Source organism: Thermohalobaculum sediminis (assembly GCF_023487995.1).
Taxonomy (GTDB): Bacteria; Pseudomonadota; Alphaproteobacteria; order Rhodobacterales; family Rhodobacteraceae; genus Thermohalobaculum; species Thermohalobaculum sediminis.
The window spans coordinates 1-55,932 of the sequence record NZ_JAMFKN010000009.1; the positions used below are offsets into that span (position 1 = coordinate 1).

At 70.0% G+C, this 55,932-nt stretch carries 55 protein-coding genes and 2 tRNA genes (1 of these 57 only partly in view); 30 read left to right on the plus strand and 27 right to left on the minus strand.

What is annotated here, in order from left to right; genetic code table 11:
• Positions 1-219: 219 nt before the first annotated feature.
• Together M1105_RS16240 and M1105_RS16245 are read right to left on the minus strand one after the other, a co-directional pair.
• A tRNA-Gly gene (locus M1105_RS16240) sits at positions 220-293 on the minus strand.
• A 69-nt stretch (positions 294-362) separates the two neighbouring features.
• Entirely contained in the window at positions 363-1,565 is a 1,203-nt protein-coding gene (locus M1105_RS16245; protein WP_249581436.1) for a pyridoxal phosphate-dependent aminotransferase, read from the minus strand.
• Between the two features lie 394 nt (positions 1,566-1,959).
• Here M1105_RS16245 and M1105_RS16250 point away from each other — a divergent pair, with 394 nt between their 5' ends.
• The 8 genes from M1105_RS16250 to M1105_RS16285 all read left to right on the plus strand — a co-directional run bounded on the left by M1105_RS16250 (position 1,960) and on the right by M1105_RS16285 (position 8,766).
• Complete coding sequence (locus tag M1105_RS16250) at positions 1,960-2,340, plus strand: helix-turn-helix domain-containing protein (RefSeq protein WP_249581437.1); 381 nt, start codon at positions 1,960-1,962, stop codon at positions 2,338-2,340.
• A 138-nt stretch (positions 2,341-2,478) separates the two neighbouring features.
• Complete coding sequence (locus M1105_RS16255; RefSeq protein ID WP_249581438.1) at positions 2,479-3,384, plus strand: ROK family protein; 906 nt, start codon at positions 2,479-2,481, stop codon at positions 3,382-3,384.
• A gap of 38 nt (positions 3,385-3,422) precedes the next feature.
• Positions 3,423-3,683 carry an FAD assembly factor SdhE gene (locus tag M1105_RS16260; protein WP_249581439.1) on the plus strand — a complete coding sequence of 87 codons (261 nt, stop codon included), beginning with the start codon at positions 3,423-3,425 and terminating at the stop codon, positions 3,681-3,683.
• A 38-nt stretch (positions 3,684-3,721) separates the two neighbouring features.
• Positions 3,722-4,609 (plus strand): 3-hydroxyisobutyrate dehydrogenase, encoded by an 888-nt coding sequence (mmsB, locus tag M1105_RS16265; RefSeq protein WP_249581440.1) that lies wholly within the window; start codon positions 3,722-3,724, stop codon positions 4,607-4,609.
• An 86-nt stretch (positions 4,610-4,695) separates the two neighbouring features.
• A complete protein-coding gene (locus tag M1105_RS16270) occupies positions 4,696-5,205 on the plus strand; it encodes a MarR family winged helix-turn-helix transcriptional regulator (RefSeq protein ID WP_249581441.1) in 510 nt (169 codons plus the stop codon).
• Between the two features lie 425 nt (positions 5,206-5,630).
• Complete coding sequence (locus tag M1105_RS16275; RefSeq protein WP_249581442.1) at positions 5,631-6,899, plus strand: helix-turn-helix domain-containing protein; 1,269 nt, start codon at positions 5,631-5,633, stop codon at positions 6,897-6,899.
• A gap of 192 nt (positions 6,900-7,091) precedes the next feature.
• Positions 7,092-8,225 carry a flavodoxin-dependent (E)-4-hydroxy-3-methylbut-2-enyl-diphosphate synthase gene (gene ispG / locus M1105_RS16280; protein WP_249581443.1) on the plus strand — a complete coding sequence of 378 codons (1,134 nt, stop codon included), beginning with the start codon at positions 7,092-7,094 and terminating at the stop codon, positions 8,223-8,225.
• Positions 8,226-8,247: 22 nt separating this feature from the next.
• Positions 8,248-8,766 carry a DUF1499 domain-containing protein gene (locus M1105_RS16285; protein WP_249581444.1) on the plus strand — a complete coding sequence of 173 codons (519 nt, stop codon included), beginning with the start codon at positions 8,248-8,250 and terminating at the stop codon, positions 8,764-8,766.
• An 11-nt stretch (positions 8,767-8,777) separates the two neighbouring features.
• Here M1105_RS16285 and M1105_RS16290 read toward each other — a convergent pair whose 3' ends face one another.
• The gene (locus M1105_RS16290) at positions 8,778-9,041 is read right to left on the minus strand and encodes a hypothetical protein (RefSeq protein WP_249581445.1); all 264 of its coding nucleotides are present in this window, start codon (positions 9,039-9,041) and stop codon (positions 8,778-8,780) included.
• A 96-nt stretch (positions 9,042-9,137) separates the two neighbouring features.
• Between M1105_RS16290 and prfA the strand changes: the two genes are divergently transcribed.
• The 3 genes from prfA to M1105_RS16305 all read left to right on the plus strand — a co-directional run bounded on the left by prfA (position 9,138) and on the right by M1105_RS16305 (position 11,970).
• Positions 9,138-10,193 carry a peptide chain release factor 1 gene (prfA, locus tag M1105_RS16295; protein WP_249581446.1) on the plus strand — a complete coding sequence of 352 codons (1,056 nt, stop codon included), beginning with the start codon at positions 9,138-9,140 and terminating at the stop codon, positions 10,191-10,193.
• Between the two features lie 20 nt (positions 10,194-10,213).
• Positions 10,214-11,053, plus strand: coding sequence for a peptide chain release factor N(5)-glutamine methyltransferase (gene prmC / locus M1105_RS16300; RefSeq protein WP_249581601.1), 840 nt, complete (start codon positions 10,214-10,216; stop codon positions 11,051-11,053).
• 215 nt (positions 11,054-11,268) lie between these two features.
• Positions 11,269-11,970, plus strand: coding sequence for a DUF4167 domain-containing protein (locus M1105_RS16305; protein ID WP_249581447.1), 702 nt, complete (start codon positions 11,269-11,271; stop codon positions 11,968-11,970).
• A gap of 137 nt (positions 11,971-12,107) precedes the next feature.
• Here the strand turns inward: M1105_RS16305 and M1105_RS16310 are convergent, their stop codons facing one another.
• On the minus strand, positions 12,108-12,437 hold the full coding sequence (locus tag M1105_RS16310; protein ID WP_249581602.1) for a HesB/IscA family protein: 330 nt from the start codon (positions 12,435-12,437) through the stop codon (positions 12,108-12,110).
• Between the two features lie 114 nt (positions 12,438-12,551).
• Between M1105_RS16310 and M1105_RS16315 the strand changes: the two genes are divergently transcribed.
• The 6 genes from M1105_RS16315 to scpB all read left to right on the plus strand — a co-directional run bounded on the left by M1105_RS16315 (position 12,552) and on the right by scpB (position 19,175).
• On the plus strand, positions 12,552-13,736 hold the full coding sequence (locus tag M1105_RS16315; protein ID WP_249581448.1) for a deoxyguanosinetriphosphate triphosphohydrolase: 1,185 nt from the start codon (positions 12,552-12,554) through the stop codon (positions 13,734-13,736).
• A gap of 109 nt (positions 13,737-13,845) precedes the next feature.
• Positions 13,846-15,591 carry an arginine--tRNA ligase gene (gene argS, locus M1105_RS16320; RefSeq protein WP_249581603.1) on the plus strand — a complete coding sequence of 582 codons (1,746 nt, stop codon included), beginning with the start codon at positions 13,846-13,848 and terminating at the stop codon, positions 15,589-15,591.
• 76 nt (positions 15,592-15,667) lie between these two features.
• Positions 15,668-16,624 (plus strand): SPOR domain-containing protein, encoded by a 957-nt coding sequence (locus tag M1105_RS16325; protein ID WP_249581449.1) that lies wholly within the window; start codon positions 15,668-15,670, stop codon positions 16,622-16,624.
• 1 nt (position 16,625) lies between these two features.
• On the plus strand, positions 16,626-17,639 hold the full coding sequence (nagZ, locus tag M1105_RS16330) for a beta-N-acetylhexosaminidase (protein ID WP_249581450.1): 1,014 nt from the start codon (positions 16,626-16,628) through the stop codon (positions 17,637-17,639).
• Complete coding sequence (locus M1105_RS16335) at positions 17,632-18,456, plus strand: segregation and condensation protein A (protein ID WP_249581451.1); 825 nt, start codon at positions 17,632-17,634, stop codon at positions 18,454-18,456. The genes nagZ and M1105_RS16335 overlap by 8 nt, the downstream gene beginning before the upstream one ends.
• Complete coding sequence (gene scpB, locus M1105_RS16340) at positions 18,453-19,175, plus strand: SMC-Scp complex subunit ScpB (RefSeq protein ID WP_249581452.1); 723 nt, start codon at positions 18,453-18,455, stop codon at positions 19,173-19,175. Before M1105_RS16335 ends, scpB begins: the two co-directional genes overlap by 4 nt.
• A gap of 180 nt (positions 19,176-19,355) precedes the next feature.
• On the opposite strand, the gene M1105_RS16345 is transcribed toward scpB, so the two are convergent.
• From M1105_RS16345 to M1105_RS16380, 8 genes are all read right to left on the minus strand, one after another.
• On the minus strand, positions 19,356-20,441 hold the full coding sequence (locus M1105_RS16345) for a 2'-deoxycytidine 5'-triphosphate deaminase (protein WP_249581453.1): 1,086 nt from the start codon (positions 20,439-20,441) through the stop codon (positions 19,356-19,358).
• 73 nt (positions 20,442-20,514) lie between these two features.
• Positions 20,515-20,591 (minus strand) — tRNA-Pro (locus M1105_RS16350).
• Between the two features lie 120 nt (positions 20,592-20,711).
• Positions 20,712-21,209 (minus strand): MerR family transcriptional regulator, encoded by a 498-nt coding sequence (locus M1105_RS21005; RefSeq protein ID WP_406600637.1) that lies wholly within the window; start codon positions 21,207-21,209, stop codon positions 20,712-20,714.
• A complete protein-coding gene (gene ihfA, locus M1105_RS16360; protein WP_249581454.1) occupies positions 21,206-21,505 on the minus strand; it encodes an integration host factor subunit alpha in 300 nt (99 codons plus the stop codon). The genes M1105_RS21005 and ihfA overlap by 4 nt, the downstream gene beginning before the upstream one ends.
• Positions 21,506-21,646: 141 nt before the next feature.
• Positions 21,647-22,624, minus strand: a complete 978-nt coding sequence (locus M1105_RS16365) for a beta-ketoacyl-ACP synthase III (RefSeq protein ID WP_249581455.1) — start codon at positions 22,622-22,624, stop codon at positions 21,647-21,649.
• Positions 22,621-23,724: a phosphate acyltransferase PlsX gene (gene plsX / locus M1105_RS16370; protein ID WP_249581456.1), complete on the minus strand. Its 1,104-nt coding sequence runs from the start codon at positions 23,722-23,724 to the stop codon at positions 22,621-22,623. The genes M1105_RS16365 and plsX overlap by 4 nt, the downstream gene beginning before the upstream one ends.
• A 79-nt stretch (positions 23,725-23,803) precedes the next feature.
• Complete coding sequence (gene rpmF, locus M1105_RS16375; protein ID WP_249581457.1) at positions 23,804-24,010, minus strand: 50S ribosomal protein L32; 207 nt, start codon at positions 24,008-24,010, stop codon at positions 23,804-23,806.
• Positions 24,011-24,184: 174 nt separating this feature from the next.
• The gene (locus M1105_RS16380; protein WP_249581458.1) at positions 24,185-24,775 is read right to left on the minus strand and encodes a YceD family protein; all 591 of its coding nucleotides are present in this window, start codon (positions 24,773-24,775) and stop codon (positions 24,185-24,187) included.
• A 144-nt stretch (positions 24,776-24,919) separates the two neighbouring features.
• Between M1105_RS16380 and M1105_RS16385 the strand changes: the two genes are divergently transcribed.
• Positions 24,920-25,375 carry an outer membrane protein assembly factor BamE gene (locus tag M1105_RS16385; protein WP_249581459.1) on the plus strand — a complete coding sequence of 152 codons (456 nt, stop codon included), beginning with the start codon at positions 24,920-24,922 and terminating at the stop codon, positions 25,373-25,375.
• A gap of 23 nt (positions 25,376-25,398) precedes the next feature.
• Here M1105_RS16385 and M1105_RS16390 read toward each other — a convergent pair whose 3' ends face one another.
• The 5 genes from M1105_RS16390 to M1105_RS16410 form a co-directional block, all read right to left on the minus strand.
• A complete protein-coding gene (locus M1105_RS16390; RefSeq protein WP_249581460.1) occupies positions 25,399-26,616 on the minus strand; it encodes an MFS transporter in 1,218 nt (405 codons plus the stop codon).
• Positions 26,617-26,696: 80 nt separating this feature from the next.
• A complete protein-coding gene (nusB, locus tag M1105_RS16395; RefSeq protein WP_249581604.1) occupies positions 26,697-27,179 on the minus strand; it encodes a transcription antitermination factor NusB in 483 nt (160 codons plus the stop codon).
• Positions 27,179-27,715, minus strand: coding sequence for a 6,7-dimethyl-8-ribityllumazine synthase (locus M1105_RS16400; protein WP_249581461.1), 537 nt, complete (start codon positions 27,713-27,715; stop codon positions 27,179-27,181). The genes nusB and M1105_RS16400 overlap by 1 nt, the downstream gene beginning before the upstream one ends.
• A 3-nt stretch (positions 27,716-27,718) precedes the next feature.
• Positions 27,719-28,837, minus strand: a complete 1,119-nt coding sequence (gene ribB / locus M1105_RS16405; protein WP_249581462.1) for a 3,4-dihydroxy-2-butanone-4-phosphate synthase — start codon at positions 28,835-28,837, stop codon at positions 27,719-27,721.
• A gap of 585 nt (positions 28,838-29,422) precedes the next feature.
• On the minus strand, positions 29,423-30,022 hold the full coding sequence (locus M1105_RS16410; RefSeq protein WP_249581463.1) for a riboflavin synthase: 600 nt from the start codon (positions 30,020-30,022) through the stop codon (positions 29,423-29,425).
• 236 nt (positions 30,023-30,258) lie between these two features.
• Here M1105_RS16410 and M1105_RS16415 point away from each other — a divergent pair, with 236 nt between their 5' ends.
• On the plus strand, positions 30,259-31,386 hold the full coding sequence (locus M1105_RS16415) for a polysaccharide biosynthesis/export family protein (RefSeq protein ID WP_249581464.1): 1,128 nt from the start codon (positions 30,259-30,261) through the stop codon (positions 31,384-31,386).
• Between the two features lie 39 nt (positions 31,387-31,425).
• Here the strand turns inward: M1105_RS16415 and ribD are convergent, their stop codons facing one another.
• From ribD to glyA, 3 genes are all read right to left on the minus strand, one after another.
• The gene (gene ribD / locus M1105_RS16420; RefSeq protein ID WP_249581465.1) at positions 31,426-32,550 is read right to left on the minus strand and encodes a bifunctional diaminohydroxyphosphoribosylaminopyrimidine deaminase/5-amino-6-(5-phosphoribosylamino)uracil reductase RibD; all 1,125 of its coding nucleotides are present in this window, start codon (positions 32,548-32,550) and stop codon (positions 31,426-31,428) included.
• 4 nt (positions 32,551-32,554) lie between these two features.
• Positions 32,555-33,025, minus strand: a complete 471-nt coding sequence (nrdR, locus tag M1105_RS16425) for a transcriptional regulator NrdR (RefSeq protein ID WP_249581466.1) — start codon at positions 33,023-33,025, stop codon at positions 32,555-32,557.
• A gap of 157 nt (positions 33,026-33,182) precedes the next feature.
• Positions 33,183-34,478 (minus strand): serine hydroxymethyltransferase, encoded by a 1,296-nt coding sequence (gene glyA, locus M1105_RS16430; protein ID WP_249581467.1) that lies wholly within the window; start codon positions 34,476-34,478, stop codon positions 33,183-33,185.
• A gap of 273 nt (positions 34,479-34,751) precedes the next feature.
• Here glyA and M1105_RS16435 point away from each other — a divergent pair, with 273 nt between their 5' ends.
• The 10 genes from M1105_RS16435 to M1105_RS16480 all read left to right on the plus strand — a co-directional run bounded on the left by M1105_RS16435 (position 34,752) and on the right by M1105_RS16480 (position 45,933).
• Positions 34,752-35,519 carry an NAD kinase gene (locus tag M1105_RS16435; RefSeq protein WP_249581468.1) on the plus strand — a complete coding sequence of 256 codons (768 nt, stop codon included), beginning with the start codon at positions 34,752-34,754 and terminating at the stop codon, positions 35,517-35,519.
• A 196-nt stretch (positions 35,520-35,715) separates the two neighbouring features.
• Entirely contained in the window at positions 35,716-36,177 is a 462-nt protein-coding gene (locus tag M1105_RS16440; RefSeq protein ID WP_249581469.1) for a hypothetical protein, read from the plus strand.
• Positions 36,178-36,243: 66 nt separating this feature from the next.
• The gene (locus tag M1105_RS16445; RefSeq protein WP_319936801.1) at positions 36,244-37,458 is read left to right on the plus strand and encodes an AI-2E family transporter; all 1,215 of its coding nucleotides are present in this window, start codon (positions 36,244-36,246) and stop codon (positions 37,456-37,458) included.
• Positions 37,455-38,186 carry a P-loop NTPase family protein gene (locus tag M1105_RS16450; protein ID WP_249581470.1) on the plus strand — a complete coding sequence of 244 codons (732 nt, stop codon included), beginning with the start codon at positions 37,455-37,457 and terminating at the stop codon, positions 38,184-38,186. The genes M1105_RS16445 and M1105_RS16450 overlap by 4 nt, the downstream gene beginning before the upstream one ends.
• A gap of 5 nt (positions 38,187-38,191) precedes the next feature.
• Complete coding sequence (locus tag M1105_RS16455; RefSeq protein ID WP_249581471.1) at positions 38,192-40,381, plus strand: RNA degradosome polyphosphate kinase; 2,190 nt, start codon at positions 38,192-38,194, stop codon at positions 40,379-40,381.
• A gap of 13 nt (positions 40,382-40,394) precedes the next feature.
• Complete coding sequence (locus M1105_RS16460) at positions 40,395-41,978, plus strand: Ppx/GppA phosphatase family protein (RefSeq protein ID WP_249581472.1); 1,584 nt, start codon at positions 40,395-40,397, stop codon at positions 41,976-41,978.
• A 275-nt stretch (positions 41,979-42,253) separates the two neighbouring features.
• Entirely contained in the window at positions 42,254-43,594 is a 1,341-nt protein-coding gene (gene proS / locus M1105_RS16465) for a proline--tRNA ligase (protein ID WP_249581473.1), read from the plus strand.
• 4 nt (positions 43,595-43,598) lie between these two features.
• Positions 43,599-44,870 (plus strand): lipoprotein-releasing ABC transporter permease subunit, encoded by a 1,272-nt coding sequence (locus M1105_RS16470; protein WP_249581474.1) that lies wholly within the window; start codon positions 43,599-43,601, stop codon positions 44,868-44,870.
• Positions 44,863-45,549 (plus strand): ABC transporter ATP-binding protein, encoded by a 687-nt coding sequence (locus M1105_RS16475; RefSeq protein ID WP_249581475.1) that lies wholly within the window; start codon positions 44,863-44,865, stop codon positions 45,547-45,549. The genes M1105_RS16470 and M1105_RS16475 overlap by 8 nt, the downstream gene beginning before the upstream one ends.
• Complete coding sequence (locus M1105_RS16480; protein ID WP_249581476.1) at positions 45,550-45,933, plus strand: DCC1-like thiol-disulfide oxidoreductase family protein; 384 nt, start codon at positions 45,550-45,552, stop codon at positions 45,931-45,933.
• Here the strand turns inward: M1105_RS16480 and M1105_RS16485 are convergent.
• The 6 genes from M1105_RS16485 to M1105_RS16510 all read right to left on the minus strand — a co-directional run bounded on the left by M1105_RS16485 (position 45,923) and on the right by M1105_RS16510 (position 51,026).
• Positions 45,923-46,903, minus strand: a complete 981-nt coding sequence (locus M1105_RS16485) for a hypothetical protein (protein WP_249581477.1) — start codon at positions 46,901-46,903, stop codon at positions 45,923-45,925. The two genes, M1105_RS16480 and M1105_RS16485, sit on opposite strands and share 11 nt — an antisense overlap.
• 8 nt (positions 46,904-46,911) lie before the next feature.
• On the minus strand, positions 46,912-47,244 hold the full coding sequence (locus tag M1105_RS16490) for a hypothetical protein (RefSeq protein WP_249581478.1): 333 nt from the start codon (positions 47,242-47,244) through the stop codon (positions 46,912-46,914).
• A 245-nt stretch (positions 47,245-47,489) separates the two neighbouring features.
• The gene (gene speB / locus M1105_RS16495) at positions 47,490-48,443 is read right to left on the minus strand and encodes an agmatinase (protein ID WP_249581479.1); all 954 of its coding nucleotides are present in this window, start codon (positions 48,441-48,443) and stop codon (positions 47,490-47,492) included.
• A 3-nt stretch (positions 48,444-48,446) separates the two neighbouring features.
• On the minus strand, positions 48,447-49,226 hold the full coding sequence (locus M1105_RS16500) for a sterol desaturase family protein (protein WP_249581480.1): 780 nt from the start codon (positions 49,224-49,226) through the stop codon (positions 48,447-48,449).
• 77 nt (positions 49,227-49,303) lie between these two features.
• Positions 49,304-50,074 (minus strand): hypothetical protein, encoded by a 771-nt coding sequence (locus tag M1105_RS16505; protein WP_249581481.1) that lies wholly within the window; start codon positions 50,072-50,074, stop codon positions 49,304-49,306.
• Between the two features lie 178 nt (positions 50,075-50,252).
• On the minus strand, positions 50,253-51,026 hold the full coding sequence (locus tag M1105_RS16510) for a hypothetical protein (RefSeq protein ID WP_249581482.1): 774 nt from the start codon (positions 51,024-51,026) through the stop codon (positions 50,253-50,255).
• Positions 51,027-51,187: 161 nt separating this feature from the next.
• Here M1105_RS16510 and dnaE point away from each other — a divergent pair, with 161 nt between their 5' ends.
• Positions 51,188-54,637, plus strand: a complete 3,450-nt coding sequence (gene dnaE / locus M1105_RS16515; protein ID WP_249581483.1) for a DNA polymerase III subunit alpha — start codon at positions 51,188-51,190, stop codon at positions 54,635-54,637.
• 470 nt (positions 54,638-55,107) lie between these two features.
• Here the strand turns inward: dnaE and M1105_RS16520 are convergent, their stop codons facing one another.
• Positions 55,108-55,932 carry the 3' portion of a carotenoid 1,2-hydratase gene (locus tag M1105_RS16520; RefSeq protein WP_249581484.1) on the minus strand. The gene runs 6 nt beyond the window's last position, so the window shows 825 of its 831 coding nt (coding positions 7-831); its start codon lies off the right edge, out of view; it ends in the stop codon at positions 55,108-55,110.

Genomic DNA, 55,932 nt, shown 5'->3' on the forward strand with positions numbered 1-55,932 from the left:
GCGGAAAGGGCTGCGTCTGCTCATGCTGCGAGGGTAGGGAGGGCGGCATCCCGCCTCAAGCGGGATTGCCCTGACAGTGCCGGGAGGTGGCTTCCCCGTCTCAAGCGGAGTTCGTCTTGCCGAGCCCCCCAGCGAGCATCCGAGGGTGGATCTTAAGGTGGTTTCAAATTCGTCGGGGGAGATTAACCACCAGATTAATAAACATTTTCTCGGAGTTCTTGGAGCGGGTAGCGGGAATCGAACCCGCGCGTTCAGCTTGGGAAGCTGACAGGCTACCATTACATCATACCCGCCTGGGCACGGCCCTCGATCTAGCATCGCGCCCGGGGCGGTGCAAGAGGGCTCCGGGCGCCGAGGCCGCGTCACTTCAGGCTGGCGCAGAACCGCTGGATGCGCTGGCAGGCCTGCTCCAGCACCTCGTCCGAGGTGGCGTAGGAGACGCGGAAATTCGGGCTGGTGCCGAAGGCCGCGCCGAACACGGCCGCCACCCCTTCGGTTTCCAGAAGCTGGGTGCAGAACACCTCGTCGTTCTCGATCACCACGCCCGAGGGAGTGGTCTTGCCGATCAGCTTGCGGATCGAGGGGTAGACGTAGAACGCCCCCTCCGGGGTGGGGCACTCGACCCCCGCCGCCTGGTTCAGCATCGAGACAACGAGGTCGCGGCGGCGCTGGAAGGCGCGGCACGAGGTGGCGATGTAGTCCTGCGGGCCGTTCAGGGCCTCGACCGCCGCCCACTGGCTGATGGTGCAGGGGTTCGAGGTGGACTGCGACTGCACCTTGGCCATCGCCTTGATCAGATGCTCGGGGCCCCCGGCATAGCCGATGCGCCAGCCGGTCATGGCATAGGCCTTGGAGACGCCGTTCACGGTGAGCGTGCGCTCATAGAGACCGGGCTCGACCTGCACGGGGGTAACGAACTCGAAGCCCTCGTAGGCGATGTGCTCGTACATGTCGTCGGTCATCACCCAGACATGGGGGTGACGCATCAGCACGTCGGTCAGGGCCTTGAGCTCGCTGCGCGAATAGCCCGCGCCCGAGGGGTTCGACGGCGAGTTGAAGATGAGCCACTTGGTCTTCGGCGTGATCGCGGCCTCGAGCTGGCCGGCAGTGATCTTGAAGGCGCTGTCGATCGAGGTGGGAATCACCACCGGCACACCGCCGCCCAGCAGCACCATGTCGGGATAGCTGACCCAGTAGGGCGCGGGGATCAGCACCTCGTCGCCCGGGTTCAGCGTGGCGATCAGCGCGTTGTAGAGCACCTGCTTGCCGCCCGTGCCGACCGAGATCTGCGAGGGCTTGTAGTCGAGCCCGTTCTCGCGCGCGAACTTGGCGCAGATCGCCTTCTTCAGCTCGGGGATGCCATCGGGGGCGGTGTACTTGGTCTTGCCTGCGCGGATCGCGGCGATCGCCGCCTCCTTGATGTTGTCGGGGGTGTCGAAATCGGGCTCGCCGGCGCCGAGGCCGATGATGTCGCGGCCGGCGGCCTTCAGCTCGGCCGCGAGCGTCGTGACCGCGATCGTGGGCGAGGGTTTGACGCGGGCGAGGGCGTCGGCGAGGAAGGCCATGGCGCGGGTCTCCTGTTGGGGCAAGCGGTTCATCGCGCGTGATACGCGCCGCGCGCGCGCCGGGCAAGCGGCGGGGCGCCGCAAACGCGGCGGATTCGCGCGCCTGGCGCCCCTGGGTCGCAGGGCGGCGGCATGCGGAGCGCACGGCGCAAGGGGTGACATCGGCGGGGTCGGGGGCTAGAACCCTTGGCAAGACGCGTGGCGCGCCGGCCCCTGATAACGGCGCGCCTGCCGCCACGCCGCACGGCGGCGGCCAGCGTCCCGCGGTGCGAGCCGCACCGCATGGCGGCCCTTTTGCCGCACGTCGCGCCCTTCGCGCGCCCCCGGGCGCCATCCCCGGCGCGGCCATCGCTCACCGAGGCGCGACCCCGCGTCCGCAGACGGAGGAATTCGCATGGACGACTACACCGACAACTCGGCGACCTTCGGCGACCGCCTCGCGGTGGCGCGCGAGGCGCAGGGCATGACGCCCGCGCAGCTTGCCCGGCGCCTTGGCGTGCGGCAGGACACGCTCGAAGCCTGGGAGGCCGACCGCTCGGAGCCGCGGGCCAACCGGCTGCAGATGCTGGCGGGGCTGCTCAACGTCTCGCTCGTCTGGCTGATGACCGGCGAGGGGCCGGGCGGGCCGAACCTGTCGACCCCGCCAGCCGACCCCTCGACGGAAATCGGTGCCATCCTGTCCGAGATGCGGGACCTGAGGCTCGATCAGGTGCGGCTGGTCGAGCGCATCGCGCGGCTTGAGAAGCGGCTGAAGGCGCAGGCCGGAGCGGCCTGAAGCGCCGGGCACGCGTCCCGACCGGGCCCCCGGCAGGCGGGCGGGGCGATTGCGCGCGGCGCACGCGCGGGCGGGACCATTGCGCGCGGCACACGCGCGGGCTTAGGCTCGCGCATCGTCCGGGCAATGGGGGCAGGCTTGATCCGCATCGGCATCGATCTGGGCGGCACCAAGACCGAGGCCGTGGCGCTGGCGCCCGGCGGCGAGGTCGTGGCGCGCGAGCGCGTGCCGACCCGGCGCGAGGACTACCGCGCGATCGTCGCGGACATCGCGGCGCTGGTGGTCCGCGTCGAGGCTGCGGCAGGCGGCCGCGCGGCAGGCATCGGCATCGGCATACCGGGCTCGTTTTCCCCGGCCACGGGGCTCGTGCGCAACGCCAACACCACGGTGCTGATCGGCCAGCCCTTCGACCGCGACATCGGGGCGGCGCTGGGCCGGCCCGTGCGCATCGAGAACGACGCCAACTGCTTCGCGCTGGCCGAGGCGCGGGCAGGCGCGGGGCAGGGCTTCGGCGTGGTGCTGGGCCTGATCCTCGGCACCGGGGCGGGGGCCGGCATCGTCATGCGCGGCGAGGTGCATGTCGGCCCCAACCGCATCGCCGGCGAGTGGGGGCACACGCCACTGCCGCAGCCGCGCGACGACGAGCGGCCGGGGCCCTCGTGCTATTGCGGCCGGCATGGCTGCCTCGAGACCTGGATCTCGGGTACCGGGCTCGAACACGACTACCAGCGCGCGACGGGCGAGCGGCTGGCCGCGCCCGAGATCGGCGCGCGTGCCGCGGCAGGGGATGCGGGCGCGCAGGCCAGCCTTGGGCGGCATCTCGACCGGATGGGGCGGGCGCTCGCGATGGTGGTGAACATCCTCGACCCGGACTGCATCGTGCTGGGCGGGGGGCTCTCGCATCTCGACCACCTCTACCGCGACCTGCGGGGGGCGACGCGGCCACATGTGTTCTCGGACTGCTTCGAGACGCCGATTCTGCGGAACCGGCTGGGCGACAGCGCAGGCGTGATCGGCGCGGCCTGGCTGTGGCCCGAGGCCTGAGACCCCGCTATAAGCCCTGCATGAGCCCGGAGGAGCCGATGACTGAACCCCGCGACACCCGCCGCAAGCGCCTGAAGATCCGCAGCTGGCGGCGCGGCACGCGCGAGATGGACCTGATCCTGGGGCCCTTCGCGGACAGCGAGCTTGGGCGCCTCGACGACGCGGACCTCGCGGCCTATGAGGCACTGCTCGATGAGAGCGACCAGGACCTCTACGCCTGGGTGAGCGGGACAGCGGCAACCGCGGCGCCGCATGCGGGGCTGGTCCGGCGCATCGCGGCGTGGCACCAGATCGGCTGAGGCGGCGGCCCGGCGACGAAAACGAGAAGGGGACGGACATGAAGATCGGTTTCATCGGGCTCGGGAACATGGGCCTGCCGATGGCGAGGAACCTGCTGGAGAAGGGGCACGCCGTGACCGGCTTCGACATGGCCGAGGCGAGTCTCGCGGCGCTGGCCGAGGCGGGCGGCAAGATCGCCGCGTCTGCGGCCGAGGCGGTCGCCGGCGCCGAGGCAGTGGTGACCGCGCTGCCGGCCGCGCGTCATGTGCGGGCGGTCTACGAAGGCGAGGGCGGCATCCTCGCGGCGGCGCCGAAGGGCACGGTGTTCATCGACTGCTCGACCATCGACGTCGAATCGGCGCGCGCGGTGGCGAAGGCCGCCGAGGCCGCGGGGCAGATGATGGTGGACAGCCCGATGTCGGGCGGCGTGGGCGGCGCGACCGCGGGGACGCTGACCTTCATGGTGGGCGGCTCGGCTGCCGCCTTCGGCGCGGCCCGCCCGGTGCTCGAGGGGATGGGCAGGAACATCTTCCACGCTGGCGGGTCGGGCGCCGGCTCGGCCGCCAAGATCTGCAACAACATGATGCTGGCGATCCAGATGATCGCCGTGTCCGAAGGGTTCAACCTGGCGGCGCGACTGGGGCTCGACGCCCAGAAGCTCTACGACATCTCCTCGACCGCGACGGCGCGGTGCTGGTCGCTGAACGATTACTGCCCCGCGCCCGGGCCGGTGCCAGGCTCGCCCGCCAACCGCGACTACCAGCCGGGCTTTGCCGCCGCGCTGATGCTCAAGGACCTGCGCATTGCCATGGAGGCCGCGCAGGCCGCGGGCGCGCATGTGCCGCTGGGCGCGCATGCGACTCAGCTTTATGCGCTGATGGACCTGCAGGGGAAGGCGGGGCGCGACTTCTCGGGCATCATCGAGGTGCTGAGCGGAAAAAACTGAGGGAGCGCGCGCTCCCTTTAACTCCCTGTTTGCCATTCGCCGCGACACTGACCCGCGTCAGCAGCAGTCGGACGCGGGAGAAGTGCATGCGGGCCTCGATCGCCATAGCCCCCATCTACGAGGACGAGGCCGGGCCCGATGTCCTCGCCGGCTACCTCGAGACACTGTCGCTGGTCGAGCGGCTGCACCGGCTGATGCTGGAGGTGATCAAGGACGAGTTCGAGCGTCTGGGGCAGATCGACCTGAACGCGGTGCAGGCGCTCCTGCTCTTCAACATCGGCTCGAAGACCCTGACGGCGGGCGAACTGCGCAGCCGCGGCTACTACCAGGGCTCGAACGTCTCCTACAATCTCAAGAAGCTGGCCGAGGCGGGGTTCGTCGAGCATCGCCGCTGTGACATCGACCGCCGCACAGTCCGCATCCGCCTCACCGCGCGCGGGATGGAGGTGCATCGGATCGTCGCCGACCTGTTCCGCCGTCATGCAGACGACCTCGGCCTTGCCGAGCGGCTGCCGCCCGCCGACCTCGATCGCATGAACGCCGACCTGTGCCGGCTCGAGCGCTATTGGACCGAGGAGATCCGCTACGTCTACTGACGCCGATTGACGATCCGTCACCGCGCCCGGACCTCGCGCCGGGCATCGGCAGTGCGTTGGGGGAGGGCGCCGTGCGGCAGCGCCGGATTGCCTTCGGCCGGGGTCTTGCCTGCCGCCGCCTGTGGCACTGAAACGGAGCCGTCGGCGGGCGCCGACTCACGCCCCCGGCCGGGCGCGTGCCAGGCCGTCGGGGTCGGTCCCGGATCCGCTTGCGCTCGGTCGGTTTCGGTGCAATTCGGAAGCCCGTGGGTGGAATTTCGCGAATCTCGCTGGAACGATCCCGGATCTGCGCTGTTATCTGCAGGAAAAGGCGCGATGTGGGGCCGTTCCGATTGAAATGTTCCGACATTTTTGCCAATCTGGCAGCGAGGCGGAATGACCATCGGAACGATGGCGCGGCGAAGACCTGAGCAGGAGAAGCCCGAGTGGCACTTCGGGGCTTTGACGATTATAAGTTCACGCTCGGCGACGAGATGCGCGGCGAGAGGGCTTGCCTTGGCAAGACGCTCGCGGATGCCGAGCGCGACCTCTGCATCAAGGCGGAGATGCTGGCCGCGATCGAGAGCGCGGACATCGAGGCCTTTCCCAACAGATCGGTGGTGCCCGGATACGTCCGGTCCTACGCACGCTACCTGAGCCTCGATCCCGAGCGAAGCTACGAGCGCTTCTGCGAGGAGTCGGGCTTCCGCTCGCCGCTGGCGAGCTTCGGCATGGCGCCCGACCCCGCCGCGCGCGGGCAGCGCCCGGATGCCGGCGCGATGGCCGCGCTGGGGGCCGCGGCCTCGGGCTTCACGCAATCGCGCTTCGCCTATGCGCCGCGCACGCGCCGCATCGGGGCGCCGGTCTCGCTGGGCGGCGTGTTCTCGGCGGTGGCGCTGGTGGGGCTGGTCGGCGGGCTCGGCTATGGCGGCTATGCGCTGGTGCAGGACATCCAGCGGGTGGGCTTCGCGCCGCTGCCCGAAGCCCCGGCCGTGGTGGCCGATGCGCCGGTGATCGCGGCGCCCGACATCGCCCTTGCGGCGGGCGAGGCTGCCGCGCGGCCCGATGCCAGCGCCTATGACGATGGCGGCGCGCTTGCGCTGACCATGCCGGCCGAGCTTCCGGTCCCCGTTTCCGGGCGCCGCGACGGCCCGATTTCCGCCATCGACCCCGCGACCTCGGGTGTGTTTGCCACCTATCCCGGCCTGCAGCGCTCGCCGCGCGCCGAGGAGGCGGACGACGATCGTCCGCTCGCGGTGTTCGCTGCCGTCACGCCCGTCGGGCCCGGTGCGCATCCCGGCATGGGCGTGACCGCCATGGACGCGGCCGAGCCGGCCCTGTCCGAGGCGGTCGATGTCGCCACGGCCCCGGCCGATGACGGCGTGTCGCTGGTTATCTCGGACGAGGCATGGCTGCGTATCCGCGAGGCGGGCGGGGCGGTGCTGTTCGAAGGCGTGCTGCAGCCCGGCGCGCGCTACGAGGTGCCCTTGCGGGCGCAGGCGCCGGTGCTCCATGCCGGGAACGCGGGCGGCGTATTCGTCGCCGTCGGCGGCGTGCTGCGCGGTCCGATCGGCGGATCGGGCAAGGTGGTCAAGGACTTCTCGCTGGCACCGTCCGATCTGCGCGACAGCCTGCCGGTCGCGGCCGCGCTGCCGTCGGCGGCGTCCGCGGCAAGCGCGGACCTCCAGAGCGCGGTCGCCGTGGTCGAGCGCTGACGGCCGAGGCCCGGCGCCCCGGCCCGTGTGCGACAGGGCGCCCGGGGTATTGCGCGATGCGCCAGCCGAAACCTGAGACTTTCGCGGCGCCGCAGTTGCCGGGCACCCGTCTTGCGGCCGATCTCCCCTCGACTTGACGGCCTTCAGACCTTATCTCTGCGCACTGAACCCGAGCCCCCGAGGAGGCCGCGCGTGAGCACCAACCACATCCGCCCGTGGCGCAACATCTACCGGCGCCCGAGCCGCAAGATCCGGGTCGGCAGGGTCGAGGTCGGGGGCGACGCGCCGATCTCGGTGCAGACCATGACGAACACGCTCACCACCGACGTGAAGGCCACGATCGAGCAGGTGAACCGCTGCGCCGAGGCGGGGGCGGACATCGTGCGCATCTCGGTCCCCGACGAGGAGAGCTCGGCGGCGCTGAAGCAGATCATCCCGCATGTCGAGGTGCCGATCGTCGCGGACATCCACTTCCACTACAAGCGCGCGATCGAGTCGGCCGAGGCGGGTGCGGCCTGCCTGCGCATCAACCCCGGCAACATCGGCGACGAGAAGCGGGTGCGAGAGGTGATCAGGGCGGCGCGCGATCACGGCTGCTCGATCCGCATCGGGGTGAACGCCGGGAGCCTCGAGAAGGACCTGCTGGAGAAGTACGGCGAGCCCTGCCCGGAGGCGATGGTCGAATCCGGCCTCGACCACATCAAGATCCTGCAGGACAACGATTTCCACGAGTTCAAGATCTCGTGCAAGGCGTCGGACGTGTTCCTCGCCGCGGCCGCCTACCAAGCGCTGGCGGACGCGACGGATGCGCCCATCCATCTCGGCATCACCGAGGCCGGGGGCCTGATGTCGGGCACGATCAAGTCGGCGATCGGGCTGGGGAACCTCTTGTGGATGGGCATCGGCGACACGATCCGCGTGAGCCTCAGCGCCGACCCGGTCGAGGAGGTCAAGGTCGGCTACGAGATCCTCAAGTCGCTGGGTCTTCGGCATCGCGGCGTCAACATCATCTCGTGCCCGTCCTGCGCGCGGCAGGGCTTCGATGTCATCAGGACGGTGGCGACGCTCGAGCAGCGGCTCGCGCATATCAAGACGCCGATGTCGCTGTCGATCATCGGCTGCGTGGTGAACGGCCCCGGCGAGGCGCTGATGACCGATGTCGGCTTCACCGGCGGCGGCGCGGGGTCGGGCATGGTCTATCTCGCCGGCAAACAGGATCACAAGATGGACAACGACCGGATGGTCGACCACATCGTCGAGCTCGTCGAGAAGCGCGCCGCCCAGATCGAGGCCGAGCGCGAGGCCGCGGCACGGGCGGCCGAGTGAGATGTCGGGCCGCGCGGCCTCCATGCGTGCCGGCCCGGTGCCGGTCTCGCTCTGGCACCGCCTTTGGCGGATCACCGGGCGCGTGGCCGTGGCGCTGGCGGTGGTGGCGCTGACGCTCGGGGTCGGGCTGCGGCTGGTACCCTCGGACCCGGCCGAGTGGCACGCCGATCCGCTGGGCGCGGTGCGGAGCGGCGCGCCGAACGACTACCTGGTGCTGCCGCAGGGGATGAACGCCCCGGCCGACCGCACCATGGCGCCGGTGCAGGTGCCCGCGCTCGACCTGATGTCACGCTTCGACGCGATCGCGCTGGCCGCGCCGCGGGTCGAGCGGATCGCGGGCGGACCGCAGCTGCTGTTCGCGACCTACGTGCAGCGCTCGGCGGTGTTCGGCTTCCCCGACTACATCTCGGTCCGCGCGGTCGAGGGCGAGGACGGCGCGGCGCTGGCGATCTGGTCGCGCGCGCGCTTCGGATATTCCGATCTCGGCGTGAACCGCAAGCGTGTCGAGGACTGGCTCGCCCAGCTCGGCAGCGGCCGCTAGGGACGGGCCGCTCAGCTCGTCGGGCAGCTCTCGCCCTCGCGGTGGCGCCACGTCGTCACGTTCACCGACCAGTCGCACAGCGCCCAGATCTCGCGCCCGCCGATGTGCAGGCAGGCGTGCTGGCCGACCTCCACCCGCTTGCCCTGGCTGTCGGTACAGTAGCAGTCCGGGTAGCTGTAGCCTTCCTTCGGCGGCGCCGGGGTGTAGTTGGGATTGGCGGGAGGCATGTGCTGTGCCGCGGCGGGGGCGGCGGCAATCCCGACGAGAAAGGCCAAAGCGCATGTCATCCTCATGGCGCGAGGGTAATCGCATCGGCGGCTTTCGCAAAGCGGCGTCTTGACGGCGCCGGGCGGCCGGGGCAACTGAGGGCGATGATCCCTTCCGAGAGACTGACCGAGATCCTCGAGCGCTCCGCCTATCTCGAGGCCCGCCTTGCCACGGCCGGCGAGCCTGCCGAGATCGCCGCGCTGAGCCGCGACTACGCCGCGCTCGGCCCTGTCGTCGCGGCGATCCGCGATTGGCAGCGGGCGACGGGCGACCTCTCGGCGGCGCGCGCGATGCTGGCGGACCCGGAGCTGCGCGAGCTTGCCCGCGAGGAGGTGGCGCAGATCGAGGCCCGGCTGCCGGGGCTCGAACAGGCGCTGAGGCTCGCGCTGCTGCCTCGCGACGTGGCGGACGAGCGCGCGGCGATCCTCGAGATCCGGCCCGGCACCGGCGGCGACGAGGCGGCGCTGTTCGCCGCCGACCTGTTCCGCATGTATGCCCGCCATGCCGAGTCGCGTGGCTGGAGCGTCGAGGTGCTGGACGAGAGTCCCGGCGAGCTGGGCGGGCTCAAGGAGATCGTCGCCGCCATCCGCGGCCGCGGGGTGTTCGCGCGGCTCAAGTTCGAATCGGGCGTCCACCGGGTGCAGCGCGTGCCGGTCACGGAATCGGGCGGGCGCATCCATACGTCGGCCGCCACCGTCGCGGTGCTGCCGGAAGCCGAGGAGATCGACGTGGCGATCCGGCCCGAGGACATCCGCATCGACACGATGCGCGCCTCGGGGGCCGGCGGTCAGCACGTGAACACCACCGACTCGGCGGTGCGGCTCACGCATCTGCCGACGGGCATCGTGGTCACGGCCTCGGAGAAGTCGCAGCACCAGAACCGCGCACGGGCGATGGAGGTGCTGCGCGCGCGCCTCTTCGACCTCGAGCGCCGCCGCGCCGACGCCGAGCGCGCCGCCACCCGCAAGGGGCAGGTGGGCTCGGGCGACCGGTCCGAGCGCATTCGCACCTACAACTTCCCGCAGGGCAGGGTGACCGACCACCGCATCGGGCTGACGCTCTACAAGCTCGACCAGGTGATGGCGGGCGACCTCGACGAGATCACCGACGCGCTGATCGAGGCCGACCACGCGGCGCGGCTGGCCGAGGCGACTGCGTGAGCGGCACGACCAGGGCCGAGATGATCCGCCGCGCCGTGCCCCGGCTGGCCGCCGCGGGAGTGACCGAGGCCGAGCGCGACGCGCGGCTGATCTGCCGCTGGGCGGCGGGGCTGAGCGGGGCGGGGCTCGCGGCCCGGCTGCACGACCCTGCGTCCGCGGACGAGGTCGCGCGCTTCGAGGCCGCCATCGCCCGGCGCGCGGCGCGCGTGCCGGTCTCGCAAATCACCGGGACCCGCGCCTTCTGGGGCCGCGACTTCCGGGTGACCGCGGACGTGCTCGACCCGAGGCCCGAGACCGAGACGCTGATCGAGACGGCGCTGGCGGGCGGGCCGGCCGCGCGGGTGCTCGACCTCGGCACCGGGTCTGGCTGCATCATCGTCACGCTGCTGGCGGAATGGCCGGGCGCTGCGGGGGTCGGCGTGGACCTGAGCGCAGCGGCGCTTGAGGTCGCGCGCGCGAATGCCCATATGCATGGCGTCGAGGGGCGTCTGCGCCTCCTGCGCTCGGACTGGTTCGGGGCGGTGGAGGGCACTTTCGAGCTGATCGTGTCGAACCCGCCCTATATCGCCGAGGACGAGATGGCCGGCCTTGCGCCCGAAGTGGCGCTGCACGAGCCGCGCATTGCGCTGACGCCAGGCGGCGACGGGCTGGGCGCCTACCGCGCGATCGCGGCGGGCGCGACTGTGCATCTCGCCCCGGGCGGGCGGCTGATCGTCGAGACGGGCGTGGCTCAGGCCGAGCGGGTCGGGGCGATCTTCGAGGCCGCGGGATTCGACGATTACGCAATTGTGCGCGACCTGAACGGTCACGAGCGTGTCGTTCTGGTGCGCAACGGCAGAAAAATCGCAGAAAAGCGATGAATCGGGTTGAGCCCGAGAGAAAAAGGGATATACCGACAACGATCCGGTCAAGGCGCGGTCTTTGGACCTTCGCCAACGGGGTGGCCGGATACGCATCGAATCACGCGCCATAGCCCGTCGACCCTCTGCCATGTGCGGCCGATGCCGTATCACGGAATCGCGGATCGGGCTCCCCTCGTGTTCCGGCACGGTGGCCGCAGCAAGACCAGTGTGAGATGAGACAAGCGCAGAAATCAAACCGTGCAAGGGGTCGCGGCGGCCGCAAGGGCGGCGGTGGCGGCGGTGGAAACAACCTGAACCGCGTCTACGAGAGCGCCGGCCCCGAGGGCAAGGTGCGCGGGACCCCGCAGCAGATCGTCGAGAAGTATCTGGGGCTCGCGCGCGACGCCCAGACTTCGGGCGACCGGGTGACGGCGGAGAACTTCCTCCAGCATGCCGAGCACTACCAGCGCATCGTCCTGCAGGCGCTTGGCGCGCAGGAGGAGCGGCGCGAGAACGTCGCCTCGGACAGCGACGACGACGATGACGACGAGTACACCCAGCCCTCGCCCCACGCCCAGCGGATGTCCGAGCCGCGCCAGCATGGCGGCGGGCAGCATCACCACAACGGCCGCGATCATGGCGGCCATGCGGCGTCTCATCCGGCCCCGGCGTCCGAGCCGCAGCCGGTCAGCTCGCTGACCACCATCGATCTGTCGGACGAGGATGGCGCCGACCTTCTCGTCACGACCGAGAGCACGGCCCGGCTCGAGCCCGCGCCGCAGGCCCCGGCGGCGGCGCAACCCGAGGCCGCCGCTCCCGCCCAGCCCCGGCGTCCGCGCCGCCCGCGCAACCGCCGCCCGGCGGAAGGCGGCGAGGCGCAGCAGCCCGCGGGCGAGGCCGCGGCCCCGGCGCGCGGCGGCGGCGACGCCGACTGACACCCAGGCGCGCGCGGTTCCGGCCAGCGCGCGCGAGCCCCTGCGTGGCTTGCGAGCGCGGCCTTGGGACGCGGCCGCCCGGCGCCGGGTTGGCGTCCCGCCGCGGCTGCATCCCCTTCAGGGCGAGGTGTCCGGGATCAGAGCGAGAAGCTGGTGCCGCAGCCGCAGGTCGCGGTGGCATTGGGGTTCTCGACCGCGAAGCGCGCGCCGATCAGTTCGTCCCTGAAATCGACCACGGCGCCCGACAGGAAGGGCAGGCTTTCGGGGTCGACCAGCACGCGCTGGCCCTCGCCCTCGATCACCAGGTCGTCGGGGGCAGGTGTGTCCTCGAGCTTGAACTCGTACTGGAAGCCCGAGCAGCCTCCGCCCAGCACGGCCACCCGCAGGGTTGCAGGCGTGCCCTGTTCATCGGCGATCTCGGCGAGGCGCGAGAAGACGCGCGGCGTCACCTTCACGGGCAGGGTCAGGTCCATCCTTGGCGCTCCTGAACGGCGAAAGCGTGTTTGGGGCGCGGGGCTCGCGCCGGGCCATCCACTGAAGTATGTATCCAGCGCGCGCGGCGGAACAAGGGGGCAGGGCTGATGGACGAGGACAGGCTGGCGCCATTTGCCGCCCATCCCTCGCGTTCGCGCGGGCGGCTGCATCCTGAGGAGGAGAGCGCGCACCGCTCGCCCTTCCAGCGCGACCGCGACCGGATCATCCATTCGGCCGCCTTCCGCCGGCTCAAGCACAAGACGCAGGTCTTCGTCGAGCACGAGGGGGATTATTACCGCACGCGGCTCACCCACAGCCTCGAGGTGGCGCAGATTGCCCGCACCGTGGCGCGGCATTTCCGGCTGAACGAGGATCTGGCCGAGGCGGTGGCGCTGGCGCACGACCTCGGCCACACGCCGTTCGGGCATACCGGCGAGGACGCGCTTGACGCCTGCATGGCTGCGCATGGCGGCTTCGACCACAACGCGCAGGCGCTGAAGATCGTGACCAGCCTGGAAGGGCACTACGCCGAGTTCGAGGGGCTGAACCTGACCTGGGAGACGCTGGAGGGCATCGCCAAGCACAACGGGCCCCTGCTGCCCGCGGCCGGTGCATCGCGCGAGGGGCTGCCGGACGCGATCGCGGCCTATGCGGCGCGGCACGACCTGGAACTGCACACGCGCGCGGGAGCCGAGGCGCAGGTGGCCGCACTGTCGGACGACATCGCCTATGTGAACCACGACCTGCATGACGGGCTGCGCGCGGGCCTGTTCACCGAGGCCGAGGCCGAGGCGCTGCCGCTGGTCGGCCGCTGCTACTCCGAGGTGGACCGCCGCTATCCCTCTCTCGCGCCCCAGAAGCGCCGGCACGAGGCGCTGCGCCGGGTGTTCGGGCTGATGGTGGACGACCTGCTGGCCGAGACGCAGGCACGGCTCGCCGCGGCCGCGCCCGGGTCGATGGCCGATGTGCAGGCCCTGCCGATGCCGGTGGTCGCCTTCTCGACCGCGATGGCCGAGGACATCCGCGCGATCAAGGGCTTCCTGTTCCGCCGCATGTATCGCCACTGGCGCGTCAAGCGGATGCGGATCAAGGCGACAGGGGTGGTGACCGAGCTGTTCGGCATCTTCTGGGAGGCGCCGGACCTCATGCCCAACGAATGGGCCGATGCCGCGATTGCCGCCCCAGACGCCACGGGGCGGGCGCGGGTGGTGGCCGACTACATCGCCGGCATGACCGACCGCTTCGCGCTCGAGGAGCACCGGGTGCTCACCGATCCGCAGGCCCGCGCCTGAGCGCGCCGCGGCGTTGGACCGCGCCGCGCCGCTGTGCTATCGACCGCGCGACCCATGCCCGCGCAGCCGCGCCGCGGCTTCCCGAGACCGAAAGACCGACATGGCCGCAATGAACCTGTTTGCCGATATCCGCACCCTCGTGACCGACTGCCTGACCGCGATGGCGGCGGAAGGCCAGCTTCCCGCCCGGCTCGATTTCGCCAATGTCGCGGTCGAGCCGCCGCGCGATGCCGCGCATGGCGACATGGCGACGAACGCGGCGATGGTGCTGGCGAAACCGGCGGGCGTGAAGCCGCGCGACATCGCCAATGCGCTCGCGCCCCGTCTGGCGGCCGACCCGCGCGTGGCCGAGGCGACGGTCGCGGGGCCTGGCTTCATCAACCTGCGGCTCGCGCCCGCGGTCTGGCAGGGCGTGGTGGCGACGGCGCTGGAGTTCGGCACCGATTACGGGCGCGCGATGGCCGGCGCGGGGCGGCGGGTGAACGTCGAATACGTCTCGGCCAACCCCACGGGGCCGCTGCATGTCGGCCACACGCGCGGCGCGGTGTTCGGCGACGCGCTGGCGCGTCTCCTTGCCTTTGCGGGCTGGGACGTGACCAAGGAGTATTACATCAACGACGGCGGCGCGCAGGTCGAGGTGTTGGCCCGGTCCGCATACCTGCGCTACCGCGAGGCGAATGGCGAGGCGGTCGAGATCCCCGCGGGCCTTTACCCGGGCGACTATCTCGTCGAGGTGGGCAAGGCACTTGCCGCCGAGTTCGGCGACAGCCTGATGGACCAGCCCGAGGAAAGCTGGCTGCCCGACGTGCGCGACTTCGCCATCGAGCGGATGATGGCGATGATCCGCGACGACCTCGCCGCGCTGGGCGTGACGATGGACGTGTTCTTCTCGGAGCGCTCGCTCTACGGCACCGGCCAGATCGAGGCAACGCTGGCGGCGCTGGAGGAAAAGGACCTCGTCTATGTCGGCGAGCTCGAGCCACCCAAGGGCAAGCTGCCCGAGGACTGGGAGCCCCGCCCGCAGACCCTGTTCCGCTCGACGGCCTATGGTGACGACACCGACCGCCCGGTGCGCAAGGCGGACGGGTCGTGGACCTATTTCGCCCCCGACATCGCCTATCACCGCGACAAGATCGAGCGCGGCTTTGACCTCCTGATCGACGTCTGGGGCGCCGACCATGGCGGCTATGTCAAGCGGATGAAGGCGGCGGTGGCCGCGCTGAGCGACAACCGGGTCGAGCTCGACGTCAAGCTCTGCCAGCTCGTCAAGCTCTTCAAGGCCGGCGAGCCCTACAAGATGTCGAAGCGGGCGGGCACCTTCGTGACGCTGCGCGACGTGGTGGACGAGGTGGGTGCCGACGTCACCCGCTTCGTCATGCTGACGCGCAAGAACGACGCGCCGCTCGACTTCGACTTCGCTAAGGCGCTGGAGCAGAGCCGCGACAACCCGGTCTGGTACGTGCAGTACGCGAACGCCCGCACCCATTCCGTGTTCCGCGCGGCCGAGGAGAAGGGCGCGGGCGTGGCGGAAGAGTCACTGAAAGGTGCCGATCTCACCCTGCTGGGGCATCCGGCCGAGCTTGCGCTCTTGCGCAAGATCGCCGAGTGGCCGCGTCTGGTGGAAACCGCGGCGCAGCATCACGAGCCTCACAGGATCGCCTTCTATCTCTATGACCTCGCGTCGGAATTCCACGCGCTGTGGAACCGCGGGCAGGACGAGCCGGGGCTGAGGATCGTGCAACCCGAGGACCCTGCTGCTTCGCGCGCGCGCCTTGCCATGGCGCTTGCCGTCAGAGTTGTTATTTCGGCCGGTCTTGGTATTCTTGGCGTCACCCCTGCGAGTGAGATGAAATAGTCACGATTAAGAACAAGCTGGGGTCGAGCAGGCAATCCCCGGGAGCCTCTCCGGGGCGCGACAGGCGCGGGAGGCTATGAAAGCCTATTACGACGACGATGAAGACTATGCCGACGCCCTCAGTGCCGCACATGCCCGCGGCGGCTGGCGCGCCACTGTGTCGATCTGGATCGGCGCGGGGGTGGCGCTCGCCCTGATCGCGGGGCTCGTGCTCTGGTCGTGGCAACTCGCGACGCGCGAGCCGGGCGAGGTTCCGCTGATCCGCGCCGCCGTCTCGCCCGCCAAGGAACGCCCCGCCGACCCCGGCGGCGCAGGCACGCCGCACCAGGATGTCCGCGCCTTCGACGCGGCGCTGGGGCAGGGCGGGGCCGCGCCGCAGGTCGTGCTTGCCCCGCCCGCGCCCGCGCCGACCGCCGAGGACACCGCCATGGGACGCCTTGCGCCGCAGGCCGGTGGCGCATCGCCCGACGTGGTCGCGGCCGTGGTCGGCGGCGTCGAGGAGGTCGACGAGCGCGCGCCCCCGGCGGCCGCGATGCCCGGCCCGAGCCCGCTGATCGAGGCCGAGCAGGCCCTGATCGAGGAGAGCCTGCGACGCGTCCTGACGGATCAGGGGACGGTAGGGCCGGTTCCACCGGTAGGCGCCACCAGCGAGCAGGCGCCACCCTACAGCCCCGCAATCCGCGGCAAGCCGGGTGACCTGGCCGCGCGCGTCGCCGCCGCTGCCGCCACGGCTACCGATGCCGAGGCGACGCTGCGCGAGCAGGCGGCGACCTCGCAGATCCAGGTCCAGCTTGGCGCCTTCCCCGAGCGCGGCGAGGTCGACCGCGAATGGCAGCGCATCTACCAGGCGAACCGCGACATCCTGTCGGGGCGGACGCTTGCCGTGCAGCAGACCACCTCGGGCGGGACCGTCTATTTCCGCCTGCGCGTGGGGCCCTTCCGCGACGGGCACGAGGCCAATACGGTCTGCCAGGCCCTGAAGGCGCGAGGGCAGGACTGCCTCGTCGCCATAAACACCGACCGGAGGGGATGAGGTGGCGGCCCCCTCGGCCTCCATCTTCGGCGTCCTTGGCCCCGCGTTGACGCAGGCCGAGCGCGCCTTTCTGCGCGAGGCAGACCCCTGGGGCTTCATCCTGTTCGCGCGGAACATCGAGAGCCCGGCGCAGGTCGCGGCGCTGGTGGCCGGGCTGCGCGAGGCGGTGGGCCGCAACGCCCCCGTGCTGATCGACCAGGAGGGTGGGCGCGTCGCCCGGCTTCGTCCGCCGCACTGGCGCGGCTGGCGCCCGGTGGCGCACCTGTTCGACGGTCGGGCCGAGGCCGAGGCGCGCGAGGCATTGCGCCTGCGCTATCGCATCATCGCGGCCGAGCTTGCGGCTCTGGGCATCGACGTGAACTGCATGCCGCTGCTGGACCTGCCGGTGCCGGGCAGCCACGACGTGATCGGCGCGCGCGCGCTGGGCACCGAGCCGGCGCCGGTGGCCGCCCGCGCCCGCGTTGTCTGCGAGGCGCTGCGCGAGGGGGGCGTGCTGCCGGTCGTCAAGCACCTCCCCGGCCATGGACGTGCCACGGTCGACAGCCACGAGGGGCTGCCGCGGGTCGCGACGGATCTCGCCACGCTCGACGCCACCGACTTCGAGGCGTTCCGGCCCCTGGCCGGCGAGGTGCTGGGGATGACCGCGCATATCGTCTACGAGGCGGTCGACCCCGACGCCTGCGCGACGCTCTCGCCCGCCTGCATCCGTCTCATCCGCGAGCGGATCGGCTTCGAGGGGTGCCTGATGACGGATGATCTCTCGATGCACGCGCTCGCCGGCCCGATGGGCGCGCGGGCCGGGGCGGCGCTTGCCGCGGGGTGCGACCTGATCCTGCACTGCAATGGCGAGATGGCCGAGATGGAGGCGATCGCCGCCGCCACCCCCGGCCTCGCCGGGGCCGCTCTCGCCCGTGCCGACCGCGCGCTGGCGGCGCGGCGCGCGCCCGGGTCCTTCGACGCCGACGACGCCCATGCCCGCTATCTCGCCCTGACCGGAGAGGCCGCCCATGCCTGACGACATCTTCGATCTCGACGCGCTCGCGGCCTTCGAGGGGGCGCCTCGCGACTCCGCCGCCATCGAGGCCGAGACGCTGGTGGTGGACGTGGACGGCTTCGAGGGGCCGCTCGACCTGCTGCTGACGCTCGCGCGCGCGCAGAAGGTGGACATGCGGCGCATCTCGGTGTTGCAACTGGCCGAGCAGTATCTGGCCTTCATGGCCGAGGCGCGGCGGATGCGCATCGAGCTGGCGGCCGACTACCTGGTGATGGCGGCGTGGCTCGCGTATCTCAAGTCGCGCCTGCTGCTGCCCCAGCCCGACGGCGCCGAGGGGCCGTCGGGCGAGGAGCTGGCGGCGCGGCTGGCCTTCCAGCTCGAGCGCCTCGAGGCGATGCGGCGCGCGGCGGCGCGGCTGATGGCGCGCGACCAGAAGGGGCGCGACTTCTTCGCCCGCGGGCTGACCGAGGCGATGACGGTGCGGCGGCGCACCGAATGGTCGGCGTCGCTGTCGGACCTGCTGCGCGCCTATGCCCGGGTCAAGACGCGCGAGGAATACCGCCCGCTCCAGATCGACCGCGACGCGCTCTTTGCCATCGACGCGGCGCTCGACCGGCTGAAAAGCCTGGTCGGTCAGACGCTCGACTGGGGCAGCCTCGCGGGCTTCCTTCCCGAAGGCTGGGCGCTCGACCCGGTGAAGCGGCGCAGCGCGCTGGCCTCGTGCTTCGCGGCGTCGCTGGAGCTGGCCAAGCGCGGCGAGATCGAGCTCAGGCAGGCCGAGACCTTCGCGCCGCTCTACCTGCGCCGCCGCGCCAGCGTGGCCGAGCCCGCCGGATGAGCGACGAGACCGAGGACGAGGCCGGGCTCGCCGGGGCGGAGGATACGGGCGCGGCCGGGCTTTTCGACGCCCCCCCGCTGCCCGAGCAGGAGCGCATGGTCGAGGCAATCCTGTTCGCCGCCGCCGAGCCCATGACCCGCGCCCAGATCGAGGACCGCCTGCCGCACGGCTCGGATGCCGGCGCGGCGCTCGAGATGCTCCGCCGCCGCTACGAGGGCCGCGGCGTGCGGCTGGTCCGCGTGGGGCCGGGCTGGGCGTTCCGCACGGCGCCCGACCTCGGCTTCCTGATGCGTCGCGAGGCGGCCGAGTCGCGCAAGCTCTCGCGCGCGGCGATCGAGACGCTGGCGATCGTCGCCTATCACCAGCCCGTTACCCGCGCCGAGATCGAGGAGATCCGCGGCGTCACCGTCTCGAAGGGCACGGTGGACCTGCTGATGGAGCTCGACTGGATCAGGCTGGGCCGCCGGCGCGAGACGCCGGGGCGGCCGGTGACCTTCGTGACGACGAATGCCTTCCTCGACCATTTCGGGCTCGAAAGCGCGCGCGACCTGCCGGGACTGAAGGAGCTGCGCGCCGCGGGCCTGCTCGACGGCATGCCGCCCGAGGGGGGCGAGGGCGACGAGCCGGGAGAGGAGGTCGAGACCTCCGACATGTTCGGGGAGGAGGCCGAGGCCGACGATTCCGCCGGCGACACCGGCGACGATCTGCCCCCGCGCTGACCGCGGACCCGCAGGGCGGGGTTCACTCCGCCATTCCTCTGGTCGATGCCGGCGGGGTGACCGTGGCGGGGTGAACCCCGCGCAACGATAGCCCACCGGTCGCCGCGGCCCGTCGCGGCACAGCCGCGATCCGTGCCGGCCGGGGCTAGATGCCTTGCACGGCACGCCCCTCGCGCGGCGTCATGGCGCCCGGAAATGCTTGGCGAGCTTCAGCGCCTGTCCCTGGTAGTTCGAGCCGATGTCGCGGCCGTAGAGCAGGTCCGGTACCTCGGCCATGCGCTCGAACACCAGCCGGCCCACCACCTGCCCGTGCTCGAGCGCGAAGGGCGCCTCGTGGCAGCGCACCTCGAGCACGCCGCGCGAGCCCGAGCCGCCGGTGGACGGGTGCCCGAAGCCCGGGTCGAAGAAGCCCGCGTAATGCACCCGGAACTCGCCCGCGACGGCCGTGTAGGGCATCATCTCGGCCGCGGTCTGCGGCGGGATCGACACCGCCTCGCGGCTGACCAGGATGTAGAAGGCGCCGGGGTCGAGGATGATCCCGCCATGCGAGCCGGGGCGGACCGGCTCCCAGAACTCCTCGACCGGGTAGTGGCCGATGCGGCCAAGGTCGATCAGACCGGCATGGCGCCGTGCCCGCCAGCCGATCAGGCCGCCCGGCGCCGCCGCCCTGAGATCGACCGAGAAGCCGAGGCCCCCATCGATCACCGGCTCGACGTCCACCAGCCGGTCGCGCGCGTTCAGCGCGGCGAGCGCCGCGTCGTCGAGCATCGCCTCGCCGCGGCGGAAGCGGATCTGGTTGAGCGCGACTCCCGGCCGCACCAGCACCGAGAAGGTGCGCGGGCTGATCTCGGCATAGAGGGGGCCCTGGTAGCCCGCCTCGACCCGGTCGAACTCGGCCGAGCGGTCGGTGATGAGCCGCGTCAGCAGGTCGAGCCGCCCGGTCGAGCTCTTCGCGTTCGCGGCCGCCGAGACATCCGCGGGCAGCGCCAGCCGCTCGCTGAGCTCGACCACGTACACGCAGCCGGTCTCGAGCACCGCGCCGGGGGTGAGGTCGATCTCGTGCATCGCGAACAGCGCCAGCCGCTCGGCCACCGTGCGCTCCCGCCCGGCGAGGAAGCTCGCCCGCACGCGCCAGGCCCGGCGCCCCAGCCGCAGGTCGAGGCTCGCGGGCTGGATCTGGGCGCGCGTCACCTCGGGCAGGGCGGCGATCTCGCCGGCTTCGATCATCGCCCGCAGGCCCTGCGAGGGGATCACGCCATCCGTCATGCCGGTCCTCCTTCGGCCCGGAGCGGGGCCGGAAACGAAAACGCCAGCGGCAGGGCCGCTGGCGTCTCGGTGTTGGTCGGGCCGGCGAGATTCGAACTCACGACCTCTTGCGCCCCATGCAAGCGCGCTACCAGGCTGCGCTACGGCCCGACAACCGTGGACGCCCTTATACCGGTTGCGCCCGCGAGTTCAATGGGAAAGCGACGGATTTCCATCGCCACAACGACGGCGCCGGGCCGCCCGCAAACGGCCCGACCCGCGGTGCGCGCCTCAGTTCCGCTCGAGCCGCGCGAGCACCGATTCGAGGCGCGCGATCGAGGCGCGGATGCGCTCGGCGGGGTCACCCGCGGCCTCGTCCGGCGCCGCCTCGGCAGCCTGCGGCGGGGCCATCCGCGCGCGGATCGAGGCGAGCCGCGCCGGCGTGTCCTCGGGCAGGGAGGGCACCAGCGGCGCCCCCCCGGCCTCGGCGCGCCCGCGCGCGATCACGGCCTTGACGCCCTGCTCGCGCAGCACCTTCTGCACGCCCTTGATGGTCATGCCATCGCCGTAGAGCAGCGCCTTGATGCCGCGCAGCAGCGCCACGTGGTCGGGGCGGTAGAGCCGCCGCCCGCCGCCGCGCTTCAGCGGCCGGATCTGGGTGAACCTGGTCTCCCAGAAGCGCAGGACGTGTTGCGGCAGGTCCAGTTCCTCGGCGACTTCGCTGATCGTGCGGAACGCCTCGGGCGACTTGACCGGGCTGCCCTGCTGCGATGCCGGGACCGTGCTCACGCCTCGCCCCCGTTCACCCGCTCCTTCATGATGTGCGACGGGCGGAACACAAGCACGCGGCGCGGCTCGATCGGGACTTCCTCGCCGGTCTTGGGGTTTCGGCCCATGCGGGCGCCCTTTTCACGGACGGTGAAGGTGCCGAAGGAGGAAATCTTGACATGCTCGCCGCGGACCAGCGCGTCCGAGATCTGCCCGAGGATGCTCTCGACCATCTCGGCCGATTCGTTGCGCGACAGACCGATCTCGCGATAGACCGCCTCGCTCAAGTCAGACCGGGTCAGCGTGTTGCCTGCCATCGTCCCCTCCGATTATCAACGCCCGACACCCCGCGCCTTCTCGCGAGCATAGGACAGCCCGCGAAAACGAGTCAATGTCAATGACTTGTGCTGCGATGCGAAAGCGGTGCCCGAGGAAGGCGCCGGACCGCCCCGCCGCGCCTACCAGCGCATCAGCGCCGATCCCCAGGCAAGCCCCCCGCCGATGCCTTCCATCAGCAGCAGATGGCCGGCGCGGATGCGCCCGTCGGCCACCGCGGTGGAGAGCGCGAGCGGGATCGAGGCGGCCGAGGTGTTGCCGTGATCGTCGACCGTGACGACCACCTTTTCCATCGGGATACCGGCCCGCTTGGCGGTCGATTCGATGATGCGGATGTTCGCCTGGTGGGGGACGATCCAGTCCACCTCGGTGCTGGTCACGCCCACCTTCTCCATCACCTCGTCGGCGACATCGGCGAGCTTCTGCACCGCGTGGCGGAACACCTCGCGCCCCTCCATCTTGAGGACGCCCGCGTCGCGCGTCGACGACGGCCCGCCCGAGACGTAGAGGATGCGGTTGTGCGCCCCGTCGGAATGCAGGCATGTGCCCAGCACGCCGCGGTCCGCTGGCGTGCCCGCGCCGATGCCGCCCTCCAGCACAACAGCCCCCGCGCCGTCCCCGAACAGCACGCAGGTCGAGCGGTCCTGCCAGTCGAGGATGCGCGAGAAGGTCTCGGCCCCGATCACCAGCACCCGCTCGGCCATGCCGCTGAGGATCAGGCCGTTCGCGTTGGCCAGCGCATAGATGAAGCCCGCGCAGACTGCCTGGATGTCGAAGGCATAGCCACGCCGCATGCCTAGCGCGTCCTGCACCCGCGTTGCGGTCGAGGGGAAGGTCTGGTCGGGCGTGGCGGTCGCCAGCACGATGGCGTCGAGATCGTCTCCCGCCATGCCCGCCGCCGCGAGCGCGCGCTGCGCCGCCGCGATCGCGAGGTCCGAGGTCATCTCGTCCTCGGCCGCGATGTGGCGCCGCCGGATGCCGGTGCGCGAGACGATCCACTCGTCCGAGGTGTCGAGCGTGTGCGCAAGTTCGGCGTTGGTCACCACCCGCTCGGGCAGGTAGTGCCCGCAGCCCACCGCCCGGCTCCGCAGAACGCTCATTCATCGGCTCCTTGCTCGTCTGCATTCCGGCCAGCCTGCTGGGCGCGGTCCTCGGCAGTCAGGGTGTTGATCCGGGTCAGCCGCTGCTCGACGCCGGTGGCGAAATCGGTCGAGGCCATCCGCGCGGCCAGCCGGACCGCGGCCTCGAAGCCCACGGCGTCGGCGCTGCCGTGGCTCTTGATGACCGCACCGTTCAAGCCGAGGAACACCCCTCCGTTGACCCGGCGCGGGTCGATCCGCCGCGCAAAGCGCTTGAGCGAGCCCATCGCGACCAGCGCGGCCAGCCGCGAGAGCACCGTGTGCCGGAAGGCGTCGCGCAGCCCCGCGCGGATGAAGGCGGCGGTGCCCTCGGCGGTCTTGAGCGCGACGTTGCCGGTGAAGCCGTCGGTCACGAACACGTCGACCCCGCTTGCGAACATCTGCGTGCCCTCGACGAATCCAACGCAGTCGAACGCCGACTCCGGCGCCTCGGCGGCCGCGGTCAGGATGCGCAGCGCCTCGCGCAGGTCGTCGCGGCCCTTGGTCGCCTCGGTGCCGACGTTGAGGATGCCGACGCGGGGCCGGGCCAGCCCGAAATTGATCCGCGCGTATTCCGCGCCCATCACCGCGTATTGCACGAGGTTCCGCGCGTCCGCCCGGATGTCGGCGCCCATGTCGAGCACGATGTTATAGCCATGCGGCGCGCTCGAGGGCCAGTGCACCGCGATGGCGGGGCGGTCGATTCCCGGCGCCTTTCGCAGCAGCAGCACCGACATCGCCATCAGCGCGCCGGTGTTGCCCGCCGAGACCGCCGCGCCCGCCTCGCCGCGCTTGACCGTCTCGATGGCGTTCCACATCGAGCTGCCGCGATGCTCGCGCAGCGCGCGCGAGGGCTTGTCGGCCATGCGCACGACATCGGCGGTGTGGCGCAGGTCGACCCGGCTGCGGAGCGCAGCGAACGAGCGCTTGCGCAGCAGCCGCGTCAGCGCCGCCTCGTCGCCATGCAGGATGAAGGAAAGGTCCGGCGCGCCGCGCAGCGCCCGGTTCAACCCACCGAGGACAGGAGCGGGCCCCTTGTCCCCCCCCATCGCATCAACGGAGATCACGGTCGCGCGGGTCATTTCGCCTGTCGACTCAAAGGCCCGCAACGCCCCCTAGGGACGGCGGGCCAGAAGGCGCCGGAACACCCGGCCGTTGCGCTCAGGCGGCGTCTTCGTCGAGATCGACCTCGGCCGTCCGGGCCACGACCTCGCGGTCGCGGTAATGGCCGCAGGCGCCGCAGACGTGATGGGGCAGCTTGAGTTCGCCGCAGTTCGGGCACTCGTTCGACGCCACCGCCTTCAGCGCGTCGTGGCTGCGGCGCATCCCGCGCTTCGACCGCGTTTTCCGGTTCTGAGGGACTGCCATGATGTAACCTCTGCTCTTGTCGCACGGGCGCCCCGTCCGGGCGCGCGATGGGGCGGTGTGTCTGTCCGGCACGCAAGACAGCGGCGCGGGTCGGCGCCGGCCGCAGGCCATCCGGTGAACGAGACGCGGAAAATACTCGCTTTCGACGCCGGGGCAAGTGCTTTTTTCCGGCGGTCAATCGCTGTCTCCGCTCAGGCGCGCGCGCAGTCCCGCCAGCCCGGCGAAGGGCTTCTCGGCGGTCTCGTCGATCGGTGCCGCGCCCGGCGGCGTGCGCGAGACGGTTCCGAGCCCGGCGCCCGGCGCCCGCGGATAGGGGTCGATCGCGAGCGCAAGCTCCTCGACCAGCACCGCGCCGAGGTCGATCTCGTCGCCCAGCGGCTCGGGCGGCTCGTCGTCCTCGTCCTCGCCCGCCTCGCCCAGCGAGAGCGCGATCACGCCCGCTGCTTCGGCGCCCGGCTGGTAGCTGCGGGAGACGCGCGAATCGATCACGGTCTCGACCGGATCGAGGCTCACGACGCAGCGCTGCCCCACCCGGGCCCTCAGCCGCGCCTCGAGCCGCCAGCCCCGGCGCCCCTCGGGCGAGAGGCTGCCGGCAAGCGAGACATCGGCGAGCCAGTCGACATCGAGATGGCGCGCAAGCCGCACCAGCGTCTCGGCGTCCGGCACCAGCGCGACCGGGGTCTCGCCCTCGACGTCGAGCTTGCGCACGGGCAGGCGCATCGTCACGGGAAGCGGCGGGGCATCCGGCTCGGTGGGGGTGCTCATTGGCGCTCTCCGTCTCCTGCATCGCAGCCGGCCGGGGGCGCGCCCGTGTTCCGCGCCGCGATCCGCCCCCTCCGGGCTAGCGCGTCGCTTGAAATTAGTCCAGACGCAGGGTAGGGGAAACAGCGTGGACGAGGGACCTGAGGCATGACGCGGTTCGGACATCTTGCTTGCGCGACGGCCCTCGGGGTCACCCTCATCGGCTGCTCGCCGGTCATCAGCACGCATGGCTATGCGCCGCCCGAGGAAGAGCTGTCCGAGATCGCCGTGGGCCAGGATACCCGCGGCTCGGTTCGCCGCAAGATCGGGCGTCCGGGGCTTGGCGGCGTGTTCACGGACGACGGGTGGTATTACGTCTCGACCACCGTCGAGCGGCTCACCTGGCACGAGCCGAAGGTGACAGACCGCCGCGTCGTCGCGATCCGGTTCGACCAGGCCGACACGGTCGCCGCGATCAACACCTACGGGCTCGAGGACGGGCGCGTGGTCGATCTCGAGACCCGCACCACGCCGACGCGCGGCAGCGAGCTGACGGTGCTCCAGCAGCTTCTGGGCAACATCGGCAACATCTCGGCCGAGCAGGTCATCAACGAACAGCAGTAGTAGGCGGTCGCCCCCGCGAGCGCTCAGGCCCGCGCGCGGACGCCCTCGCGCAGCACCAGCCAGATCAGCGCCGCCCCCGCCGCCGTCAGGAAGGGCAGCATCGCAAGGTTGACCGCCGACCAGCCGAAGGCGGCCATCAGCGCGCCCGAGCTGAAGGACGCGGCCGTCACCAGCCCCATGACCAGGAAGTCGTTGAGACCCTGAACCCGCGCGCGCTCCTCGGGCAGGTGGGCGCCGGCGAGCATCGTCGTCGCGCCGATGAAACCGAAGTTCCAGCCCACGCCCAGCAGGATCAGCGCCGCGGTGAAGTGCTCGATCTCGATCCCCGACAACGCGATCAACGCCGCCACGGCAAGGCAGGCCAGCCCCATCGCGATGACCCGCGGCGCGCCCAGCCGCGCGATCACCGAGCCGGTGAAGAAGCTTGGCCCGTACATCGCCAGCACGTGCAGCCGCACCACCCCGGCGGCGTCGGGCGTGCCGAAGCCGCAGCCGAGCATCGCCAGCGGCGTCGAGGTCATCACGAGGTTCATCAGCGCGTAGGACACCATGGCGCACAGCATCGCCACCACCACGCGCCGGTCGGCGAGGATCTCGCGCCACGGCCGCCCGGCGCGCTCGCCCCGCGGGCGCCGCGTGGGGGGGGGGATGTCGAGCAAAAGCACCGGCAGCACGCCCACGAGGTTGAGCACGATCACCGCGCGGTAGGCCCCGGCGAAGGGCACGGGCTCCATCGCGTCCTGGAACCAGATAACCAGTTCGGGTCCCAGCAGCGCCGAGACGAGGCCCCCCGCCATGACGTAGCTGATCGCCTTCGGCCGGAACGCGGGGCTTGCCATGTCGGCCGCGGCAAAGCGGTAGAAGTTGTGCCCCGACATGTAGATGCCGGTCAGCAGCGCCGCGCCGCAGAACAGCGCGAAGTCCTTCTGGCCGATCGCATGGACCGCCAGCGCGGCGCCCCCCGCGCCGGCGAGAGCGCCGATCAGGAAGCCGGTCCGCCGCCCCAGGCGCGCCATCAGCATGGACATGATCGGCGCCGCCAGCATCGAGCCCATCACGGTCATCGAGATCGGCACCGTCGCCAGCGCCTTGTTCTCGGCCAGCATGGCGCCGACCAGACCGCCCAGGATGAAATGCACGGGCATCTGCGCACCCAGCACCGACTGCGCCCAGACGAGGATGGTGACCGCGCGACGCGCGCGGACGTCGTCATGCATCGGAGGGGCAACGGTGTCGGTCATGCGCGACGCTTAGTGTCTTCCGCGAGGCCACGCAATGCGACGCGTCTGCAGGGCAGGTTTGCGTCCGAAAGAGGGCCCGCTCAGCGCGGCGCCATATCGGCCGCGCGCACCTCGCGCGCCATGTGGTCGAGCACGGCGTTGACGAACTTCGCCTCCTTGCCCTCGGCGAAGAAGGCCTTGGCGACATCGACATACTCGCCGATCGTCACCTTCGGCGGGATGTCGTGCCGGGCCATCAGCTCGTGCCCCGCGGCGCGGAACACCGCCCGCAGGGTCGCGTCGATGCGGCCCAGCGGCCATTTCTCGACCAGCGCCCGGTCGGTGAGCTGGTCGATTGCGGCCTGCCGCGCCACCACCCCTTCGAGGATGTCGCGGAACAGGTCGATATCGGCCTCGCGGTACTGCTCGCCGTCGATCTCGGCGCCCAGCCGATGGGTTTCGAACTCCCGCCGCACCGTCTTCCAGTCGGCGCCGCTCAGTTCCATCTGATAGAGCGCCTGCACCGCCGCGAGGCGGGCGGCGGACCGCGCGAGGCGGGCTTCGGAATGCGCGCGCGAGGCCATCACGCGGTCCTCGTGCTGGCCGAGACGGCGGCGGTCATCACGTCGGCCTCGGGTCCCGCCGGGCCGCCGCGGAAGCGGCGCGCGAGGTCGATGAGGTGCACGGCCGCCGCCGCCGCGCCGCCGCCCTTGTCCATCTCGGCGGGGTTCGCCCGCGCCTCGGCCTGCGCCAGCGTCTCGCAGGTCAGGATGCCGTTGCCGATGCACAGGCCGCGCTCGACGCCAAGCAGCATCAGTCCGCGCGAGCTGTCGTTGCAGACCGTGTCGTAATGCGTCGTCTCTCCCCGGATCACGCAGCCGAGCGCGACATAGCCCTCGTATCGCCCGCTGTCGGCGGCGAGGCGGATCGCCGGAGGGATCTCGAGTGCGCCGGGAACCTCGACCGTCTCGGCCACCGCGCCCGCCTGCTCCAGCACGGCGCGCGCGCCCGACAGCAATCCGTCGGCGATGGCGCGGTAATAGGGCGCGACCACGATCAGCACGCGCGGCGCGGGGGCAAGGCGGGGCAGGGCGAGGCTGCCGGTCGCGGGTCCCGCCATGGCTCAGGCCCCCCGTCGCGGAATGGGCCGGGTCGCAACGATGGTGATGCCATAGCCATCGAGGCCCACGACCTTGGGCGCGGGCGAGTTCGACAGCATTTCCATCTCGGTGATGCCGAGGCTCAGCAGGATTTGCGCGCCCACGCCATACTGCCGAAGCTGCCGCGGCCCGGCGCCCGCTTTCGGCCGCAGCCGGTCGGACACCGCGGTGGGCGAGCTGTCGCGCAGCATCACCACCGCGCCGCGCCCCTCGGCCGCGATGGCGGCCATCGAGTCGGGCACCTGGCTCGCCCGCTCGGGGTTGAGCGCGATCACGTCCTCGAGCGGATCGAGCACATGCATCCGCACCAGCACCGGCCGGCCGTCGGCGACATCGCCCTTGATCAGCGCGTAATGCTCGGCGCCGTCGGGGGCGTCGCGGAACACCCTGAGACGCCAGGTGCCGCCGATCATCGAGGTGATCTCGGCCTCGTCCACCTCGTGGACCAGGTTGTCGTGGCGCCGGCGATAGGCGATCAGGTCGGAAATCGTGCCGATCTTCAGCCCGTGGCGCTGGGCAAAGGCCACGAGATCCGGGAGCCGCGCCATCGAGCCGTCGTCCTTCATGATCTCGCAGATCACGCCGGCGGGCGTGAGCCCCGCCAGTCGGGCGATGTCGACCGCGGCCTCGGTATGCCCCGCGCGGACCAGCACGCCGCCGTCCTTCGCCCGCAGCGGGAACACGTGGCCCGGCGTCGCGATGTCGGCGGGGGTGGAGCGCGGGTCGATCGCCACCGCAATCGTGCGAGCCCGGTCATGGGCCGAAATGCCGGTCGTGACGCCCTCGCGCGCCTCGATCGAAACCGTGAAGGCGGTCTCGTGCCGCGACTGGTTCGAGGGCGACATCAGCGGCAGGCCCAGCGCGTCGACCCGCTCGCCCGGCATGGCGAGACAAATCAGTCCGCGCCCGTGCATCGCCATGAAGTTGATCGCATCCGGCGTCGCCATCTGCGCCGGGATCAACAGGTCGCCCTCGTTCTCGCGGTCCTCGTGATCGACGAGGATCACCATGCGCCCGTTGCGCGCGTCCTCGATGATCTCGGCGACGGGCGAGATGGCGTCGCTGTAGTCGGTGTCGGTCATCGGTTCGGGGCTCCGGGATGGCAGCGTCTTGGCGAGGCACTTAACCCGGACGGAACGGGAATTCCAGAGGGCTACCGAAGCCCGGTCTGCTTGAACATCGAGAGAGCATCGCTCTGGCGGTGCGGCTCCGGCATCATCCAACGCCAAGCACCCTGTCTGTATCAGTTGCCGAAATCAGAACCGCAACTGTCCACAGAAGCGCAGAGCCAAGTGCCGGCACGATACCCAGAAGCTTCTCGTGCATCGCAAGCTGTCGGCGATGGATGATTGTGAATGACAGACTTATGATCGCCGCCAATGATGCGGCTCCATACCACCAGAACAAGAAGATGTAGCCTCGAAACCAAGGATCGGGTTCGGAAAATAGAGCATGTATCGGGCCGGCAGCGAGACATAGAAACCACGCCACGGTCCCGCTGATCAATTTTTGCCGGATGGACATGGTAACGCGTTACTCGAATCCCGCAGAAGAACGTCGATCTGTATCAAATTTCTCGATGAAAGGGCAGAATACGCCGGTGCCGCACGTGACGGCGGCGGGGGACGTGAAGTGTGTGCGGGTGAGCGGCGGCTCGGCGCGCTGGCTCAGACCGCCTCCCGCAGCCGCGCCACGTAGCGTGCCATCAGGTCCACCTCGAGGTTGACCTCCGAGCCCTCGCCCTTGCCCCTCAGGCTCGTGATCTCCCAGGTGTGGGGGATGATGTTGACGCCGAAGCGCGCGCCCTCGACCTCGTTGATGGTGAGCGAGATGCCGTCGACCGCGATCGAGCCCTTTTCGGCGATGAATTTCGCCAGACCCGCCGGCGCCTCGATGGTCACGCGGTGCGAGGCGCCCTCGGGCCGGATCGCCACGATCCGCCCCAGGCCGTCCACATGCCCCGACAGGATGTGCCCGCCCAGTTCGTCACCCACGCGCAGCGCGGGTTCGAGGTTCACGGCGTCGCCCGCGCGCCAGGCGCCCAGCGTGGTGCGTGCGCGCGTCTCGGCCGAGGCGTCGACCGCGAACCAGGTCCGTCCCTCGCGCGTGCCCTTGGCCACCACGGTCAGGCAGATGCCGTTGCAGGCGATCGAGGCGCCGATCTCGATCTGCCCCTCGGGCCGCGCGCAGCCGATCTCGAGCCGCGTGTCGCCCGCCTCCGAGACGGCGAGCACCTGGCCGACCTCGCGAACGATCCCGGTGAACATGCTGGGCTTCCTCCCGCTTTCGCCGCCGTTATCCGGCGGGCCAGCGATACCGTCTGGTTGGCCTTGCGACAAGCCCCGCGGGGTTCGCATAGGGCCCGGACTGTTGCATCGCGGCTCTGGGCGCGGCATCGCGATTGGTCTAGTGTCGGCCTCGCGCGCGGCCCGGGGGGCGATGTAGCCGACGCGCCGCGTGCCAACGACAGACCCGATCCGGGGCCGGAGCAGGAGAGCGAGGGATGACGACAACGGCGCGGCTGCTTCTTGCAGCGTCCATGGCCGTGGGGCTGGCGGGCTGCGGCCTGCCGAGGAGCGGCCCCTTCTACAGCGAGATCACGTCGACCGAGGAAGCGCCCTTGCCGTTCAACGTGGTCGAGGTGACGCCTCAGGTGGTCGCCGCCACCACCATCGACGAGCGCCGCGGCTTCGATCCGTCCTTCCTTGACCAGCAGCCCGAGGACACCGACCGCGTGGCCCGCGACGACGTGCTGAGCGTGACGGTGTGGGAGAGCGTCGAGGAAGGCCTCCTCAGCCCCGAGGGCGTCGGCGCCACCGCGCTGCCGAACCTCGTGGTCGACGAGCGCGGCATGATCTTCGTGCCCTATGTCGGCGCCGTGAAGGCCGAGGGGCGCACGCTGGCCGAACTGCGCGACACCATCCGCAAGGCGCTGTCCGAGCGGACGGTCAACCCGCAGATCGACGTCCAGCCGGTCAGCTCGAACGGACGGCGCGTCAGCGTGCAGGGTGTGGTGAACGCGCCCGGCCTCTACCCGATCGAGCGCGCGACCAACCGACTTCTGCCCATGCTGGCCCGCGCGGGCGGTATCCGCGAGGATCCCGAGGTGATCCTGCTGCGCCTGCGCCGTGGCGGGCAGGAGGGCGAGATCTGGGTGCAGGATCTCTACGACAACCCCGCGCTCAACGTTGCACTGCGTCCCGGCGACGCGGTGATCGCCGAGCGCGACCGGCGGGTCTTCTCGGTCCTCGGTGCGGTGGGCGGGCAGTCGCTGGTGCCCTTCCCCAGCCGGGACCTGACGCTGACCGAGGCGCTGGCCCGCGCCGGCGGCCTAATCGACCAGACCGCCGATCCGACCGGCATCTTCGTGTTCCGCGAGGAACTGCCGCAGATCGCGACCACGTTGCAGGAGGTCGAGGGCGTGCAGGCCGCGGCCGGGAGCACCCAGACCGTCTTCGTCGTCGACCTGACCAAGCCGGCGGGCATGTTCATGGCCCGCGACTTCCGGCTGCGCGACCGCGACACGCTGTTCGTGACCACCGCGCCCTTCGTGCAGTGGCAGAAGATCATGCAGTCGATCGCGCCGCTGGTGGGCTTCTCGGCCTCGGCCCGGACGCTCTCGGGGGCCTGAGGCGTCGGGCGCGGCGGCCGGGCGCGGCTGGCGTCCGGCTCAGCCGCGGCGCCAGACGCTCAGGCAATCGCCGCCGACGCGCTCGAAGCGCTCGAGCGCGAGCCGCGGCGCCTCGCCGAGCCGCCCGAGCGCGAGCGGCCCGACCGCCGCCGCGCCCTCGGCCCCGATCGCCTTGCCGGCGGTGAACAGCCACAGCTCGTCCACCAGCCCCGCCCCAAGCAGCGACGCGGCGAGCCGGCCGCCGCCCTCGCACAGCACTCGCGTGAGTCCTGCCCCGGCCAGCGCCTGAAGCGCCGCGGCGGGATCGATCATCCGGCCCTCGCCGGGGACGCGGATCAGCCGCGCACCTGCTGCCGACAGCGCCTGCTGCCGGCCGGCCTCGGCGTCCGCCCGATGCAGCAGCCACAGCGGATGGCGGGTGGCGCTGGTCGCGAGGCGGCTCTCGAGCGGCAGCGTCAGCGCGGCATCGAGCACGACCCGGACCGGCCGGGGCGCGCCGGCGCCAAAGCCGCGGACGTCCAGCATCGGGTCGTCGGCGCGTGCCGTTCCCGCGCCGATCAGGATGCCGTCGGACTGCGCCCTCAGCCCGTGGACGCGCAACCGCGCCTCGGGCCCGGTGATCCAGCGGCTCTCGCCCGCCTCGGTGGCGATGCGCCCGTCGAGGCTGGCCGCGAGCTTCAGCGTCAGGTGCGGCCTGCCGCGCTCGATGCGGCCGAGAAAGCCCTTATTGAGCGCCGCGGCCTCGGCGGCCATCAGTCCCGTCTCGACCGCCACCCCCGCCTCGCGGAGCCGCGCGAAGCCGCGCCCCGCCACGCGCGGGTCGGGATCGCCCAGCGGGCAGACCAGCCGCGCGATGCCGGCCGCCACCAGCGCCTCGGCGCAAGGCGGCGTCAGGCCGTGATGCGCGCAGGGCTCGAGCGTTACGTAGGCGGTCGCGCCGCGCGCTGCGCCCGGCCCGCCCAGATGTTCGGCGGCTTCGAGTGCCAGCGCCTCGGCATGGGGCCGCCCGCCCGGCGCGGTGACGCCGCGGCCCAGAAGGCGTCCCTCGCGCACGATCAGCGCCGCGACCGCGGGGTTCGGTGCCACACGCCCCAGCCCGCGCCGGGCGAGGCCCAGCGCCATGGCCATCCAGCGGCGATCCTCGGCGGCGGCGGACCCGCCCATCGGATCAGCCGTCCTGTGCTGGCGGGTGGGGTCTCAGCTCGGACACGAAGTCCTCGAAATCCGCGACTTCCTGGAAGTTCTTGTAGACCGACGCGAATCGGACATAGGCAACCGTGTCGATCCGGCTCAGAGCCTCCATCACGATCTCGCCGATGGTGTCCGAGGGGATGTCGGTGTCGCCCATGCTTTCCAGCCGGCGCACGATGCCCGAGATCATCTGCTCGATGCGCTCGGGCTCGATCGGGCGCTTCTGCAGCGCGATGCGGATCGAGCGCGCGAGCTTGTCGCGGTCGAAGTCCTCGCGCCGGCCGTTCTTCTTGATGACCACGAGGTCGCGCAGCTGCACCCGCTCGTAAGTTGTGAAGCGCCCGCCGCAGGCGGGGCAGCTGCGCCGCCGCCGGATCGCGACGTGATCCTCGGCGGGCCGCGAATCCTTCACCTGTGTCTCGGTGTTGCCGCAGAACGGACAGCGCATTTCGGTATCCCCAAAGCCGAACGGACCAGCACTATAGGCGAGCGGCAAATCGTTGTGTAGGGGCGTTGAGCGGCCCCAAGATTTGCACCGTCGCGGCCGGAAACGCGAACGCCCGCGCACATGGCGCGGGCGTCGGGACCGGTGCGGGCCTTGCGGCTCAGAGCGTGTCGTAGATCGGGAAGCGGTCGCAGAGCGCCTTGACGCGGGCCTTCACGGACTCCTCGACGGCGGCGTTGCCTTCCTCGCCATTGGCGGCGAGACCGTCGAGCACCTCGCAGATCAGGCGGCCCACCTCGGCGAACTCTGCCTCGCCGAAGCCCCGGGTGGTGCCTGCCGGGGTGCCGAGGCGGATGCCCGAGGTCACCATCGGCTTTTCGGGGTCGAACGGGATACCGTTCTTGTTGCAGGTGATGTGGGCCCGGCCCAGCGCCTTCTCGGCGGCGACGCCGGTGACCTTCTTGGGGCGCAGGTCGACCAGCATGACATGCGTGTCGGTGCCGCCCGTGACGATGTCGAGCCCGCCGTCGATCAGCGTCTGGGCCAGCACCTTGGCGTTCCTGACGACCTGGGCTGCATAGGCGCGGAACTCGGGCCGCAGCGCCTCGCCGAAGGCCACGGCCTTGGCGGCGATCACGTGCATCAGAGGCCCGCCCTGCAGGCCGGGGAACACGGCCGAGTTGATCTTCTTCGCGATCTCCTCGTCATTCGTCAGGATGATGCCGCCGCGCGGCCCGCGCAGGGTCTTGTGCGTGGTCGAGGTGGCGACGTGGCACCAGTCGAGCGGGTTCGGGTGCTGCCCGCCCGCCACCAGCCCGGCGAAATGGGCCATGTCGACATGCAGGATCGCGCCCACGCTGTCGGCGATCTCGCGGAACTTCGCGAAGTCGATCTGGCGCGGGATGGCAGAGCCGCCGGCGATGATCAGCTTCGGCTTGTGCTGCGCCGCCAGCGCCGCGACCTGGTCATAGTCGATCAGGTTGGTCTCGCGGGTCACGCCATACTGGACGGCGTTGAACCACTTGCCCGACTGGTTCACCTTCGCGCCGTGGGTCAGGTGCCCGCCCGAAGCGAGTTCCATACCCAGGATCGTGTCGCCGGGCTGAAGCAGGGCGAGGCACACCGCCTGGTTCGCCTGCGCGCCCGAATGGGGCTGCACGTTCGCGAACTTCGCGTTGAACAGCTGGCAGATCCGCTCGATCGCCAGCTTTTCGGCCACGTCGACGTACTGGCAGCCGCCGTAATAGCGCCGGCCCGGATAGCCTTCGGCATACTTGTTGGTCATCACCGAGCCCTGCGCCTGCATCACGGCGCGGCTGACGATGTTCTCGGACGCGATCAGCTCGATCTCGTCGCGCTGGCGCGTGAGCTCGTGCGCGATCGAGCCGAACAGCTCGGGGTCGCGCGTGCTGAGATCCTCGGTGAAGAAGCCCTTGTCGCGGGTCGTCGCGTCCATCTGGTCGCCTCCTTGCGTCGGTTGTGCTGGGCGTCGCGCGTCGCGGTCTGGTGCCATCCCGCGAAGCGGCCCGTCAGGCTGTGGATGTTGCGCGCTTCTATACAAAAGCAAGTCGGTGGCAAACGGGAGGTTGGCAAAGAAAAACTTAAGGGCTCATAATTTCCCCTCCGTGGAAATCGGCGAGGTGCCGGGCGCGGGCGGGCGGCGGGCCGATTGCCGGGCGGGGCGGGCGCGGCTAAGGTCGGCCGGGCAGGGCGGGGGGCGGCGGGGCCGGTGACACTGACACGCATCGCATTCATGGCAAGCCCCGCGCCCGAGGCGCAGGAGGCGCTGGCCGCGCTGGTCCGCCGCTATGGCAACGCCGCGCCCGAATCGGCCGAGGCGATCGTGGCCCTGGGCGGGGACGGCTTCATGCTGCAGACGCTGCACGCCACCATGGGCCTCGGCGTTCCGGTCTACGGGATGCATCGCGGCACGGTGGGCTTCCTGATGAACGACTATGCCGAGGACGGGCTGCCCGCCCGGCTCGCCGCCGCGAAATGCGCCGTCATCAACCCCTTGCGGATGCTGGCCGAGACGCGGGACGGCGCGCGGCAGGAGGCGCTCGCGATCAACGAGGTCTCGCTGCTGCGCCAGACCCGGCAGGCGGCGAAGATTCGCGTGATCGTCGATGGCGAGGTGCAGCTGCCCGAACTGATCTGCGACGGCATCATGGTGGCGACGCCCGCGGGCTCGACCGCCTACAACCTGTCGGCCCATGGGCCGATCCTGCCGATCCGGGCTCGGCTGCTGGCGCTGACGCCGATCTCGGCCTTCCGGCCGCGGCGCTGGCGGGGCGCGATCCTCCCGCTCGAGACGCAGGTGCGCTTCGAGATCATCGAGCCGGACAAGCGGCCCGTCTCGGCCACCGCCGATCATGTCGAGGTGCGCGACGTGGTGGGGGTCGATGTCGCTGCCGCGCCGCAGATCGAGCTGCGCCTGCTCTACGATCCCGGCCACGGGCTCGAGGAGCGCCTGATCCGCGAGCAGTTCGCCACCTGACCACGCGCCGCGATTCGGTCTCCGCGGGCCGCCCGCGGGCGGGCGATGTCCTGCATTGGCACATATTTGCCACGCTCGGCCGCTATCCGAGCCCCGCCACATTTCGGCGACATTCCTGTCCGAGCTTTGCCGCGAGCCGGGTGGATACGGGACGTGTTTCGAGTCGAGTGCTTCGGGTGCTTCGCGTTTTTCCCCCGTGGCGTCGTATGCGTTGGGGGCAGTTACGTCGATGTGCCGCTATGCGTTGTTGTGCTGCGTTGACCCGCCGCGGATCGGCTTGCGGTTCGCGGCGGGCGGTTTTACCCGCTTTATTCGCGACACGCGGGGGGCCGTCACGCTCGACTGGATGACGCTGTCCGCGGGGCTCGCGGGACTCGCGGCGCTGGTCGTCGCCGGCATCTCCTGGTTTGGCATCCTCGACGGCGAGGCGATCGCGGCGCGCGTGCAGGCCGATGCGCGCCAGCATGTGGTTGCCGCGACGGGGATCGAGCGGGTCGACCCGGGCGCGCAGTACGCGCCGGGCGCGCCGGTGTTCGACCCCGGCGGCAAGGATCCAGGCGCGGTGGGGGCGCCTGCGCCGCTTCCGGCGTCGCCTCCCGTCCCCGATGCCGACCGCCCGGGCCTCTCGACCAAAGCCCCCTCGCCGCACGGGATCTGACACCGCGCGCCGCGCACGCCGCCCATCGGCCTTGCCCCGGCGGCACCGCGTCCCGACATGGTTGACGTGGCAAAGGCGCGCCTGCACACCATGCGCGCACAGGCAGGCCGCAGCAGGGCGCGCGCGATGACGATGGGCGAGCAACTCAGGTGGTGGGGGGCGGGGTTCGTCGTCCTCTGCCTCGTCCTGTGGCTGCTGGCCGAATCGCTCACGCCCTTCGTGCTGGGCGCGGCCATCGCCTATCTGACCGACCCGCTCGCCGACCGGCTCGAGCGCCTCGGCCTCAGCCGGCTGCTCGCCACGGTTGCGATCACACTCGGGGCGATGGGTGCGGCGGTGGTCGCGGTGCTGCTGGTCGTCCCCGCGCTGGTCGAGCAGGTCCGCGCCGTCATCGAGAACGCGCCCGCCTATGTCGAGCGCCTGCGCCTGTTCCTCGAGACCACGCTGCCACAACTCTCCGACGCCAGCGGGGTGCTGCGCCGGGGGCTCGATACTTTCAGTGGCCGGGTCGAGGGCTGGAGCGTCTCGGTCATCCAGAAGATCCTCTCGGGCGGCATCGCGGTCATCGACTTCGTGCTTGTGCTGTTCATCACGCCCGTGGTGGCGTTCTACCTGCTGCACGACTGGGACCGGATCGTCACGCACCTCGACGACGCGGCGCCGCGGCAGCACCGCGCGGTGATCCGGCGCCTCGCGTCCGAGCTCGACGACGTGCTGGCGGGCTTCGTGCGCGGGCAGCTCACGGTCTGCGCGATCCTCGGCATCTTCTACGCCGTGGCACTCAGCCTGGTGGGATTGCAGTTCGGGCTGCTGGTCGGCGCCTTCGCTGGGCTGATCAGCTTCATCCCCTTCGTCGGCTCGATCCTTGGCGGCACCATTTCGATCGGCATCGCGCTGGCGCAGTTCTGGGGCGAGTGGCATCTCGTCGCCGCCGTCGCCGCGATCTTTGCCGCGGGACAGGCGGCCGAGGGCAATTTCCTCACGCCGAAGCTGGTGGGCGGCCACGTCAAGTTGCATCCGGTGTGGCTGATGTTCGCCCTCTCGGCCTTCGGCTCGCTTATGGGCTTCTCGGGGATGCTGATCGCGGTGCCGGCGGCGGCGGCGATCGGCGTGCTCGTGCGCTTCCTGCTCGAGCAGTACAAGACCGGCCGGCTCTACCAGGGCAGCGCCGAGTGGCAGCAGGCCGAGGCCCGCGCCCGCGCACTGGCAAGTGCGGGCGAGGGCACGGCGGGCGCGCTGCCGGCCGCGGACGAGGGCACGGCGCCCGAGAGCGCGCGATGAGCGCGCCGGCGCGGCAGATCCCGCTCGACCTGCCGCCGCGCCCTGCGCTGGGGCGAGGTGATTTTCTCGTCTCGCCCGCCAACGCCGATGCCGTCGCGCTGATCGACGCCTGGCGCGACTGGCCGGGCGGGCGGCTCGCGCTGATCGGGCCGGCCAGCGCGGGCAAGTCGCATCTCGCGCATGTCTGGATGGCCGAGAGCGGTGCCGCCGCGGTCGAGGCCGCGGCGCTCGCGGCCGGCGCCGTGCCCGCACTGGCCGCGGGCGGCGCCGTCGTGGTCGAGGACGCCGACCGGCTCGCGGGGCTTCCCGAACCCGCGAGGCGCGCGGCCGAGAGTGCGCTGTTCCACCTTCTCAACCTGGTCGCGGCCGAAGGCGGGCGGGTCCTCGTGACCGGCCGCACGCCGCCCGCGGGCTGGGCGATCGTCACGCCCGACCTTGCCTCGCGGCTGCACAGCTTCGCGCTCGCGCGCATCGCGGCCCCGGATGACGCATTACTGTCATCGATCCTCGTCAAGCTCTTCGCCGACAGGCAGTTGCCCGTCGCGCCGGAAGTCGTGAATTATCTGGTGGAGAGGATCGACCGCTCCTTCGCCGCGGCCGAGCGGGCGGTGGCGGGGCTCGACTCCCTGTCGCTGGGGCAGCGGCGGCGGATCACGAGGCGTCTTGCCGCCGAGTATCTGGGCGAGACGGCCGGCGAGGACGATGGGGGCGGCGCCCCGGGAGAGTGAGGCCGATGCGCGCGGATTTCCTGAACACGACCGAGACGCCGGTGCCGGCCGGGCACCGCATCGAGATCGACATCGCCTCGCCCGACCGGTTCCAGAACCGCGAGCTGTCCTGGCTCGCTTTCAACTGGCGCGTGCTGGAGGAGGCCGACAACCCGCATCAGCCGCTGCTCGAGCGCATCCGCTTCCTGTCGATTTCGGGAAACAACCTCGACGAGTTCTACACCGTGCGAGTCGCGGGCCTGCGCGCGCAGAAGCGGGCGGGGGTCGAGGCGCGCTCGCTCGACGGCCGCACGCCCGCCCAGCAGCTCGAGCTGATCGACGCCGACGCGGTCCGCCTTCTCGAGGCGCAGCAGCGGACATGGGCGACGCTGCGGCCCCTGCTGGCCGAGCACGGCATCCATGTGCTGCGCCGCCCCGACCTGACGCCCGAGGACCGCGAGCGGCTGTCGGAATACTTCCTCGCTCAGGTGTTTCCGGTGCTGAGCCCGCTCGCCATCGACCCGGCGCACCCGTTCCCCTTCATCCCCAATGGCGGGCTCGCCGTGGCGCTGCAGCTGGTGCGCCGTCGCGACCGCGAGCCGCTCTACGCGCTGATCCCGGTGCCGCCGCAGCTCAAGCGCTATATCCGTCTCGCCGACGGCCCCGCGGGCGAGATCCGCTTCCTCGCGCTCGAGAAGCTGATCGCGCTGTTCCAGGACGAGCTGTTCCCCGGCTACGACGCCGAGGGCTGGTGCATCTTCCGCGTCCTTCGCGACAGCGACCTCGAGATCGAGGAGGAGGCCGAGGACCTGATGCGCGAGTTCGAGACCGCGCTCAAGCGGCGCCGCCGCGGCGACGTGATCCGGCTGAAGATCTCGTCCGAGGCGCCTGACGATCTGCGCCGCCTGATCGTGGACGAGCTGGGCGTCTCGCCCGATGAGGCGATCACCGTCGATGGCGTCGTCGGCATCGCCGATCTTGCCGAGCTGGCGGTGGACGACCGCCCCGACCTGCGCTGGACGCCCTACCAGCCCCGGCTGCCCGAACGGGTGCGCGACCATGACGGCGACATCTTCGCCGCCATCCGCCAGAAGGACATGCTGCTGCATCACCCCTACGAGAGCTTCGAGATCGTGGTGCAGTTCCTGCAACAGGCCGCGCGCGATCCCAACGTTCTGGCGATCAAGCAGACGCTCTACCGCACCTCGAAGGAGAGCCCGATCGTCCAGGCGCTGTGCGAGGCGGCCGAGGACGGCAAGTCCGTGACCGCCCTCGTCGAGTTGAAGGCCCGCTTCGACGAGGCCGCGAACATCCGGCAGGCGAGGGCGCTGGAACGGGCGGGGGCGCAGGTCGTGTTCGGCTTCGTCGATCTCAAGACCCACGCCAAGATCTCGACCGTGGTGCGGCGCGAGGGGGGTGAGTTGGTCACCTACACCCATTTCGGGACCGGCAACTACCACCCGATCACCGCAAAGATCTACACGGACCTCTCGCTCTTCACCTGCTCGCCCCTGCATGGGCGCGACGCCGCCAAGATCTTCAACTTCACCACCGGCTATGCCGAGCCGCAGGGCCTCGAGAAGGTGCAGGTGGCGCCGCTGACGCTCAAGCGCACCCTGCTGGACTGCATCGCGGCCGAGGCCGAGCACGCCCGCGCCGGGCGTCCCGGACATGTCTGGGCCAAGATGAACAGCCTGATCGAGGACGAGGTGATCGACGCGCTCTATGCCGCGGCCCAGGCGGGCGTGAAGATCGACCTCGTGATCCGCGGCATCTGCGGGCTGAGGCCCGGCATTCCGGGCCTGTCCGAGAACATCCGCGTCAAGTCGATCGTCGGCCGCTTCCTCGAGCATGGCCGCATCGCCTGCTTCGGCAACGGGCAGGGCCTGCCCTCGGCCCGGGCGCGGGTGTTCATCTCATCGGCCGACTGGATGGGCCGCAACCTCAACCGCCGGGTCGAGACGCTGGTCGAGATCGACAACCCCACGGTGCACGCCCAGATCCTCGACCAGATCATGGCCGCGAACCTGCGCGACGAGGCGCAGAGCTGGGTGCTGATGCCCGACGGGCGCTACCTGCGCGCGATGGCCGCGCCGGGCGAGGAACTTTTCAGTTGCCACGAGTTCTTCATGAAGTATCCCTCGCTTTCGGGTCGGGGCCGCAGCGGTGCCGAGGACGCGCCGCGCCTGACCCGGGAATGCAGTCCCGCCGCCTGACGCGAGAGGTCCCGTGACCAGGGAGATGCCACGCCCGCCCAGCCTCGGCGACGCGCGCGCGCTGGGCGCGGCCGACATGCAGCGCGACTTCTTCGGCGTCGGCGCGCGCTCGTTCGCGCGGCCCGACCGGCTGGCCGACGGGCGCATCGGGGTGATCGACGCGGGCTCGAACAGCGTGCGCCTCGTGGTGTTCGAGGGCGGCCAGCGCAGCCCCGCGGTGATCCACAACGAGAAGGTGATGTGCGCGCTGGGCGCACGGCTCAACGACACGGGTCGCCTCGACCCCGCGGGCGTCGGGCGCGCGCTCGCGGCGCTCAGGCGTTTCGCGGCGCTCGCCGACCATCTCGAGGTGGCCGCGCTGCAGGGCGTCGCCACCGCCGCGATCCGCGACGCCGAGGACGGCCCCGAGTTTCGCGCGGCCGTCGAGCGCGAGACCGGCATCCGCCTCACGGTGGCAAGCGGCGGCGACGAGGCGCGCCTTTCGGCCCAAGGGGTGCTGTTCGGCAATCCCGGCGCGGCGGGGATCGTCGTCGATCTCGGCGGCGCCTCGATGGAGCTTTGCGGCGTGGCCGAGGGCAGGGTGGGGCCCGGCGTGACCACGCCGCTCGGCCCGCTGCGCCTTGCCGCCATCGCCGCGCGCGGCGGCGATGTCGGGGCCGAGGTCCGGCGCACGCTCGACGCGCTCGATCCCTCGCTTCGGGCGCATGGCCACCGCATGTATCTGGTCGGCGGCTCGTGGCGCGCGCTTGCCCGCCTGCAGATGGACCGCGCGGACTACCCGCTCAAGGTGCTGCACGAATACACCATCGGCCCGGACGACGCGGCGGGGCTGGCCGACTGGGCTGCCGCCGCCTCGCCCGAGGCGATCGCGGCGTTCGCCGGCGTCTCGCAGTCACGCGCGCCGGTGCTGCCCTTCGCGGGCGAGGTGCTGCGCGGGCTGCTGGCGGCGCTGGCCCCGCGCGAGGTCGTGGTCTCGGCCTTCGGGCTGCGCGAGGGCGTGTGCTTCGAGAACATGCCGCCGTTGTTGCGCCGGCAGGACCCCCTGATCGCCGGCTGCATCGACCAGGAACAGCGCCGTGCCCGGGCCCCTGGCTTCGGCGCGGAGCTTGGCGACTGGGTTCTGCGGGCCCTTCACCCTGCCGACGCGGCCGAGGAGCGGCTGATCCGTGCGGCCGGACATCTTGCGGATGTGAACTGGCGGACCCATCCCGACTACCGCGTCCAGGGCTGCTGGGAGACGGTGACCCGCGTCTCGGTCAGCGACATCGGCCACCGCGCCCGCGTGATCCTTGGCGCGGCCCTGAGCTACCGCCACAAGCGAGGCCGCAAGACCCTCGCCGGCGTCGATGCCATGCGCCTGATCTCCGAGGCCGAACGCGACCGCGCCGAGCAGATCGGCCTCGCGCTGCGGCTGGGGATCGAGATCGCCGCCGGCACCCCCGGCGTGCTGGGCGACGTCGAGGTGACGCGCGACGAGGCGGGGCTCTCGCTGACCTTGGGCGGGGCGAGCGCCGAGCTGCGGGGCGAGGAAATCGAGCGCCGCCTCGCGCAATTTGCCAAGGCACTGGGGGTCGAGGGGCGGATCGTCTCCGCCTGAGCGGGCGCCATTCGCGGCCGTGCCGAACCCCCGCAAATGGATACGGCCCGCCATGTGGCAGGCCGCTTCTCCCCTAGACCCGGACCGGACTCGTTGGCCGTTTGTTTTGTTTGTTTGGCACCTATAACGCGCCTGCGACCTCCTGTCACCCCCGGATCTCCCGCCATGCGGGAAAGCTGCCCGCCGAGTGCCGCGGCTTGCCAGCCGGGACCTTTGCCCCTACACCTCGGCCCGACCGGCCGCGGCGGCCGCGACAGCCCCGATGAGAGTTCCGCATGCGCCTGACTCGCTATTTCCTGCCCGTCCTGAAGGAAACCCCGGCCGAGGCGCAGATCGTCTCGCACCGCCTGATGCTGCGCGCCGGCATGATCCGCCAGTCCTCGGCCGGGATCTATTCGTGGCTGCCGATGGGCTATGCCGTGCTGCGCCGGATCGAGGAGATCGTGCATCAGGAGCAGCAACGCGCGGGCGCCATCCCGGTGCTGATGCCGACCATCCAGCCCGCCGACCTGTGGCGCCAGTCGGGCCGCTACGACGCCTATGGCCCCGAGATGCTGCGCATCAAGGACCGCCACGAGCGCGACATGCTGTATGGCCCGACGAACGAGGAGATGATCACCGAGATCTTCAAGGCCTATTGCGGCTCGTACCGCGACGTGCCGAAGATGCTCTACCACATCCAGTGGAAGTTCCGGGACGAGATCCGCCCCCGCTTCGGCGTGATGCGCGGGCGCGAGTTCCTGATGAAGGACGGCTACAGCTTCGACGTCGACCACGCGGCTGCGATCCATTCCTACAACCAGATGATGGCGGCCTACCTGCGCACCTTCGAGCGGATGGGCCTCAAGGCCGTGCCGATGAAGGCCGAGTCGGGCCCGATCGGCGGCGACCACGCGCACGAGTTCCTGATCCTGGCCGAAACGGGCGAGTCGGGCGTGTTCCTCGACCGCACGGTGGTGGACCTGAGCCTCGGAGGCACCGCCATCGACTTCGACGACCGCGCGCAGCTCCAGGACATCTTCGACCGCTGGACCGCGCCCTATGCCCGCACCGACGATACCCATGACGAGGCGCTGTTCCACTCGATGGTGCCCGAGGACCGCCGGGTCGAGGCCCGCGGCATCGAGGTCGGCCACATCTTCTACTTCGGCACCAAGTATTCCGAGCCCCTGCAGGCGCTGGTGACCACGCCCGAGGGCGAGAAGGTCCCGGTCCATGGCGGAAGCTATGGCATCGGCGTGAGCCGCCTCGTCGGTGCGCTGATCGAGGCGAACCACGACGACAAGGGCATCATCTGGCCCGAGAGCGTGACCCCCTTCGCCGTGGGCCTCGTGAACCTCAAGCAGGGCGATGCGGCGGTCGATGCCGCCTGCGAGGACCTCTACGCAAAGCTCGCGGCCGCAGGGCTCACGGTGCTCTACGACGACACCGACGAGCGGGCAGGGGCCAAGTTCGCCACCATGGAACTGATCGGCCTGCCGTGGCGTCTTACGGTGGGGCCGCGCGGCCTGAAATCGGGCGTGGTCGAACTGGCCTGCCGGCGCACCGGCGCATCCGAGGAACTGTCGCCCGACGCCGCGGTGGCGAAATTGCGGGCGATCTATACGGGGCTCTGAGCGCATGGCGGCGGGCGACTATGGCGGGGCCTTCTCGCGCCTCGAATGGATGGTCGCGGGCCGCTACCTGCGCGCCCGGCGGTCCGAGGGCGCGATCTCGGTGATCGCGGGCTTCAGCCTGGTCGGCATCATGCTGGGCGTGGCGACCCTCATCATCGTCATGTCGGTGATGAACGGCTTCCGCACCGAGCTGGTCGACCGCATCCTGGGCGCACAGCCGCACATCTCGGTGCTCTCGTCCGATCCGGGCGGGATCGCGGACTACGACGCGATGGTCGCGCGGCTGCGCGCCAACTCCGAGGTCACGCGCGCGGCCCCGATCCTCGAGCGCCAGGTGATGGCCTCGTCCGATGCCGGCAACTCCGGCGCGCTCATCCGCGGCATGCGGGCCGAGGACCTCGCCACCCTCGAGTCGGTGGCCGACCCCGAGGAGGCGCGCGGCAAGCTCTCCGACTATGGCGAGGGGGGCGTCGCGGTGGGGGCGGGGCTTGCGCAACGGCTGCGGCTCGGTGTGGGCGACACGATCACGCTGATCAGCCCGCGCGGGCTCACCACCCCCTTCGGGGTGGCGCCCCGCGTCAAGGGCTACCGCATCGCCTACATCTTCCGCATCGGCATGTCGGAATACGACCGCGCCTTCGTCTTCATGCCGCTCGCCGAGGCGCAGGCCTTCTTCAAGATGGACGGCCGCGTCGATGCCGTCGAGGTGATGGTCGCACGCCCCGACGAGGTCGAGCGCATCGGCGTGGCGCTCGCCCCGGACATCGGCACGGCCGGCTATCTGTGGAACTGGAAGCGGGCCAATTCGGGCTTCCTGTCGGCATTGGATGTCGAGCGCAACGTGATGTTCCTGATCCTCGCGCTCATCATCCTGGTGGCCGCGCTCAACATCATCTCGGGCCTCATCATGCTGGTGAAGGACAAGGGGCGCGACATCGGCATCCTGCGCACCATCGGCCTGCCGCGCGGCGCGGTGCTGCGGATCTTCTTCATCTGCGGCGCCTCGATCGGCGTCGTCGGCACGGTGCTGGGGGTGGCGCTGGGGATCGCGTTCACCCGCAACATCGCCGAGATCCAGTCGGCGGTCGAGGCGCTCCTCGGCACCTCGGTCTGGGACCCCGAGATCCGCATGCTGACGCGCGTGCCGGCGGTGATGGTGCCCTCGGACGTGGTGATGACGACGGTGCTGGCGCTTGGGCTGTCGTTCCTCGCCACCTGGTATCCGGCGTGGCGCGCGGCCCGGCTCGATCCGGTCGAGGCCCTGCGCTATGAGTGACGCGACGCTGCGCCTCGACGGCATCACCCGCACCTTCCGGCAGGGGCCGCGGGTAATCGAGGTGCTGCGCGGTGCCGAGCTTGTCGTGGCGCGAGGCGAGATCGTGGCCCTCGTTGCCCCCTCGGGCGCGGGCAAGTCCACGCTCCTGCAGATCGCGGGGCTGCTGGACACGCCCACCGGCGGCACGGTGTCGATCGCGGGCGAGCCCGTCTCGGCGCTCGACGACCGCGGCCGCACCGCGGCGCGGCGGCGGCTGATCGGCTTCGTCTACCAGTTCCACCACCTGCTGCCCGAGTTCTCGGCGGAGGAGAACGTCTCGATCCCGCAGCTTGCCGCGGGCGCCTCGCGCAAGGCCGCGCGGGCGCGCTCCGAGGCGCTGCTCGCCCGCGTGGGCCTCGCCGAGCGCATGAGCCACCGCCCGGCGGAGCTGTCGGGCGGCGAGCAGCAGCGCGTCGCCATCTGCCGCGCGCTCGCCAACCAGCCTGCGCTTTTGCTGGCCGACGAGCCCACCGGCAACCTCGACCCCGAGACCTCGGGCCGCGTGTTCGACATGCTGATGGAGGTGGTGCGCGAGACCGGCCTAGCGGCGCTCATCGCCACCCACAACCACGAGCTTGCCTCGCGCATGGACCGGGTGGTGCGGCTGGAGGGCGGGGAGATCGTCGGGGGGGCGGGGTAAATGGCTGAGAAGACTGCTGCCATCGTCATCTATGATGGTGAGTGTCCTTTCTGCTCCCGTTATGTTCGACTGATGCGAGTGCGCGAGGCGGTTGGAACGCTCCACCTCGTCAATGCGCGCGACGGTGGCCCCGAGGTCAATGCGGCACGCGCCCGGGGCCTCAATCTCGACGAAGGAATGGTGCTGATCCTTGGTGGCCAATTTTATCACGGCGCAGATTGTTTAAACCGATTGGCGCTACTCAGCTCGCGCTCTGGAATATTCAATCGGATTACTTACATCGCCTTCCGGTCGCCTATGGCATCGAAGATCCTGTACCCGGTGTTACGTGCTGGCCGCAACGCGACGCTTCGGTTGCTCGGGCGTCCTCCGCTCACGTTTTGACGGGCGCCGCGTGCCAGCCGAGCCCTCGACGCAGGACGATTCCCAAAATGGGAAGCGATGCGACCATCTCTTTCGAATGGACGCGCCCCGGGTGATACGGAGACATCATGAAGAGCAGAGCATTGAAGACAATGTGAAGCGGAAAGGCGATCTCTATAAAAACGATCGTTCCGAAGTGAAAAATGATCAACCCGATGCCCCACGCGCGGTGCAATGCAGGCCGGAAGAATATTACGATGGCGACGAGTTCAGCATAGTAGATCCAAAAAAACATTGGCCAACCGATAAGTGGATTCTCTATAATAAAATCCGCAAAAATTGGCGTATTTTTAGTTTCCATCAATCTCCAAGCCAAGGTATCGGCCATTGCATGAGGCGAGAATCCACCCTTCTCCCCAGCGAGAAGCATCTGCAAGGCGTCGATAACCTTGTATGCTCCGGACATCGTATAGAAAAGCAGAATAAGAAGCATTGCAGCTGAAACACATGTCAATAATTGAATTATTGCGACGCGAGAGCTGATTATTTTTTGGTTCCGCGCATTGGGTAAAAATATAAAGCAGACAGAAATCCAGAAGAGCTCATGATAGCCATGGTTCATGGCGCCCCAGGAATTGCTGATCGCAGTGTATTGAAGAATGAGTATCGAGGAAGCGAGCCGGACCCAGAAGCAATGCCACATGATCACTGCGGCCATCCCGGTGGCGATCATGGCCGGTATGAGGATTTTTGCCGCCACCTCGAGGCCCACCAGGTCAACCCAGAGTACTGGCCATAGTGGCTGAAATCCTTCGGGCGCTGCGGCCATCCGCTGCAGGGACGAGACGAAATCGACGAATTGCAGCAAGACGATGACATAGAAGCATTGAACGATGATAAGAGCTTTCCGCGCGTAGTCTCGATGGGCGTGCCAGCGTGGCCGGGGCTTCTCCAAAGAGAGCGCATTTCCAAGTGCCTTGAATAGCGGCATCTTTAGCATCATTGGCGAGGCTCCACGAGATGTGTGGATACTTCGACCCGGTCGAAGACCTGTCCCGTCTTGAATCGCACGAGTGGATCGAACTTGACGATTACCATTCGGTAATGGACTGGCTGATCCAGTCTGAGGTAGTGCTCTTCGAGATTCCGCCTGCGCACCTCCCCGCGCTCAGGGTCACGCCCCCGGGCCGCTAAAACTGCGCGCCCTGCCTTGATCAAGCTGACGTCCCGCCTCTGTGCCGTCGCGAAGTATTCGGGAAGGTCGAAAATGTTTGCCGGTGGTTCGAACACTTCATCGCCGATGCGAAGAATCTCGAATTCGAGGCGAATCATCGGGTTTCGAACGTGTGTGAAAAGTGACCAGTTAAAAAATGGAAACAACTCGAGCCCTTTAGAGCCAAAAAGAGTGGAAATAACCAAGTAAACGCTGAATATTATAGCGAGGGCGGCCTTAGAGAATGAATATTTCTTTATGCTTGTTGCGGGCATTTTGAGCCTTCAAATATATGTCTTTCTAGCCAAGGGTAAAAATGATTCGTCTACAAAATGTGGCGCCCGCCTGTGGGCGCCCTTTTGCCTTACCCCGTCTTGCTCCCCGTCATCGCGCACAACAGCTCGAACATGATCGTGGCACCATTCAGCGCCGTGACGCCGCCCACGTCGTAGGGCGGCGAGACCTCGACCATGTCGGCGCCCCGGATGTCGAGCCCCGCCAGCGCCCGCACCATTCCCTGCGCCTCGCGCATTGTGATGCCGCCGGCTTCGGGCGTCCCGGTCCCCGGCGCGAAGGCGGGGTCGAGGCTGTCGATGTCGAAGCTCACATAGGCGGGTGCGTCGCCCACGATGCTCACGGCTTCCTCGATGCAGGCGCGCCAGCCGCGTTCCTCGACCTCCTCGATCTTCATCACCCGCATGCCGCTGGCGTAGGAGAAGGCCCACATCTCGGGCGCGAACAACGTGCCGCGGATGCCGATCTGCACGGTGCGCCGCGGGTCGATCAGCCCCTCGTCCACCGCGATCTTGAAGGGCGCGCCGTGGTGGAAGCGCGAGCCGAGGTAGTCGTCCCCGGTGTCGCAATGCGCGTCGACCTGCACCAGCGCGAGCGGGCGGTCCCTGCCGATCGCCCGCAGGATGGGCAGGGTGATGGAGTGGTCGCCGCCGCAGGTCAGCGGCCGGATGCCGGCGGCATGGACGCGCGCGTAGGACGCCTCGATCTCGGCATGGGCGGAGGCGAGATCGAAGGGCCGCCGGACCCATGCGTCGCCGATATCGGCGACCCGCGCCGCGGCGAAGGGCGCGGCCCCGGTCGCCTGGTTCACCCGCCGGATCAGCGAGGACTGGTTGCGCACCTCGCGCGGCCCATGCCGCGGGCCGGGGCGGTTGGTGACGCCGCCGTCATACGGCACCCCGATCAGGCCGATCTCGGGCGGATTCGCCTCGAAATCCTCGACGTAGGGCAGCCGGAAGAAGCTCGCGAGCCCGGTGAAGCGCGGCCGTTGCTGGGGATCGCCATAATCCAGGAATTCCGCCATGTCTCACTCCGCAGGACGTGCCGCGCCGGGCCGCGAGGGCGACGGCGGCGCCCCGGCGGCCATCGCGCCCACCTTCCGGTCATAGCCGGGATGCAGCGTGCCCATGACGCGGTCCCAGATCGAGAAGAAATTGCCGTAGTTGCAGTTGAACAGCTCGTGATGCTGGTCGTGGAAGGTGGTGCAGACCAGCGGCCAGGGCCGGCGCGCGGTGGGGCTGGCGAAATACTCGAACCCCGCGTGACCGATCTGCCCGTTGGCGTGATCGTAGAGGCGGTGCACAATCAGCACCGAGGGCGGGATCGGCAACACCAGCGGCGCGATCAGCAGGTAGCCCTGATGCACCACCGCGTCGAGCGGGTCGTCCGAGTATGTGGACCAGACCGTCGGCGCCAGCGAGCGGTGATGCACCCGGTGGAAACGGTAGAGCGGGCGCCAGTGCATCATCCGGTGCGCCCAGTAGAACCAGGCGTCGAACAGCAGCACCGACAGCGCGAACATCCCCAGCCACGCAGCCCAGCCCTCGGCCGGCTTCCACAGGGTGATCCCGTGGCGCTGCAGCGCCAGCCCCGCGCCCATCATCGCGCAGATGGGGACCAGCGCCTTAAGGCTTTTGACGATCTCGGCTCGCGCGCGATCCTCGCCGCGCCGCCCGCTCTGGATGCGCCGCTCGGGGTGGCGGGCGTTCCACCATGCCAGCACGCCCCCCAGCCCGAAATAGGCCGCGACATGCCCCGCATAGAGCACCGCCGTGATCCACAGGAAATCGAGCGCCAGACCTGCCATGTCCGCCCGTCCGCTTGCCGCCACCCGAAGGGGTAGGGCAAGGGGCGGGCGGGGTCAATGCGGCCCCGCCCGGCGGTTCACTTGATGGCGGCGGCGATCTTCTTCAGCACCGGCGCGATCTGGCTCATCCGGTCACCGATCTCGTCGTCGCTCGTCGGCATGAAGTCGTTGGTCGTGAACTTGCGCCACGCCTTCCACTCGTTGACGATGTCGAGCTCCTTCGCCAGCGGCGGCAGCGCGGTGCCCACGCCGCGGATGTCCTCGCTCCAGAACTTCTTGAACTCGGTCGTGGTCTTGATCGACCGCAGACCCTTGGCCACCTCGGTCACATAGTGCTTCAGCCGCTTGGCGTTCTCGGCGATGAACTTGGCGTGCTTGTCGAAATCGTCCACCGCTTGGTTGTAGTCGGCCTGGAAGCTGGGAAGCACCGTGTTCTTGTTGATCGAGACCATGAAGAAATCTGCCGCCTTCTCGACCTCGCGGGCGTATTTGGCGGAATCCTTCGGGATCAGCTTGTTCTTCTCCCATTTCTCGGCGGTCTTCTTGGCGGCGTCGCGCAGGGCGATGATCTTCTTGCGGACGTCGCCCTCGACATTCGCGTTATAATAGGCGACCACCTGCTTCAGCGTCGCGTCGATGTCCTCGCGCTTGAGCTTGTCGGCGTGGGGCAGGCGCTCGGCCAGGTTCATCTGCGTGCGGTTCTTGAGCACGTCCGAATAGGCCTTGTCAGCGGCCTTCATGGCGTCGCCGACACCGGTCTTGCCGGCGATCTTGGCGATCGCGCCCTTCTTCTTCTGCCAGGCGGCGTCGGTCAGGATGGCGGGGTAGGCGGGCCACTTGTGGGGCATCGAATCCTCGCTGAAATCAATCTGTAACCAGGGCGGCCGAATTCCCCCTCAGCCGCCGCACGCAGTAGGCCCGCAAGGTCGCGCAGGTTTCAATCGAAAAACGTCCGCCGCGCGGCGAACGCGCGGCGGTCAGAATGCATGGCGGCGAGGCAGGGAGGCCCGCCGCGCCACCGGGCGCCTACTTCACCGCCTCGGCGATCTTCTTCAGGACCGGCGCGATCTCCTTCATCTTCGCGGGGATCTCGCTGGCGTCCTTGGGCTTGAAGCCATCGGTCGTGAACTTGCGCCACTGCTTGTACTCGGTCTCCAGCCCCAGCGGCTTGGCGACCAGCGGCAGAACCGTGCCGATGCCGCGAATGTCGTTGCCCCAGAAGGGACGCTCGAAATCGTCCGTGGTCTTGACCGTCTTCATCCCCTTCGCCACGGCGAGGATATAGGGTTTGAGCTTGCCGGCCGCGTCCTCGACCACCTTGCGGGCCTTGGCATTGGCCTCGAGCGCAGCCTTGTGCTCGGCCTGGAAGCTGGGCAGCACCGTGTTCTTGTTGAGCGAGACCATGAAGAAATCGGCCGCCTTCTCGACGTCGCGGGCGTATTTGGCGGAATCCTTCGGGATCAGCTTGTTCTTCTCCCATTTCTCGGCGGTCTTCTTGGCGGCGTCGCGAAGGGCGATGACCTTCTTGCGCACGTCGCCTTCGACATTCGCGTTGTAGTAGGCGACGACGCTCTTAAGCGCCGCGTCGATGCCTTCCTTGGTGATCTGGGTGGCGTTCGGCAGGTAGGTGTAGATCTCCATCTGCCGCTGGTTCTTGAGCACGTCCGCATAGGCCTTGTCGGCGGCCTTCATGGCGTCGCCGACGCCGGTCTTGCCGGCGACTTTGGCAATCGCTCCCTTCTTCTTCTGCCAGGTGGCGTCGGTCAGGATGGCAGGATAGGCGGGCCATTTGTGCGGCATCTTGTCCTCATGAAAAATCGCGGCCGCGCGGGCCGCGGAGTCCCCCTTCCCGGTCGATCGGGTGACGCAAAGTAAATGCAACCAACGCGCGAATCGCAAACGGATTCAGGCAATCCATCCACCTCTTGGCCGCGCCGCGCGCTGCGCGCTAGGCTCGGCCCATGGCCCAGCCCCGATTCATCCATCTCCGCGTCCATTCCGCCTTCTCGCTGCTCGAGGGGGCGATCCACGTCAAGAAGCTGCCCGCAATGGCCGAGAAGCTGGGCATGCCGGCGCTGGGCCTCTGCGATACCAACAACCTCTTCGGCGCGCTGGAGTTTTCCGAGACCGCGGCTAAGGCGGGCATCCAGCCGGTCATGGGCCTGCAGCTTGCCCTGCGCTACGCCGACACGCGGCCGGGCGAGAAGCCGGTCCCGCCCGCGCCGGTCGCGCTCTATGCCCAGAACGCCGCCGGGTGGCGCAATCTGATGGCCCTGACCTCGGCCGCCTGGCTCGAGACGGATGCGAGCGCCGAGCCCTCGGTGCCGCTGGACAGGCTCGCCCGCCATACCGAGGGCGTGATCTGCCTGACCGGCGGGGCAGACGGTCCGCTCGGCCGCATGATCCGGGCGGGCCGCCAGCCGCAGGCCGAGGCGCTGGCCGCGCGCCTCGCCGCCCTCTTTCCCAACCGGGTCTATGTCGAGCTGCAGCGCCACGGTACCGGCCCCAGCCTGCGCACCGAGGCCGAGGCGGCGTCCGAGCCGGGCCTCATCGAGATCGCCTATGCCCACGACCTGCCGCTGGTCGCCACCAACGACGTCTACTTCGCCGATCCCGCGATGTTCGAGGCGCATGACGCGCTGTTGTGCATCGGTCAGAGCCGGTACGTGAACGAGAGCGACCGCCGCCAGATCACCCCCGAGCACTGGCTGAAGCCCCCCGAGGCGATGATCGAGCGGTTCGCCGACCTCCCCGAGGCCATCGCGAACACCGTCGAGATCGCGCGCCGCTGCGCCGTCCGCCCGCGCACCCACCCGCCCATCCTGCCGAAATTCGCCGATGACGAGGTGGAAGAGCTGCGCCGCCAGGCGCGCGAGGGGCTGGCCGCGCGGCTGGCCGTGATCCCGCATGCGGCGCCGGTGCAGGACTACGAGGCCCGCCTCGACTTCGAGCTCGGCGTGATCGAGCAGATGGGCTTCCCGGGCTACTTCCTGATCGTCGCCGACTTCATCAAGTGGGCCAAGGCGCACGATATCCCCGTGGGGCCGGGGCGCGGCTCGGGCGCCGGGTCGCTGGTGGCCTACGCGCTGACGATCACTGACCTCGACCCCCTGCGCTACGGCCTGCTGTTCGAGCGCTTTCTGAACCCCGAGCGCGTGTCGATGCCCGACTTCGACATCGACTTCTGCCAGGACCGGCGCGAGGAGGTGATCCGCTACGTGCAGGAACGCTACGGCCGCGACCGGGTGGCCCAGATCATCACCTTCGGCGCGCTCCTGTCGAAGGCTGCCGTCCGCGACGTGGCGCGCGTGTTGCAGATGCCGTTCAGCCAGGGCGACCGTCTGTCGAAACTGATCCCGATGGAGGGGGTCAAGCCCGTCTCGATCGCCCAGGCGCGCAAGGAGGAGCCCCGTTTCGCCGAGGAGGCCGCGAAGGACGAGAATGTCGGCATCCTTCTCGACATCGCCGAGAAGATCGAGGGCCTCTACCGCAATGCCTCGACCCATGCCGCGGGTGTGGTGATCGGCGACCGGCCGCTGGTGGAACTGGTGCCGCTCTACCAGGACCCCAAGTCGGACATGCCGGCCACTCAATACAACATGAAGTGGGTCGAGCCCGCGGGGCTGGTGAAGTTCGACTTCCTCGGCCTCAAGACGCTCACGGTGATCCAGAACGCCGTCGACCTCTTGAAGCTGCGTGGGGTCGAGATCGACATCGGCGCCATCCCGCTCGACGACGCCGCCACCTACGACCTCTATTCCCGCGCCGACACGGTGGGCGTGTTCCAGGTGGAATCGGCCGGCATGCGCGACGCGCTGCGGCAGCTCAAGCCCACCTGCATCGAGGACATCGTGGCGCTGGTCGCGCTCTACCGACCCGGGCCGATGGAGAACATCCCGACCTATTGCAACGTCAAGCACGGGGTCGAGAAGCGCCAGAGCCTGCACCCCTCGATCGACCCCATCCTCGACGAGACGCAAGGGATCATCGTCTACCAGGAGCAGGTGATGGAGATCGCCCGCGTCATGGCGGGCTACAGCCTCGGCGGCGCCGACCTCCTGCGCCGCGCCATGGGCAAGAAGATCAAGGAGGCGATGGACGCCGAGCGCCCCAAATTCGTCGAAGGCGCGGCCAGGCAGGGCGTCACCAAGGCCAAGGCCGAGGAAGTCTTTGCCCTGCTGGAGAAATTCGCTAATTACGGCTTCAACAAGTCGCATGCCGCCGCCTATGCCGTGGTCAGCTACCAGACCGCGTATCTGAAGGCGAACCACCCGGTCGAGTTCATGGCCGCGGTGATGAACCTCGACCTGCACCTGACCGACAAGCTCAACACCTACGTCCAGGAATGCAGGCGGGCCGAGATCGAGATCGCGGCGCCTTGCGTCAACCGCTCGGCCGCGCGCTTCACGGTCGAGGAGGGACGCATCCTCTACGCACTGGGCGCGCTCAAGGGCGTGGGCGTCGAGGCGATGCGCGCAATCGAGCGCGCGCGGGCCGAGGGCGGGCCGTTCGACGACCTCTTCGACTTCGCCCGCCGCGTCGATCTGAAGGCCATCGGCAAGCGCGCGCTCGAGATGCTCGCCCGCTCCGGCGCGCTCGGGGCACTAGAGCCCAACCGGCGCCGTGCGCTGATGGCGCTCGACGCGCTGGTGGATTTCTCGGCCACGGTGCACGGGGAGCGGGTGTCCTCGCAGGTCTCGCTGTTCGGCGCCTCCGACGCCCTGCCGCCGCCACGCCTGCCCGACCCCGAGGACTGGCTGCCGACGGAACGCCTGCGCGAGGAGCACGCCGCCGTCGGCTTCTACCTCTCGGGCCACCCGCTCGAGGACTACATGGGGGCGCTGAGGCGCAAGCAGGTCACCACGCATGGCGAATTCGCCTTCCGCACCCAGCGCAGCGGGGGGACGGGCCGGATCGCCGGGACGCTCGCGGCCATCCAGTTCCGCAAGTCGGCCAAGGGCAACCGCTTCGCCTTCATCGGCTTCTCGGACGTCTCGGGCGCCTTCGAGGTGATGGCCTTCTCGGACGTGCTGCACGCCGCCGAAGGGCTGCTGGAACCCGGCCGCAACCTCGTCCTGACCGTCGAGGCCGAGGGCGGGGCCGAGGGCGCGCGCCTGATGCTGCGCGCCGTCCAGCCGATCGAGCAGGTGGTGGCCGACGCGGCCGCCTCGGGCCTGCGCGTGCATGTCGAGACCGAGTCCGCCTTCGCCTCGATCCAGCGCCGTCTCGGCATCTCCCGCACCGCGGCGGGGCGCGCGCGGCGCGGCGAGGGGCCGGTCTCGATCGTCCTCGCGATCCCCGAACTGGGGCAGGAGGTCGAGATCGACCTGCCGGGCAACTTCCCCGTGGGGCCGGAGATCCGGGGCGCGCTGAAGGCCGTGCCGGGCGTGGCGGCTGTCGAGGAGATCTGACGGCGCCTGCGCGACGATCCTCGCCCCGGTCGGCCCGGGGTCGGCGGGCGCCGTGCGCGGCGGTGGCGCAAACTGGCCGGTTATGGCATGATTTTCGAGCGAGAGGCGCGCCTTTCCAGATAACCCTCTACCTTGTTTGACGTTTTCGATGCTTGCGCCTTGGTTGATCTGGATGCGGCCGCCGTTCCATGGCGGAGGCAGGCATGAAGGATCCCCTGATCTGGGCGATCGTGATCGTGGCGGCAGTTTTCTTCTGGTTCTTCAAGGAGCTGCCAAAGACATTGTGAGGACCGCGCGGCAGGTTCAGGTCGCCGCCCCCGGCGCAGCGGTTGGGCTCGATGCCGGCGCAACCCCTCGGCGTCCGCCCTCGCGGCCGATGACGGATCGCGGGTCCGCCGGCAGGGCGGGGTTCACTCGCCACTCCCCGAACGGCTTTGGCAGGAACTCGAATCAACACAAGCAATGAATCGTCATTTCACGCCTGAGAACCCACCCCGCCGCGGCATCCGGACCGGCAGCATCATCCGCACCAGCGGGTTGGCGAAGCGGCGGCAGTCGAGCGTCTCGTGGACCGCGGGCACGCGCTCGCCCATCAGGTGGGTCTCGAGGGCGGCGCGGGTGTAGAAGGGCGCGTCCTCCATTCGCCGCACGATCCGTGCGCCACCGGCCTCGGTTTGCACGAAGCGCCGGACCCCCCAGAAGCCGCGGGGCAGTGGCTGGCGGGGCGGGGGCTCGAACGGGGTGATCGCGCCGTCGCGCCCGATTTCCAGCGCAAGGCCCCGCCGCGTCCCGTCCGCCATCGTCATGTCGTAGAGCACCGCTGCGCCCCGCGAGGTCAGCGCCCGCGACCAGTCCCAGCGGCGGAAGCCGTGCTCCAGCATCTCCGCGCCCCAGTTGCTGTCGAAATATCCGTGCCCTCGCCAGCCGAAGCCCGGCCGATCCGTCTTCACCTCGACGCGCGCCATGGGCGCGATCGGCCACCACCGGTGCCGCCCTCCGGCATCGAGCGCGAGCGGCTCCGTGGTCACCGCCTCGGGCCACAGCGTCACGCGGCCGCGGATGCGCCGGGGCAGGGGGACGGTCACCTCGTCGAACTCGACCCGCAGCCGCGTGCCGTCCCAGTCGAGGCCCGAGGGCCCGACCCGGAACGCCCCCGCCTCGCGCGACAGCGCCCCGCGCCCGCGTTCGGTCATCGCCCAGAGGTTCCCCCGCGGGCCATAGAGGCAGACATTGATCGCGACGTGGTTCTCGGGGTCGCGATGGCCCGCCCAGTTGTAATAGGGCGAGAACACCGA

Coding starts and splice junctions, on each gene's coding strand:
- M1105_RS16390 (WP_249581460.1), bottom strand. CDS start 26,616: ATGACCGACACCGTTGCCCCTCCGATGCATGACGACGTCCGCGCGCGT.
- proS (WP_249581473.1), top strand. CDS start 42,254: ATGCGCCTGACTCGCTATTTCCTGCCCGTCCTGAAGGAAACCCCGGCC.
- M1105_RS16510 (WP_249581482.1), bottom strand. CDS start 51,026: ATGCCGCACAAATGGCCCGCCTATCCTGCCATCCTGACCGACGCCACC.
- M1105_RS16325 (WP_249581449.1), top strand. CDS start 15,668: ATGAAAGCCTATTACGACGACGATGAAGACTATGCCGACGCCCTCAGT.
- ribD (WP_249581465.1), bottom strand. CDS start 32,550: ATGGGCGGGTCCGCCGCCGCCGAGGATCGCCGCTGGATGGCCATGGCG.
- M1105_RS16400 (WP_249581461.1), bottom strand. CDS start 27,715: ATGGCGGGACCCGCGACCGGCAGCCTCGCCCTGCCCCGCCTTGCCCCC.
- M1105_RS16380 (WP_249581458.1), bottom strand. CDS start 24,775: ATGAGCACCCCCACCGAGCCGGATGCCCCGCCGCTTCCCGTGACGATG.
- ribB (WP_249581462.1), bottom strand. CDS start 28,837: ATGACCGACACCGACTACAGCGACGCCATCTCGCCCGTCGCCGAGATC.
- prmC (WP_249581601.1), top strand. CDS start 10,214: ATGATCCGCCGCGCCGTGCCCCGGCTGGCCGCCGCGGGAGTGACCGAG.
- M1105_RS16260 (WP_249581439.1), top strand. CDS start 3,423: ATGACTGAACCCCGCGACACCCGCCGCAAGCGCCTGAAGATCCGCAGC.
- M1105_RS16505 (WP_249581481.1), bottom strand. CDS start 50,074: ATGCCCCACAAGTGGCCCGCCTACCCCGCCATCCTGACCGACGCCGCC.
- nusB (WP_249581604.1), bottom strand. CDS start 27,179: ATGGCCTCGCGCGCGCATTCCGAAGCCCGCCTCGCGCGGTCCGCCGCC.
- M1105_RS16245 (WP_249581436.1), bottom strand. CDS start 1,565: ATGGCCTTCCTCGCCGACGCCCTCGCCCGCGTCAAACCCTCGCCCACG.
- M1105_RS16450 (WP_249581470.1), top strand. CDS start 37,455: ATGAGCGCGCCGGCGCGGCAGATCCCGCTCGACCTGCCGCCGCGCCCT.
- argS (WP_249581603.1), top strand. CDS start 13,846: ATGAACCTGTTTGCCGATATCCGCACCCTCGTGACCGACTGCCTGACC.
- prfA (WP_249581446.1), top strand. CDS start 9,138: ATGATCCCTTCCGAGAGACTGACCGAGATCCTCGAGCGCTCCGCCTAT.
- M1105_RS16250 (WP_249581437.1), top strand. CDS start 1,960: ATGGACGACTACACCGACAACTCGGCGACCTTCGGCGACCGCCTCGCG.
- plsX (WP_249581456.1), bottom strand. CDS start 23,724: ATGACCCGCGCGACCGTGATCTCCGTTGATGCGATGGGGGGGGACAAG.
- M1105_RS16475 (WP_249581475.1), top strand. CDS start 44,863: ATGAGTGACGCGACGCTGCGCCTCGACGGCATCACCCGCACCTTCCGG.
- M1105_RS16365 (WP_249581455.1), bottom strand. CDS start 22,624: ATGAGCGTTCTGCGGAGCCGGGCGGTGGGCTGCGGGCACTACCTGCCC.
- M1105_RS16335 (WP_249581451.1), top strand. CDS start 17,632: ATGCCTGACGACATCTTCGATCTCGACGCGCTCGCGGCCTTCGAGGGG.
- dnaE (WP_249581483.1), top strand. CDS start 51,188: ATGGCCCAGCCCCGATTCATCCATCTCCGCGTCCATTCCGCCTTCTCG.
- mmsB (WP_249581440.1), top strand. CDS start 3,722: ATGAAGATCGGTTTCATCGGGCTCGGGAACATGGGCCTGCCGATGGCG.
- ihfA (WP_249581454.1), bottom strand. CDS start 21,505: ATGGCAGGCAACACGCTGACCCGGTCTGACTTGAGCGAGGCGGTCTAT.
- M1105_RS16385 (WP_249581459.1), top strand. CDS start 24,920: ATGACGCGGTTCGGACATCTTGCTTGCGCGACGGCCCTCGGGGTCACC.
- glyA (WP_249581467.1), bottom strand. CDS start 34,478: ATGGACGCGACGACCCGCGACAAGGGCTTCTTCACCGAGGATCTCAGC.
- speB (WP_249581479.1), bottom strand. CDS start 48,443: ATGGCGGAATTCCTGGATTATGGCGATCCCCAGCAACGGCCGCGCTTC.
- M1105_RS16415 (WP_249581464.1), top strand. CDS start 30,259: ATGACGACAACGGCGCGGCTGCTTCTTGCAGCGTCCATGGCCGTGGGG.
- M1105_RS16485 (WP_249581477.1), bottom strand. CDS start 46,903: ATGCCGCTATTCAAGGCACTTGGAAATGCGCTCTCTTTGGAGAAGCCC.
- M1105_RS16470 (WP_249581474.1), top strand. CDS start 43,599: ATGGCGGCGGGCGACTATGGCGGGGCCTTCTCGCGCCTCGAATGGATG.
- scpB (WP_249581452.1), top strand. CDS start 18,453: ATGAGCGACGAGACCGAGGACGAGGCCGGGCTCGCCGGGGCGGAGGAT.
- nrdR (WP_249581466.1), bottom strand. CDS start 33,025: ATGCGCTGTCCGTTCTGCGGCAACACCGAGACACAGGTGAAGGATTCG.
- M1105_RS16285 (WP_249581444.1), top strand. CDS start 8,248: ATGCGTGCCGGCCCGGTGCCGGTCTCGCTCTGGCACCGCCTTTGGCGG.
- M1105_RS16455 (WP_249581471.1), top strand. CDS start 38,192: ATGCGCGCGGATTTCCTGAACACGACCGAGACGCCGGTGCCGGCCGGG.
- M1105_RS16270 (WP_249581441.1), top strand. CDS start 4,696: ATGCGGGCCTCGATCGCCATAGCCCCCATCTACGAGGACGAGGCCGGG.
- M1105_RS16500 (WP_249581480.1), bottom strand. CDS start 49,226: ATGGCAGGTCTGGCGCTCGATTTCCTGTGGATCACGGCGGTGCTCTAT.
- M1105_RS16345 (WP_249581453.1), bottom strand. CDS start 20,441: ATGACGGATGGCGTGATCCCCTCGCAGGGCCTGCGGGCGATGATCGAA.
- M1105_RS16315 (WP_249581448.1), top strand. CDS start 12,552: ATGGACGAGGACAGGCTGGCGCCATTTGCCGCCCATCCCTCGCGTTCG.
- M1105_RS16305 (WP_249581447.1), top strand. CDS start 11,269: ATGAGACAAGCGCAGAAATCAAACCGTGCAAGGGGTCGCGGCGGCCGC.
- rpmF (WP_249581457.1), bottom strand. CDS start 24,010: ATGGCAGTCCCTCAGAACCGGAAAACGCGGTCGAAGCGCGGGATGCGC.
- M1105_RS16410 (WP_249581463.1), bottom strand. CDS start 30,022: ATGTTCACCGGGATCGTTCGCGAGGTCGGCCAGGTGCTCGCCGTCTCG.
- M1105_RS16490 (WP_249581478.1), bottom strand. CDS start 47,244: ATGATTCGCCTCGAATTCGAGATTCTTCGCATCGGCGATGAAGTGTTC.
- M1105_RS16480 (WP_249581476.1), top strand. CDS start 45,550: ATGGCTGAGAAGACTGCTGCCATCGTCATCTATGATGGTGAGTGTCCT.